General features: G+C 61.4%; 55 protein-coding genes, 1 tRNA gene, 2 pseudogenes and 3 riboswitches (2 of these 61 running past the window's edge). Of the genes and pseudogenes, 30 read left to right on the top strand and 28 right to left on the bottom strand.

From position 1 onward, the window contains the following. Window positions 1-512 carry the 5' portion of a LysR family transcriptional regulator gene (locus tag ACSQ20_RS00470; RefSeq protein WP_436016435.1) on the bottom strand. 409 nt of this gene lie to the left of the window's left edge, so only the first 512 of its 921 coding nucleotides appear in the window; it begins with the start codon at window positions 510-512; its stop codon lies beyond the left edge, outside the window. A gap of 101 nt (window positions 513-613) precedes the next feature. On the opposite strand from ACSQ20_RS00470, the gene ACSQ20_RS00465 reads away from it, so the two are divergent. From ACSQ20_RS00465 to ACSQ20_RS00440, 6 genes are all read left to right on the top strand, one after another. After that, window positions 614-1228 carry a nitroreductase family protein gene (locus tag ACSQ20_RS00465; protein ID WP_436016433.1) on the top strand — a complete coding sequence of 205 codons (615 nt, stop codon included), beginning with the start codon at window positions 614-616 and terminating at the stop codon, window positions 1226-1228. Continuing rightward, the gene (locus ACSQ20_RS00460) at window positions 1225-2073 is read left to right on the top strand and encodes an EamA family transporter (protein ID WP_436022802.1); all 849 of its coding nucleotides are present in this window, start codon (window positions 1225-1227) and stop codon (window positions 2071-2073) included. The genes ACSQ20_RS00465 and ACSQ20_RS00460 overlap by 4 nt, the downstream gene beginning before the upstream one ends. Window positions 2074-2173: 100 nt before the next feature. Beyond that, window positions 2174-2902, top strand: coding sequence for a dienelactone hydrolase family protein (locus tag ACSQ20_RS00455; protein WP_436016431.1), 729 nt, complete (start codon window positions 2174-2176; stop codon window positions 2900-2902). 95 nt (window positions 2903-2997) lie between these two features. After that, window positions 2998-3228, top strand: a complete 231-nt coding sequence (gene vapB / locus ACSQ20_RS00450; protein WP_436016429.1) for a type II toxin-antitoxin system VapB family antitoxin — start codon at window positions 2998-3000, stop codon at window positions 3226-3228. After that, entirely contained in the window at window positions 3228-3638 is a 411-nt protein-coding gene (vapC, locus tag ACSQ20_RS00445) for a type II toxin-antitoxin system tRNA(fMet)-specific endonuclease VapC (RefSeq protein ID WP_436016427.1), read from the top strand. Before vapB ends, vapC begins: the two co-directional genes overlap by 1 nt. Window positions 3639-3664: 26 nt before the next feature. Beyond that, complete coding sequence (locus tag ACSQ20_RS00440) at window positions 3665-4330, top strand: hypothetical protein (RefSeq protein WP_436016425.1); 666 nt, start codon at window positions 3665-3667, stop codon at window positions 4328-4330. Window positions 4331-4338: 8 nt separating this feature from the next. Here ACSQ20_RS00440 and ACSQ20_RS00435 read toward each other — a convergent pair whose 3' ends face one another. Together ACSQ20_RS00435 and ACSQ20_RS00430 are read right to left on the bottom strand one after the other, a co-directional pair. After that, complete coding sequence (locus tag ACSQ20_RS00435) at window positions 4339-4689, bottom strand: DoxX family protein (RefSeq protein ID WP_436016423.1); 351 nt, start codon at window positions 4687-4689, stop codon at window positions 4339-4341. After that, complete coding sequence (locus ACSQ20_RS00430) at window positions 4686-5609, bottom strand: NAD-dependent epimerase/dehydratase family protein (RefSeq protein ID WP_436016421.1); 924 nt, start codon at window positions 5607-5609, stop codon at window positions 4686-4688. Before ACSQ20_RS00430 ends, ACSQ20_RS00435 begins: the two co-directional genes overlap by 4 nt. Before the next feature lie 59 nt (window positions 5610-5668). Between ACSQ20_RS00430 and ACSQ20_RS00425 the strand changes: the two genes are divergently transcribed. Both ACSQ20_RS00425 and katG read left to right on the top strand, forming a co-directional pair. Continuing rightward, complete coding sequence (locus ACSQ20_RS00425) at window positions 5669-6310, top strand: TetR/AcrR family transcriptional regulator (protein ID WP_436016419.1); 642 nt, start codon at window positions 5669-5671, stop codon at window positions 6308-6310. A gap of 393 nt (window positions 6311-6703) precedes the next feature. Beyond that, entirely contained in the window at window positions 6704-8884 is a 2181-nt protein-coding gene (katG, locus tag ACSQ20_RS00420; protein WP_436016417.1) for a catalase/peroxidase HPI, read from the top strand. Between the two features lie 197 nt (window positions 8885-9081). On the opposite strand, the gene ACSQ20_RS00415 is transcribed toward katG, so the two are convergent. Further along, on the bottom strand, window positions 9082-10332 hold the full coding sequence (locus ACSQ20_RS00415; protein ID WP_436016415.1) for an IS256 family transposase: 1251 nt from the start codon (window positions 10330-10332) through the stop codon (window positions 9082-9084). A 142-nt stretch (window positions 10333-10474) separates the two neighbouring features. Here ACSQ20_RS00415 and ACSQ20_RS00410 point away from each other — a divergent pair. Then, window positions 10475-10606: pseudogene (locus ACSQ20_RS00410) on the top strand (transcriptional regulator); the annotation flags it as partial. A gap of 281 nt (window positions 10607-10887) precedes the next feature. Here ACSQ20_RS00410 and ACSQ20_RS00405 read toward each other — a convergent pair. Continuing rightward, window positions 10888-11172, bottom strand: a complete 285-nt coding sequence (locus ACSQ20_RS00405) for a helix-turn-helix domain-containing protein (RefSeq protein ID WP_436016413.1) — start codon at window positions 11170-11172, stop codon at window positions 10888-10890. Then, window positions 11165-11479: a transcriptional regulator gene (locus ACSQ20_RS00400; protein ID WP_436016411.1), complete on the bottom strand. Its 315-nt coding sequence runs from the start codon at window positions 11477-11479 to the stop codon at window positions 11165-11167. The genes ACSQ20_RS00405 and ACSQ20_RS00400 overlap by 8 nt, the downstream gene beginning before the upstream one ends. 79 nt (window positions 11480-11558) lie before the next feature. Here ACSQ20_RS00400 and ACSQ20_RS00395 point away from each other — a divergent pair. Beyond that, window positions 11559-12001: pseudogene (locus ACSQ20_RS00395) on the top strand (site-specific integrase); the annotation flags it as partial. A 65-nt stretch (window positions 12002-12066) separates the two neighbouring features. On the opposite strand, the gene ACSQ20_RS00390 reads toward ACSQ20_RS00395, so the two are convergent. Continuing rightward, window positions 12067-12142 (bottom strand) — tRNA-Arg (locus ACSQ20_RS00390). Between the two features lie 303 nt (window positions 12143-12445). On the opposite strand from ACSQ20_RS00390, the gene ACSQ20_RS00385 reads away from it, so the two are divergent. Continuing rightward, entirely contained in the window at window positions 12446-13411 is a 966-nt protein-coding gene (locus ACSQ20_RS00385; RefSeq protein WP_436016409.1) for a c-type cytochrome, read from the top strand. Window positions 13412-13463: 52 nt separating this feature from the next. On the opposite strand, the gene ACSQ20_RS00380 is transcribed toward ACSQ20_RS00385, so the two are convergent. Further along, window positions 13464-15554: a UvrD-helicase domain-containing protein gene (locus ACSQ20_RS00380; RefSeq protein WP_436016407.1), complete on the bottom strand. Its 2091-nt coding sequence runs from the start codon at window positions 15552-15554 to the stop codon at window positions 13464-13466. Window positions 15555-15743: 189 nt separating this feature from the next. On the opposite strand from ACSQ20_RS00380, the gene ACSQ20_RS00375 reads away from it, so the two are divergent. The 4 genes from ACSQ20_RS00375 to ACSQ20_RS00360 all read left to right on the top strand — a co-directional run bounded on the left by ACSQ20_RS00375 (window position 15744) and on the right by ACSQ20_RS00360 (window position 18622). Then, window positions 15744-16823 carry an oxidoreductase gene (locus ACSQ20_RS00375; RefSeq protein ID WP_436016405.1) on the top strand — a complete coding sequence of 360 codons (1080 nt, stop codon included), beginning with the start codon at window positions 15744-15746 and terminating at the stop codon, window positions 16821-16823. A gap of 117 nt (window positions 16824-16940) precedes the next feature. Beyond that, complete coding sequence (locus tag ACSQ20_RS00370) at window positions 16941-17282, top strand: hypothetical protein (protein WP_436016403.1); 342 nt, start codon at window positions 16941-16943, stop codon at window positions 17280-17282. A gap of 64 nt (window positions 17283-17346) precedes the next feature. Further along, on the top strand, window positions 17347-17742 hold the full coding sequence (locus ACSQ20_RS00365; RefSeq protein ID WP_436016401.1) for a nuclear transport factor 2 family protein: 396 nt from the start codon (window positions 17347-17349) through the stop codon (window positions 17740-17742). A 154-nt stretch (window positions 17743-17896) separates the two neighbouring features. Continuing rightward, on the top strand, window positions 17897-18622 hold the full coding sequence (locus ACSQ20_RS00360) for a DUF899 family protein (protein WP_436016399.1): 726 nt from the start codon (window positions 17897-17899) through the stop codon (window positions 18620-18622). A 3-nt stretch (window positions 18623-18625) separates the two neighbouring features. On the opposite strand, the gene ACSQ20_RS00355 is transcribed toward ACSQ20_RS00360, so the two are convergent. Continuing rightward, window positions 18626-20083: an FAD-binding oxidoreductase gene (locus ACSQ20_RS00355; RefSeq protein ID WP_436016397.1), complete on the bottom strand. Its 1458-nt coding sequence runs from the start codon at window positions 20081-20083 to the stop codon at window positions 18626-18628. A 210-nt stretch (window positions 20084-20293) separates the two neighbouring features. Between ACSQ20_RS00355 and ACSQ20_RS00350 the strand changes: the two genes are divergently transcribed. The 3 genes from ACSQ20_RS00350 (at window position 20294) to ACSQ20_RS00340 (ending at window position 24064) form a co-directional block, all read left to right on the top strand. After that, complete coding sequence (locus tag ACSQ20_RS00350; protein ID WP_436016395.1) at window positions 20294-21493, top strand: cytochrome P450; 1200 nt, start codon at window positions 20294-20296, stop codon at window positions 21491-21493. A gap of 233 nt (window positions 21494-21726) precedes the next feature. Continuing rightward, a complete protein-coding gene (locus tag ACSQ20_RS00345) occupies window positions 21727-22716 on the top strand; it encodes a terpene synthase family protein (RefSeq protein WP_436016393.1) in 990 nt (329 codons plus the stop codon). A gap of 10 nt (window positions 22717-22726) precedes the next feature. After that, window positions 22727-24064 carry a protoporphyrinogen/coproporphyrinogen oxidase gene (locus tag ACSQ20_RS00340; RefSeq protein ID WP_436016391.1) on the top strand — a complete coding sequence of 446 codons (1338 nt, stop codon included), beginning with the start codon at window positions 22727-22729 and terminating at the stop codon, window positions 24062-24064. A gap of 55 nt (window positions 24065-24119) precedes the next feature. On the opposite strand, the gene ACSQ20_RS00335 is transcribed toward ACSQ20_RS00340, so the two are convergent. The 4 genes from ACSQ20_RS00335 to ACSQ20_RS00320 form a co-directional block, all read right to left on the bottom strand. Then, window positions 24120-24752 carry a LysE family translocator gene (locus ACSQ20_RS00335; protein WP_436016389.1) on the bottom strand — a complete coding sequence of 211 codons (633 nt, stop codon included), beginning with the start codon at window positions 24750-24752 and terminating at the stop codon, window positions 24120-24122. 20 nt (window positions 24753-24772) lie between these two features. Continuing rightward, window positions 24773-24885, bottom strand: a riboswitch (ZMP/ZTP riboswitch). 3 nt (window positions 24886-24888) lie between these two features. After that, on the bottom strand, window positions 24889-25974 hold the full coding sequence (locus tag ACSQ20_RS00330) for a phytoene/squalene synthase family protein (RefSeq protein ID WP_436016387.1): 1086 nt from the start codon (window positions 25972-25974) through the stop codon (window positions 24889-24891). A gap of 74 nt (window positions 25975-26048) precedes the next feature. Then, a complete protein-coding gene (locus ACSQ20_RS00325) occupies window positions 26049-26978 on the bottom strand; it encodes a DMT family transporter (RefSeq protein WP_436016385.1) in 930 nt (309 codons plus the stop codon). Window positions 26979-27112: 134 nt separating this feature from the next. After that, window positions 27113-27340, bottom strand: a complete 228-nt coding sequence (locus ACSQ20_RS00320) for a hypothetical protein (RefSeq protein ID WP_436016383.1) — start codon at window positions 27338-27340, stop codon at window positions 27113-27115. Between the two features lie 262 nt (window positions 27341-27602). On the opposite strand from ACSQ20_RS00320, the gene iaaH reads away from it, so the two are divergent. The 3 genes from iaaH to ACSQ20_RS00305 all read left to right on the top strand — a co-directional run bounded on the left by iaaH (window position 27603) and on the right by ACSQ20_RS00305 (window position 31049). Further along, window positions 27603-29090: an indoleacetamide hydrolase gene (gene iaaH, locus ACSQ20_RS00315; protein ID WP_436016381.1), complete on the top strand. Its 1488-nt coding sequence runs from the start codon at window positions 27603-27605 to the stop codon at window positions 29088-29090. A gap of 22 nt (window positions 29091-29112) precedes the next feature. Beyond that, window positions 29113-30579, top strand: a complete 1467-nt coding sequence (locus ACSQ20_RS00310) for an MFS transporter (protein ID WP_436016379.1) — start codon at window positions 29113-29115, stop codon at window positions 30577-30579. A gap of 74 nt (window positions 30580-30653) precedes the next feature. After that, window positions 30654-31049, top strand: coding sequence for a DUF2784 family protein (locus ACSQ20_RS00305; RefSeq protein ID WP_436016377.1), 396 nt, complete (start codon window positions 30654-30656; stop codon window positions 31047-31049). 2 nt (window positions 31050-31051) lie between these two features. Here the strand turns inward: ACSQ20_RS00305 and ACSQ20_RS00300 are convergent, their stop codons facing one another. The 5 genes from ACSQ20_RS00300 to ACSQ20_RS00280 all read right to left on the bottom strand — a co-directional run bounded on the left by ACSQ20_RS00300 (window position 31052) and on the right by ACSQ20_RS00280 (window position 34349). Continuing rightward, window positions 31052-31492: a YybH family protein gene (locus ACSQ20_RS00300; RefSeq protein WP_436016375.1), complete on the bottom strand. Its 441-nt coding sequence runs from the start codon at window positions 31490-31492 to the stop codon at window positions 31052-31054. 13 nt (window positions 31493-31505) lie between these two features. Continuing rightward, the gene (locus ACSQ20_RS00295; protein WP_436016373.1) at window positions 31506-32408 is read right to left on the bottom strand and encodes a sigma-70 family RNA polymerase sigma factor; all 903 of its coding nucleotides are present in this window, start codon (window positions 32406-32408) and stop codon (window positions 31506-31508) included. A gap of 21 nt (window positions 32409-32429) precedes the next feature. Then, window positions 32430-32735: a hypothetical protein gene (locus ACSQ20_RS00290; protein ID WP_436016371.1), complete on the bottom strand. Its 306-nt coding sequence runs from the start codon at window positions 32733-32735 to the stop codon at window positions 32430-32432. After that, on the bottom strand, window positions 32732-33379 hold the full coding sequence (locus tag ACSQ20_RS00285) for a glutathione S-transferase family protein (protein ID WP_436016369.1): 648 nt from the start codon (window positions 33377-33379) through the stop codon (window positions 32732-32734). The genes ACSQ20_RS00290 and ACSQ20_RS00285 overlap by 4 nt, the downstream gene beginning before the upstream one ends. Window positions 33380-33470: 91 nt before the next feature. Beyond that, window positions 33471-34349 carry an SDR family oxidoreductase gene (locus ACSQ20_RS00280; RefSeq protein WP_436016367.1) on the bottom strand — a complete coding sequence of 293 codons (879 nt, stop codon included), beginning with the start codon at window positions 34347-34349 and terminating at the stop codon, window positions 33471-33473. 446 nt (window positions 34350-34795) lie between these two features. Here ACSQ20_RS00280 and ACSQ20_RS00275 point away from each other — a divergent pair, with 446 nt between their 5' ends. Next, window positions 34796-36004 (top strand): hypothetical protein, encoded by a 1209-nt coding sequence (locus tag ACSQ20_RS00275; RefSeq protein ID WP_436016365.1) that lies wholly within the window; start codon window positions 34796-34798, stop codon window positions 36002-36004. A gap of 13 nt (window positions 36005-36017) precedes the next feature. Here ACSQ20_RS00275 and ACSQ20_RS00270 read toward each other — a convergent pair whose 3' ends face one another. Beyond that, the gene (locus ACSQ20_RS00270; protein ID WP_436016364.1) at window positions 36018-37721 is read right to left on the bottom strand and encodes a thiamine pyrophosphate-binding protein; all 1704 of its coding nucleotides are present in this window, start codon (window positions 37719-37721) and stop codon (window positions 36018-36020) included. Between the two features lie 166 nt (window positions 37722-37887). On the opposite strand from ACSQ20_RS00270, the gene ACSQ20_RS00265 reads away from it, so the two are divergent. Further along, the gene (locus ACSQ20_RS00265; protein ID WP_436016363.1) at window positions 37888-38466 is read left to right on the top strand and encodes a putative adhesin; all 579 of its coding nucleotides are present in this window, start codon (window positions 37888-37890) and stop codon (window positions 38464-38466) included. A gap of 4 nt (window positions 38467-38470) precedes the next feature. Here the strand turns inward: ACSQ20_RS00265 and ACSQ20_RS00260 are convergent, their stop codons facing one another. From ACSQ20_RS00260 to ACSQ20_RS00225, 8 genes are all read right to left on the bottom strand, one after another. After that, on the bottom strand, window positions 38471-39859 hold the full coding sequence (locus ACSQ20_RS00260) for an L-serine ammonia-lyase (protein WP_436016361.1): 1389 nt from the start codon (window positions 39857-39859) through the stop codon (window positions 38471-38473). 80 nt (window positions 39860-39939) lie between these two features. Next, window positions 39940-40941, bottom strand: coding sequence for an alginate lyase family protein (locus ACSQ20_RS00255; protein WP_436022800.1), 1002 nt, complete (start codon window positions 40939-40941; stop codon window positions 39940-39942). Window positions 40942-41203: 262 nt separating this feature from the next. After that, window positions 41204-44161 carry an aminomethyl-transferring glycine dehydrogenase gene (gcvP, locus tag ACSQ20_RS00250; RefSeq protein WP_436016359.1) on the bottom strand — a complete coding sequence of 986 codons (2958 nt, stop codon included), beginning with the start codon at window positions 44159-44161 and terminating at the stop codon, window positions 41204-41206. Window positions 44162-44178: 17 nt separating this feature from the next. Continuing rightward, entirely contained in the window at window positions 44179-44559 is a 381-nt protein-coding gene (gene gcvH / locus ACSQ20_RS00245) for a glycine cleavage system protein GcvH (protein WP_436016357.1), read from the bottom strand. Between the two features lie 59 nt (window positions 44560-44618). Continuing rightward, window positions 44619-45737: a glycine cleavage system aminomethyltransferase GcvT gene (gcvT, locus tag ACSQ20_RS00240; RefSeq protein WP_436016355.1), complete on the bottom strand. Its 1119-nt coding sequence runs from the start codon at window positions 45735-45737 to the stop codon at window positions 44619-44621. Between the two features lie 98 nt (window positions 45738-45835). Continuing rightward, a riboswitch (glycine riboswitch) is annotated at window positions 45836-46015 on the bottom strand. Between the two features lie 18 nt (window positions 46016-46033). Beyond that, window positions 46034-46153, bottom strand: a riboswitch (glycine riboswitch). 93 nt (window positions 46154-46246) lie between these two features. Continuing rightward, window positions 46247-46885, bottom strand: coding sequence for a hypothetical protein (locus ACSQ20_RS00235; RefSeq protein WP_436016353.1), 639 nt, complete (start codon window positions 46883-46885; stop codon window positions 46247-46249). Window positions 46886-47165: 280 nt separating this feature from the next. Continuing rightward, window positions 47166-47744 (bottom strand): hypothetical protein, encoded by a 579-nt coding sequence (locus tag ACSQ20_RS00230; protein ID WP_436016352.1) that lies wholly within the window; start codon window positions 47742-47744, stop codon window positions 47166-47168. A 100-nt stretch (window positions 47745-47844) separates the two neighbouring features. Continuing rightward, on the bottom strand, window positions 47845-47994 hold the full coding sequence (locus tag ACSQ20_RS00225; RefSeq protein WP_436016350.1) for a hypothetical protein: 150 nt from the start codon (window positions 47992-47994) through the stop codon (window positions 47845-47847). Window positions 47995-48337: 343 nt separating this feature from the next. On the opposite strand from ACSQ20_RS00225, the gene ACSQ20_RS00220 reads away from it, so the two are divergent. Continuing rightward, a complete protein-coding gene (locus ACSQ20_RS00220) occupies window positions 48338-48598 on the top strand; it encodes a hypothetical protein (protein ID WP_436016348.1) in 261 nt (86 codons plus the stop codon). Beyond that, window positions 48589-49074 (top strand): hypothetical protein, encoded by a 486-nt coding sequence (locus ACSQ20_RS00215; RefSeq protein WP_436016346.1) that lies wholly within the window; start codon window positions 48589-48591, stop codon window positions 49072-49074. The genes ACSQ20_RS00220 and ACSQ20_RS00215 overlap by 10 nt, the downstream gene beginning before the upstream one ends. 64 nt (window positions 49075-49138) lie before the next feature. On the opposite strand, the gene ACSQ20_RS00210 is transcribed toward ACSQ20_RS00215, so the two are convergent. Further along, complete coding sequence (locus tag ACSQ20_RS00210) at window positions 49139-49297, bottom strand: hypothetical protein (RefSeq protein ID WP_436016344.1); 159 nt, start codon at window positions 49295-49297, stop codon at window positions 49139-49141. Window positions 49298-50109: 812 nt separating this feature from the next. On the opposite strand from ACSQ20_RS00210, the gene ACSQ20_RS00205 reads away from it, so the two are divergent. From ACSQ20_RS00205 to ACSQ20_RS00185, 5 genes are all read left to right on the top strand, one after another. After that, complete coding sequence (locus ACSQ20_RS00205) at window positions 50110-51819, top strand: trehalase family glycosidase (RefSeq protein WP_436016342.1); 1710 nt, start codon at window positions 50110-50112, stop codon at window positions 51817-51819. A 200-nt stretch (window positions 51820-52019) separates the two neighbouring features. Then, window positions 52020-52778, top strand: coding sequence for a DeoR/GlpR family DNA-binding transcription regulator (locus ACSQ20_RS00200; protein WP_436016340.1), 759 nt, complete (start codon window positions 52020-52022; stop codon window positions 52776-52778). Between the two features lie 346 nt (window positions 52779-53124). After that, a complete protein-coding gene (locus ACSQ20_RS00195) occupies window positions 53125-53715 on the top strand; it encodes a chorismate--pyruvate lyase family protein (RefSeq protein ID WP_436016338.1) in 591 nt (196 codons plus the stop codon). Next, window positions 53708-54907 carry an FAD-dependent monooxygenase gene (locus ACSQ20_RS00190; RefSeq protein ID WP_436016336.1) on the top strand — a complete coding sequence of 400 codons (1200 nt, stop codon included), beginning with the start codon at window positions 53708-53710 and terminating at the stop codon, window positions 54905-54907. Before ACSQ20_RS00195 ends, ACSQ20_RS00190 begins: the two co-directional genes overlap by 8 nt. 123 nt (window positions 54908-55030) lie before the next feature. Beyond that, a protein-coding gene (locus tag ACSQ20_RS00185; RefSeq protein ID WP_436016334.1) for a ShET2/EspL2 family type III secretion system effector toxin crosses the window boundary here: on the top strand, window positions 55031-55287 show its start. The gene runs 2566 nt beyond the window's last position; 257 of the gene's 2823 nt are visible here — the first part of the coding sequence; the start codon lies at window positions 55031-55033; its stop codon lies beyond the right edge, outside the window.

Below are 55287 nucleotides of genomic sequence, written 5' to 3'. Positions count from 1 at the left end.
GACGGCGCCGCGCACAGCACATGTCGCATGACAGCGAGTTTTCTGGCCACGAGGCTCGAATCCTCGAGATTATCGGTGCCGCGAATCGCAAGATCGAACCCGTCTCGTATCAGATCGACGCGCCGGTCATCCAGATGCAAATCGAGCTTTAGATCCGGGTAGCGCGATAGAAATTGGGGAATTGCCGCTGAGAGCTGTGTTAATGCCACGGTCATCGGCGCGGTAACGCGCAGCGTGCCGCGCGCCGCCGCTTTGATCGGGTGCAAGGCCTCGTCCGCTTCCGTCAGCGCATCGAGGCCGCGTGTGACGTGCTCGAGATAAATCCTGCCCTCTTCGGTCAGTGCCATGCGCCGCGTCGTCCGATTGATGAGTCGAGCGCCGACGTACGCCTCCAACTCTGCGATGTTCTTGCTGATGGCCGCCGACGACAACCCTAGCCGTCGCCCGGCCTCGGCAAAGCTGTTCAATTCGGCTACAGAACGAAAAACCTGCAACGCGGTATAGCGATCCATTCGGCATTCACCGTCAGTAAATAATGTTCTTCCAGAACCGACATTATCGTTTTTTAGTGAATTGCGTATTCTGACGGGGAGCATTTTATTTGGATCGAACAATGATTCACCCCACTCTTACGTTGATCGAGCAGCGCATTTCTGCCAATCGTTTTGATGCCTCGCATGCGTTGGCGGATGCGGAAATCGAAGAATTGGTACGCCTCGCCACGCGAGCCCCGAGTGCCTACAACCTTCAAAACTGGCGGTTCATTGCGGTGCGAACATCGGCATCGAAGGCCAGATTGCGCCGCCTCGCTTACGACCAGGCGAAAGTGTCCGACGCTGCTGTCACGTTTATCATTTGCGGCGCGCTGCCCGACGCCGAAACGCTCCCTGAACGGCTGTTGCCGTTCGTCGGGGCCGGCTACATGCCTGCGAAGATGGCTTCGAGCTGGCGCGAAGGCGCGCTCGCGAAATATGCCGATCCGCAAACGGCGCGGGACGAAGCCGTGCGTTCGGCCACGCTCGGCGCTGCAACGCTGATCTATGCGGCGCAAGCCAAGGGCTTGGCCTCCGGGCCGATGATCGGATTCGATGCCGATGGCGTCGCACGCGAGTTCGGGCTCGAGCGCGACGAGGTGCCGGTGATGCTCGTTCCTATTGGCCGCGCCGCGCCTGGCAATTGGCCGCAAAAGCCGCGCCGTCCGCTCTCCGAAGTATTGGAACTTCGATGAAGACCCGCGCTTCCGACCTGCTGCTCACGGCGATCGCGCCAGCCGTCTGGGGCAGTACTTATATCGTCACCACGCAGTTTCTGCCGAATTTCTCGCCGATCACGGTTGCGATGCTTCGCGCCTTGCCCGCCGGATTACTGCTGCTCGCGCTGGTGCGGCGTTTGCCGACGGGCATCTGGTGGTTGCGCGTTTTCGTGTTGGGCTCGCTGAACATCTCGATCTTTTTGAGCATGCTGTTCATCTCGGCCTACCGCCTGCCGGGCGGCGTCGCGGCGACGGTGGCGGCCATCCAGCCGCTGTTTGCAATTTTTCTTGCCGCGATCGTGCTTCGGAGCCCGATCCGCTCGCTGTCGATCTTGGCCGCGCTGGTGGGCATCGGCGGTGTTGCATTGCTGGTGCTGACGCCGCGCGCGGCGCTCGACCCGATCGGCATTACGGCGGGTATTGCCGGCGCGGCCTCCATGGCCGTCGGAAACGTATTGACTCGCAAGTGGCAACCTCCGGTGTCGCTTCTTGCCTTCACGGCATGGCAACTGACGGCCGGCGGCGTGCTGCTGGTTCCGGTCGCGCTCGCGCTCGAACCGGCTATTCCCGTGCCGACGATGACCAACCTGTTCGGACTGGTGTGGCTTGGGCTGATCGGTTCGGCTTTGACTTATGTGCTGTGGTTCCGGGGCCTTGCGAGACTGGAACCCGCGGTGGTGTCGCCGCTGCTTTTCCTGAGCCCGTTGATGGCGGTGCTGCTCGGATGGCAATTTTTGAATCAGACATTGAGTTCGCTTCAGATCGCCGGTGTTGTTTTTGTCATGGGCAGCATTTGGCTAAGTCAACGGCCTGCTCGTTAGTTCAACGTCGATGCGGATAAACGCGGAAATTCTTATGCGGCTCGTGCGCCTCGTTTCTCTGTTGCTTCTCGCTTGCATCGCCTCGGCTGCCGAGGCAAAGATGATTACCAAGCCTGTTGGCTGGATGTTGGACGGCATTACGTTCAAGAGCGTGCTGGTTTTTGACGACGCCACGACGACGAAGCGCCCCGGGCTGGTGATGGTGCCCAATTGGTATGGCGTCAACGACATTGCCATCGCCAAGGCCAAGCGCATCGCCGGTGCGGACTACGTCATCCTGCTGGTCGATATGTACGGCGAAGACACGCGGCCTGCTGGCGAGGCTCAGGCGAAGGCTGCCGTCGCGCCGCTCTATAGCGATCGGCGCCTGATGCGCAGGCGCATCGGCACAGCGTTCGACCAATTGAAGGCGCAAGCCGCCGAAGCGCCGATCGACCTCACGCGTCTTGGCGCCGTCGGCTTTTGTTTCGGCGGCGCCGCCGTGCTCGATCTGGCCCGTAGCGGCTCGGACGTGAAGGCGGTGGTGTCTTTTCACGGCGATCTGGGCACTGATAACTCTGCACTCGCCAACAACATCAAAGCGCGCGTGTTGGCGATAAACGGCGCAGACGATACGAGCACCATGCCGGATGCACCGAAGTTCACGGAGGAAATGCGCCGTAGCCCGGCCGATTGGCAGTTCGTGGAAATCGGCCACGCGGTGCATTGCTTCACGGAGACCGAGGCAACGGGCAAAACCGGTAATTGCCGCTACGACGCGAAGGCAGCAGCGCAGGCGTATGAACTGATGCGGGGTTGGCTTGGTGAGAGTTTTGCGTCGGGGAAATAGCGTCCCGTATCCGGCCTGTATATCCCATTGACATATCCTTCAATCCTCCCTTATGATTGTATGGATATACGACCAACATATCCCAAGGAGTCGACATGGAACAGGGTGCGATCTTCAAAAGCAACCGCAGCCAAGCGGTACGCCTGCCGAAATCCGTGGCCCTCCCTGAAGGCGTGAAAAGGGTCGATGTGGTTGCCATTGGGCGCGTCCGCATACTCACCCCCGCAGGGGAGTCCTGGGATAGCTGGTTTGATGGTGAAGACGTCAGCCCCGACTTCATGTCCACGCGCGATCAGCCCATGGATCAGGTGCGCGAGGGGTTTTGATGCTCAAGTACATGCTTGATACGAACATCTGCATTTTCACAATCAAGAACAAGCCTCATGAGGTGCGCGACGCGTTTAACCGCCATCACGGCCAGCTGTGCATTAGCGCAGTGACGTTGATGGAGTTGATCTATGGCGCAGAAAAGTCCGCATCGTCGGAAAAGAACCTGGCTATCGTCGAAGGTTTCACGGCTCGCCTGGACGTCTTGGTTTACGATCATGCCGCCGCCGCGCATAGCGGCCAGCTGAGGGCTGAATTGGGCAAAAACGGCACGCCAATTGGCCCGTACGACCAAATGATTGCCGGACACGCCCGATCCCAGGGCCTGATCTTGGTAACGAACAATCTTCGCGAGTTCGATCGGGTGCCCGGCTTACGGGTTGAAGACTGGATACAACGGGATAGGTGACCGGGCAGGAGAGCAGGAGCGGGAACATGAACTATATGAATCAGCGCATGAGAACCATGCTAGCGCTGATGTTTGCGTTGCTCGTTCCGATCGGCATCGGTGTTGCTTGGCCTTTCGTCTTTGCCGACGTCTGCCCTGCTTGCTTCGGCTTCACCGCCATCGCACCAGGAGTTTACATTCAACGGAGCGCAACGCGTGATCAGCAGGCGGCGGTGTCGGCAACCATCGCCGAAGCCCGCATGCGCTTGGACCGGTTTTATGGCGAGAGGCGCAGCCGTCCCCGCATCTTCGTCTGCGAGGATCAGGCTTGCTACAGCCGAATCGGCGGCGGCGGATCGCGCGGCATGGCGTTGTTCGACTGGGCCCTGTTTCTCTCGCCGCGCGGAGCTAGCCCGGAGATCGCCACTCATGAAATGTCGCACATCGAGCTGCACACCCGCCTGGGTTTGCTGAAGACTTATCGGCGGGCCGTGCCGCAATGGTTCGGCGAGGGAGTTGCCGTCCTCGTGTCGGATGATCCGCGGTACTTCATTCGACGACGCCTACCGGTCGCCCCGGCCCTGACTTGCGACGGGCGTTATGGGTTTTGGATCGCCCCGGAAGCTGCGCTCAACTTTGGGCTATCTGTCGTCGTCGCCTACGAGGCGAAATCGGCAGCAAAACAACCTACCTGCTTGTCCGAAATTACTTGACCACCACATCAACCGCGGACCGCCACAGTAACCACAATGAGAGCCGAGAAGATCAGCGCCGGGGCGAGATGCCGGAACGGCTCCCGATTTCGTAGCAATGTGAAGAGCGCGCCAATCATGATCGCACCGGCCAGCGTTAGGCCTAAAACTCTGGTTTGTTGTCCAAAAAGAAGTGCTGCACTGAGCAGCTCGAGAGCGCCACAGAGCAACTGAAACCATGCCGGGTAACCCCAGCGTTCGAAGTCGCGCTTCACCGCGCCGCGTCCTGCGAGATTGACTAACCCAGCAACCGCGAACAGAACCGCTAGGATCGTCGCGAGAATCGATTCGAAAAATGCGGTGTTTAACGCCATCGTCATGCTCCGTTGCTTTGCTGAAAGTGCGTCTGTGCAGAGAGGTCCGCAATCAGGTCGGGGCCGTGGGGTTCCCACGCAAGAATTCGCCGGGCATGCTGGCCGCTTACCGTCTGGTCGAGCGCCAGTGCGTCAGCAAATGGCCCAAGCGATTTGCGAGCGTCGTCGAGCGGCCAAAATTCGACGCGGTCGGCACCGACCGAGGCTCGAATCGCTTCGCCCATTTCGGCAACGGCAACGGCATCTTCCGCGACCACGTTGAAGATCTGTCCCGCGACTCGACCGTCCCCACTTGCCGCCCGCTCCATCGCGCTCAGGTAGGCCGTGGCGAGATCATCGACGTGAACGGCAGGCCAGTGGTTGCGACCATCGCCGACGACCCTCACACTGCCGCTCTGACGGACCATGCCGGCAAGCATGCCGAAGATGCCGCCGCCGTAGCCATGCACCATTGCCGGCCTGAGGATCACGGCAGAAATCGAGCGGCGAGCCGCTAGCGCCAGCACCTGTTGCTCCACTGCGGGCCGCCAGGCGATGAGTGGTGTCGGGTTCAGCGCCGATGCTTCAGTCGCGGGCTCCCCCTCCGTATTGCCGTAGACCCAGGTGCCCGACGTATAGACAAACGCCGCGCCCGGATGCAAATGCGAAAGCATCGCTACAGCCGCAGCCTCATCAGCAGCAGCGGCGGAAGCATCGTTGGTCGACGCGGTGTGCACCACGCCATCAGCAGCACCGGCAGTCGCAGCGAAAGACTGTGGCTCGCGCAGGTCGCCGCAATGCAGTGTCACGCCAAGACGTGCCAGCTCGCGGGCGGCCGCCGAACTGTCCTTGCGCACCAGCGCCGTCACCTGATGGCCGAGGCTGATTGCCTTGCGCGCGACCGCTTGCCCGATGAAGCCCGTACCACCTGTAATGAACAGTTTCAAAGCGTTCTCCAATGATTGGCTGCGAAGTTGAATAGCCACACAAACGAGACTGACCAGTCTTGTCAACTACTCGACGATCTGTTATTTATTTTGTGATGAACACGCCCTCTCTCCCCGACCTGAGCCCGCTGCAACGCCGTAAGCGGTCCGCCATCCTCGACGGCGCGAAAACCGTTTTTTTAAGCCAAGGTTTCGGTCTGGCAACGATGGACGATGTTGCCGCGGCCGCTGGCGTCGGCAAACAGACGGTCTACCGCCACTTCAAGTCGAAGGAGGCGCTCTTCGTTGGTCTGGTGAGCTCGATGTGCGCTCAAGTGGGTGGACTTCTTGCCAGCGCTCAGGACGAGCAATCCGATGGATCACCCGAAGCCGAGTTGCGCGAGTTGGGATGGGTGTTGGCACAAATCCTTATCGCGCCGGATAATCTGCGGCTTTACCGGGCCATCGTTGCTGAGGCCGAGCGTCTTCCGGAACTCGGCCAGGTGTTTTACGAAAATGGTGCAAAGGTCGTGCGTGCCTTCGCCGCAAAAATTCTGCGAAAGCGATTTGATGAATCGACTTCCGCATCGCGGGCAGCGACATTCGTTCAGTTGGTGCTAGGCGACGCGTATCTGGAACTGTCAATTGGCTACACGGTGCCCGACGTTGAAGCGCGCTTTGCGCTGCAGATTGACGAGGCGGTGGCGGCTGCACTTCGCTAAGGAGTGCCGCATAAGATGTTGAGCCGCTCCATGGTGAGCGCAGCAGTGTGCAGCGCGGAAAGCAAGACACTGCGATTCCGATTCCGATTCCGATTCCCAACGCATTTGCGCACCGGTTTCCGCACGATCCAGGCGCGTTTCAAAATTTTTGAATGTCGTTTTGCGGCCGAATCCAGCCTGGCATAAAACGGTCGGCATGATCGGCAGTTGATCGGCCGCATCGGGCGAAGTCTTCGGGCGACCGTCGGCTTCGGTGTCAGAGGCTATCGCCGCCATTGCGCATCTCAATAAGCGCCCCATAAGAATAGACTATGCTGTTCTGGCGGGTTGTGCCCGCACGCATGTCGTGGTGCTGGCACGGCCTTTGAACAACCGTGACCTAGTGAGACAACGATGCCATCCGACGCCCAATGCCCGTTCTCGGGCGATGCCTCCATTGCCACACGCGTCGTCGCTGGAACTATGACCAACCAGGATTGGTGGCCCAACCAGCTACGCGTTGACCTTCTGAATCAACATTCTGAGAAATCCGATCCGCTTGGTCGGAAATTCAACTACCGCGAGGAATTCAAGAAACTCGACTATGCGGCCCTCAAAGCCGACCTGCGCAAGCTCATGACCGACTCGCAGGATTGGTGGCCGGCCGACTTCGGTCACTACGGCCCGCAATTCATTCGTATGGCCTGGCATGCCGCGGGTACCTATCGCACGGTCGACGGCCGTGGCGGTGCAGGCCGCGGCCAGCAACGCTTCGCGCCACTGAGCTCGTGGCCAGACAACGTCAACATCGACAAGTCGCGCCGCCTGCTGTGGCCGATCAAGCAGAAGTACGGCCAGAAAATTTCGTGGGCCGACCTGCTGGTTCTGACGGGCAACGTCGCGCTCGAAACGATGGGCTTCCGCACCTTCGGCTTCGGCGCCGGCCGCGAAGATACCTGGGAGCCGGACAACGACGTGTACTGGGGCGCGGAAACGACCTGGCTCGCGCTCAGCAACGATCCGAACAACAAGCGCAGCCGCTACTCGGGCAAGCGCGATCTCGATAATCCGCTCGCCGCGGTACAGATGGGCCTGATCTACGTCAATCCGGAAGGGCCGGACGGCAATGGCGACCCGGTCTCGGCGGCGGTCGACATCCGCGAGACCTTCGCCCGCATGGCAATGAACGACGAAGAGACCGTCGCGCTGATCGCGGGCGGTCACTCTTTCGGCAAGACCCACGGCGCGGGACCGGCGACCCACATTGGCCCCACTCCCGAAGCGGCTCCGGTCGAATTGCAGGGCCTCGGCTGGGCTAGTACCTACAAGTCGGGCACGGGCGGCGACGCGATCGGCAGCGGCATCGAGGTCACGTGGACACAAACGCCCGCGCAATGGAGCAATGCCTTCTTCGAAAACCTCTTCAAGTACGAATGGGAACAGGAAAGGAGCCCGGCGGGCGCGATCCAGTGGGTCGCCAAGAATGCCGAAGCGGTCATCCCTGGCCCGAGGCCCGATTCGCCCAAGCGCAAGCCGACCATGCTCACTACCGACCTGTCGCTGCGCTTCGATCCCGCGTACGAGAAGATCTCGCGTCGCTTCCTCGACGATCCGCAGGCGCTTGCCGAAGCGTTCTCACGCGCCTGGTTCAAGCTGACTCACCGCGACATGGGCCCGAAGGCACGCTACCTCGGCCCGGAAGTGCCGCGCGAAGACTTGATCTGGCAAGACCCGCTGCCAGCGGCGACGCACCATCCGAGCGAGACCGACATCGCCGATCTCAAGGCGAAGATCGCGGCTTCGGGCCTGTCGGCTTCGGAGCTCGTCGCGGTTGCGTGGGCTTCGGCCTCGACCTTCCGTGGCTCGGACAAGCGCGGCGGGGCCAACGGCGCGCGCATCCGACTCGCGCCTCAGAGCGACTGGGCAGTCAACCAGCCCGTCGCCGGCACGCTGGCGAAGCTGGAAGAAATCCAGAAGGCTTCGAGCAAGGCGTCGCTCGCCGACGTGATCGTGCTGGCTGGCAGCGTCGGCATCGAAATGGCTGCGAAGGCAGCGGGTCTCACGCTCACGGTGCCGTTCGCGCCGGGCCGCGTCGATGCCACGGCCGAGCAGACCGATGCAGTCGCGATGGCTGTTCTCGAACCCGTCGCCGATGGCTTCCGCAACTTTGAGAAGACCAGGTCGCCGGTTCCGGCCGATGCATTGCTGATCGACAAGGCCCAGCTGCTGACACTGACGGCTCCGGAGATGACCGCGCTGATCGGTGGCCTGCGCGCCATCGACATCAACGCAAGCGACAGCAAGCACACTGCCCTCACGAAAACACCGGGCGCGCTCACCAACGACTTTTTCGTCAATCTGCTCGACATGGGTACCGAGTGGAAGCAGGCCGGCGATATCTACGAAGGCTATGACCGCAAGACGGGCCAGCTCAAGTGGACGGGCACCCGCGTGGACCTCGTGTTCGGTTCGAACTCGATCCTGCGGGCGCTGGCCGAGGTGTACGGCAGTGCCGATGGCAAGGAGCGTTTCGTCAACGACTTCGTGTCCGCCTGGGTCAAGGTGATGAACCTCGATCGCTTCGACCTATCCTGACGCAAGACTACAGCGGGCGGCTGCCAGACATGAGCCGCGCGAGCGCAGTATGCAAAGCCGGAGGTTTGCGCCTTCGGCTTTTTTCAGGCGCGGTCACGACGAAGTCGTCCGCGTAGCGCACGACGTGTGCCTTAGCTGGCTGTCGCGCAGTCTTGCTGGGGTTGTCAGAATTTCTGTGTTCAAGGCGGGGCTAAGATTCACACGGATGGTCGCACGAATCGGTCGGCGTAAAGGATAGCGAATTGGTTCATGGCCTGCTTCCAATCGTGAGCAGAGCGACTCCAGCCGGCCGTGATGTTGCGCAGTGCAAGCCAGATGAGTTTCGTGGCGGCATCATCGGTGGGGAAGTGGCCTCGCGTTTTGATGATCTTGCGCAGTTGCGCGTTGATGTTCTCAATGGCATTCGTTGTGTAGATCACCTTGCGCACCGCTGGCGGGAACGCAAAGAACGGAATCACGCGATCCCAAGCGTTGCGCCAGGCGGCGCTGACGGTCGGGAACCGTTGCCCCCAAGGCCCTTGGGCGAAGGCATCGAGTTCGGCCTGCGCTGCCTCGACGCTCGGGGCTGTGTAGATCGGTCGAATCGCCGCAGCCAACGCCTTACGGTCCTTCCAGCTCGCGTACTCAAGGCTGTTGCGAATCAGGTGGACGATGCAAGTCTGTAGCGTGGTTGCCGGAAATACGACCGCCAATGCCTCGGGCATGCCCTTCAGGCCGTCGGTCACGGCGATCAAGATGTCGTGGACGCCTCGGGTCTTGAGATCGTTGAACACCTTCATCCAGAACTTGGCACCCTCGGTGTTCTCGATCCACAGGCCCAGAATATCGCGCGTGCCGTCGGGCAGCACGCCAAGTGCAAGGTAGACGGCCTTATTTCGCACGACCGCGTCTTCGCGAATCTTGACCCGCAGCGCATCGAAGAACACCACGGGATACATCGGTTCGAGCGGCCGGGATTGCCATGCGGTGACTTCCGCCATCACCTCGTCGGTCACCGAACTGATGAAATCGGGCGAGACCTCCGTGCCGTACTGCTCCTGCAAAAAGCCCTGAATCTCGCGTACGGTCATGCCGCGGGCGTACATGGCGACGATCTTCTCGTCGAAGCCCGTGAAGCGTCGTCCGTGCTTCGGAATCAGCAGCGGCTCGAAGCTGCCATCGCGATCGCGTGGCACTTCGATGCGCATTGGACCGTCTTCGGTCAGCACCGTCTTGGCGCCAGTGCCGTTGCGCTGGTTCGTCACAGCAGCGGGCTTGGCCGCGCCAGACGGATAGCCGAGATGATGATTCATCTCGCCACCCAGCGCCCGCTCTATCAACGCCTTTTTCAGAGCCATCGTCGCGGCGTTAATCGATTCGGCTGTCATCGGGCCGCTGCCGAATTGCTCAAGCAGCTCGGCGGGGATCGCCGGCAGGTCTGCAGGTAGGGCTTTCAGTTTGCGAGGCATATATTCTCCTGGGGAGCATCATATGCCTTGAACACGAAATTGCTGACAGACCCCAACGGTATGCGTGTCTGTCGGCGGACCGCTTTTCGCAACAGGTAACGCCGCTGACTGTCGTACCCGATGAGCGGAGCGTAGGTGTACTTTAGCTGCACCCGGCAACAATTCGCTAATAGCGAAACCGCTGAAAGCCTTACCAGATTTGGTGCGCCCGGCTGGGATCGAACCAGCAACCCCTGCCTTCGGAGTTTTGCCTACGCCACACAGGCCCTTATAAATCAATGCCTTGCGCAACTCGCAAATTGCAAAAGCAAGGTCAAACAAGCTCAACCCAGAGTGGTCCACCCCGCCTTAGCTGTACTTTAGCTACACCGAACATCCGACCGCGCGGCCGGCAATCGCATCTCGCAACCCGAAAACCTTCCTGCGCCCTGCCTACACTCGAGAACTCGGGCGGGCCGACTGAGCCGAATCGCGAGCCAGCACTCACTACGGCAGGAGCGACGGCGGCCGCTGGACGACAGTTGTTAATCCGATCGCAGCCGGGAGCGCCATCTTTCAGGCTGTTTGCAAATCCCGAAGCGCCTCAGGATGCAGCGTGGCAACGCGCAATAGTGTCTGTGCCGCGCCGGTGGGCTCTCGCCGGCCTTGTTCCCAGTCTTGCAAAGTCCGCACGGAAACACCGAGCAGCGAAGCAAACGCGCTTTGCGACAGCCCGACTTTCGTGCGCGCGAGCGACGCTACCGTCGGTTCGACTTTCGTCACCCGAGCTGCGCGTCCCGCCTTCATATCTTTGACCGATTTCAAAAGATCGGCCTGAAACTGTTCGAGCTCTTTATCCATTTTCGACCTCTTCACGTAGCCGGTTGAGGAAAGTCGCCGGCAGGATGTCAAATTTCGCCTTCGTGTACGCGATCAATAGCCAAATGCAACCGTGGTCGAGTGCGTTGTAGTAGATCACACGAGCACCGCCTCGCTTCCCCATGCCTGCGCGCGACCAACGCACTTTGCGAAGCCCGCCGGTGCCAGGAATCACGTCGCCTGCGAGCGGGTTGTTTGCGAGCCAGACGATGAAAGCCTCGCGCTCGCCCTCTTGCCAGATACTTGCCGCGTATCGCTGAAAAACTTCCGTTTCAATGACTGTGTACATGGCGGCATTATACGGCAATGCCGTATTCAATGGAAGCATAAAAGCGCACCAGGAGACCCGGGCGCCAACAGCGCGCGTTGGGTTGCTGTGGTCGCAAGTCGATCTGACGCGTCGCGTCGCTTGGATTCATCCCGACCAGGCGAAGGCGCGCAAGGCGATCACCGTTTCACTGTCGGATTCGGCGGTCGCAGTGTTGCGTCGGCAGCTTACAAAGAGGCGCAAGCCCGAATACATCGAAAGCGTTTCGTGTACCGTGGCGCGCCCGTCCACCAAACCACGACGGAGGCATGGAAAAAAGCGCTCAAGCGCGCCAGCATCCGCGACTTTCGTTGGCACGATCTGCGGCACACATGGGCGAGCTGGCATGTGCAGCGAGGTACGCCGTTGCAGGTGCTGAAAGAACTCGGGGGATGGGAAACACTGGAAATGGTGCAGCGGTACGCACACCTGTCAGCGGAGCATCTGACGCGCTGGGTGCAGCCGCACACGCAGTCCGTCGAGCAGCAGATCGCCGCCGGCTGACTGTATTTTCACTGTACTGGGGAAAAACGATGACGTAGCGAAACCGCTGCAAGCCTTACCAGACTTGGTGCGCCCGGCTGGGATCGAACCAGCAACCCCTGCCTTCGGAGGGCAGTACTCTATCCATTGAGCTACGGGCGCTTGAACGCGAAGGCGCCGCGACCGGGAGGGCGCAGCGCCGAGCGAGACCGAGAGGATACCCGGTTTCGCGGCAGGCGTCCACCCACGTCCCAGCCACCGCCAACGCAACGCCCATCCGACCCAACCAACCCGCTACGCATACCCTTTATCACGGGTAAACGCCTCCCCCATCCTCGATGCGCGCGGTCTGGTCGCCGCCAAAACCTTCCGTCTATAATCGACCTGTTTGATCGAATGAATTAAGTAGTTGCCGTCCACGCTGTACCGCTCACCAACAAATACCCACCGGGAGACGAGTCAAGCATGAGCGAAGCACCACACGGAGCCCCGATCAAAACCCCCGGACAGTTGATTGCAGCTGTCATTGCCGCGTTTGCCATTCCCATCGTCGTCATCTGGCTCCTGGCGTACAACGTCAACGAAACCGTGCGCACGGGCGCCGGTACCGAGCTTGCCGATGCCAATATCACCAAGCGCATCGAACCGCTCGCCCAAGTCACTGTGCGTGATGCCAACGCGCCGCATGTCTTCAAAACCGGCGAGGAAGTCTTCAAGGCCGTCTGCTCGACTTGCCACGGCACCGGCGTTGCCGGCGCGCCGAAATTCGGCGACAGCAGCGCCTGGGCGCCCCGCATCGCGCAAGGCTTCGAAGGGCTGATGCACTCGGCATTGAACGGCAAAGGTGGCATGCCCGCCCGCGGCGGCACCTCGCCCGACGACTACAGCGACTACGAAATCGCGCGCGCCGTCGTCTATATGGCCAACCACGGCGGCGCCAGCTTCGCCGAGCCGCCGGCCCCCGCCCAAGGGGCAAGCGCAACCGCCGCGGCCAGCGGAGCCGAAGCAGCGCAAGCGGCGTCCGCAACGCCAGCCGTAACGGCCAACGCGGCAGCCGGCGCCAGCGAGCAAGCTGCCGCCACCGCGGCGTCGATGCCAACGGTGCAATCGGGCGCCTTGCCCGCCTCGGCATCAACGGCGGCCACTGCGCCGTCTGCTGCCCCTGCCCCCGCCACAACCAACGCAGACGCGGCACAAGCCGGCAAAGCGCTCTACGAAAAGGTCTGCCAAGCCTGCCACGCAGCGGGCGTGCTCAACGCACCGAAGTTCGGCGATAAAGCAGCGTGGGCACCGCGGCTGAAAGAATCGATGGACGTCGTCTATAACTACGCGTTACACGGCAAAGGCGCGATGCCGCCGAAGGGCGGCTCGAATGCGCCCGATGCCGATGTGAAAGCGGCAGTCGATTACATGGTCAACGCTGCCAAATAGTTGGCAGTCCTAACCAAGTAACCAAGTAATCGCGTAGTCAAAGAATCACGCATCAGCTTTTCTGCAGCAACGCCTTGAGGCTGGCCAGCCGATCTTTCGGTGACATCGGCGCCTCCTCGGGCGTGGGCGGCGGCGCTTCGTCGAGCCCCATCTCGGCAATAAAGCGCGATGCCTCGCATACGACGGTCTCCCTCGCCCGCTTGCGCTTCTTGCACCAGTTCAAATGCAAGCTGCGCTGCGCGCGCGTGATGGCCACATACATCAGCCGACGCTCTTCCTCGATGCGCGCATCGTCGATCGGTTCATCGTCCGCACCGCCGCGATGCGGCATGATCCCCTCTTCGACACCCACGAGAAAAACATGCGGATACTCGAGCCCCTTCGACGCGTGCACGGTCGACAAGCGCACGGCGTCAGGGTCCTCCTCCTTGCCGTCCAACATCGACATCAACGCGACGGTCTGAATCAAACCGAGCAGATTCTTGCCGGTATCCGCGAGGCCGTCAGCATTCTCATAGCCCGACGCTTCGCCATCCTCCGCCTCTTCCGGCTCGGGTTTCGTTCCCTTACGCTTGAGCCACTCGAGAAACTCGAGCACGTTCTGCCATTTCGATTGCGCCTGACGTTCATCGAACGTGTCGTACAAATAAGCCTCGTAATGAATCGCTTCCATCAGGTCGTCGAGAAGCGTGGTCGCGGCGTCCTTCGTCGCGCGCTCGCCGATGCGCTGCATGAAATCGCAGAACACGCGCAGCGGCTCCACTTGCCGCGCCGATAGCCGCGCTTCGATGCCGCCCATATAAACCGCCTCGAACAGCGACACCTTCGCCTGCCCCGCAAACGAACCGAGCGCCTCGAGGGTGGTGTTGCCGATGCCGCGGCGCGGCGTCGTCACGGCGCGAATAAACGCAGGATCGTCATCGGGGTTCGCGATCAGCCGCAAATAAGCGCAGATATCCTTGATTTCCGCCTTGTCAAAAAACGATTGCCCGCCCGACAGCACATAGGGAATGCGCTCGCGCCGCAGTACCTGCTCGAAGATGCGCGCCTGAAAATTGCCGCGATACAAAATGGCGTAGTCGCGAAACTGCGTGCGCCGCTCGAACTTGTGCGCTGATAAACGAAAGACGACCGATTCGGCTTCATGCTCTTCATCGTTGCAACCGGTCACGGTGATGGTGTCGCCCATACCGTGCTCGGACCACAGCTTTTTTTCGAAGAGTTTCGGATTATTCGCAATGACGTTGTTGGCCGCCGTCAGGATCCGCACGGTCGAACGATAGTTCTGCTCGAGCTTGACGACATGCAGCTTCGGAAAATCCTGGCCGAGTTGCGCGAGGTTTTCGAGCGTGGCACCACGCCACCCGTAAATCGCCTGGTCATCATCGCCAACGGCCGTGAATGCCGCGCGCGGCCCTGCCAGCAGTTTGAGCAACGTGTACTGGCATGCGTTGGTGTCCTGATATTCGTCGATCAGCAAATAACGCAGCTTGTTTTGCCACCGGTCGCGCACCGCCTCGTTCTTCTCGAACAGTTCGGCCGGCAAGCGGATCAAGTCGTCGAAATCGACGGCCTGATAAGCATGCAACGTCGCCACGTAATTGCGGTAGACGATTGCGGCCTGATGCTCGTCCTCATTCGAGGCAATCGCCATCGCCTCTTCGGGCATGATGAGGCCGTTCTTCCAAAGCGAAATGATCGATTGCACCTTGCGGATGAAGCCCTTGTCGGTCGTGCCGACCTGTTCCTGGATCATCGCGAGGCAATCGTCCGAATCCATGATCGAGAACTGGGGCTTGAGCCCCAGATGCTCGGCTTCGGCCCGAAGAATCTGCACGCCAAGCGAATGGAACGTGCACACCGTCAGCTGATTGACGGGCACCTTGCGCCCTTCCTTGCCGGGCGTCGTGAGCGTCTTGCCTTCGAGCAACTTGCCAACGCGTTCGCGCATCTCGGCGGCAGCCTTGTTCGTGAACGTGACGGCCGCGATATGACGCGGCTCGAAGCCCTTCGCTTCAATCAGATGCGCAATTTTTTGCGTGATGACGCGCGTCTTGCCGCTGCCTGCCCCGGCAAGCACGAGGCACGGGCCGTCGAGATAGCGCACCGCCTCGTTCTGGGCGGGATTCAAACCTGCGGACATCGTCTGGATGGGTATAACGGGTTGGCGGCTCGCACGAAGGCGCGCATGTGCACGCGTCGCAGCGCGGGAAGCTGTCGAGGGCGAGTGCGCGATGTTAACACGAGCCACGCGACGGCCACGACATGCAATCGAATGAACGCCACGCGCTCGTGCCACAATGCAATTCGCTTTCTCAGTGAGGACAGCCAGATGACAACATCGGTAAAAATTGGCTTGATGGGATATGGTTTTGCCGGCGCGACGTTTCACGCGCCCGTGATCGAGCATTGCGGTGCGCCGCCCGATGCGCCGGCAAACCCGTATGCGCGCCTCGCGGCAATCGCAACGAGCCAGCCCGCGCGGGCACGCACGGACTACCCGAACGCGCATGCGATAGCCGATCTGGACGCACTCATTGCGCTCGACGACATCGAATGCATCGTCATCGCCACGCCGAACGACACACATTTCGAGTTGGCGGCCAAGGCGCTCGCGGCAGGCAAGCATGTCGTGGTCGACAAACCTGTCACGCTGCGCGCGGCCGACGCCGTCACCCTTGCACGGCTTGCGCGCGAACACGACGTACTGTTCGCACCGTTTCACAACCGCCGCTGGGACGGCGACTTCCTGACGCTGCGCGCACTCCTCGCATGCGGTGCGCTCGGCCGCGTCGTGCATTATGAATCGCATTTCGATCGCTTTCGGCCGCAGGTGCGACAGCGCTGGCGCGAGGACGTCTCGCGTGGCGGCGGCCTGCTGTTCGATCTCGGCCCGCACCTGATTGATCAAGCACTCGTGCTCTTTGGCACCCCCGACACGGTCTACGCCGTAGTGAAGACGCATCGCGACCAGGCGTCAGCCCCCGATTACGCGCATCTGCTGCTCGGTTACCGCGATAAGGAGGTCGTGCTGCACGCCACTGCCCTCGCCGCGCTCGAACCACCTCGCTTCGCCGTTCACGGCACGCTGGGCAGCTACGTGAAGCAGGGTCTCGACACGCAGGAGGACCAGTTGAAAGCCGGCCTGCGTCCCGGCGAGGCCGGCTTCGGTGGTGGCAATCCCCATGGCACGCTGCGCGTGCTCGCGGGCGAACGCGAGACCCAACGCGATGTGCCGACCGTCAATGGCGTCTATGCCGAGTTCTATCGCGCGCTCGCAATGAGCATCCGACATGGCGAGCCGTTTCCGGTCTCGCCGCAAGATGCGATCGATGTGATGACGATCATCGAACTCGCCGAGCGCAGCGCGCAAGAGGGGCGGCGCCTGCCGTTCGAGCGTCTCGTTGCCTAAAGCGAAACCAAGACCTGCCGATTCGATGTCAGCGAATTCATTACATCAGACGTTTACGCGTGGCGGACGGCATTCGCCCCGCAGGTCTCGGTCATTACACCAAACAAAAGGATGAGAATGAAAAGCATGATTCGCGTGCTCGCATGCAGCGCATTGGTCGTTTCGCTTGGCGCGTGCGTCGTCGCCACACCGACGGCCCGCCCGAACCCGCGCGAGCTCGCCCTGCAGCGGTACGGCCAGATCGACGAGCGGCTCGATAATCTCGGGCGCCGAATCGATTGGCACGTCAACAATGGTTACTATCCGCCACCGCAAGGCAATGCATTGCATCGCCGGCTCGACGTGCTTCGCAGCGAAGCGCGCGACATGGCGAGCCAGCATGGCGGCGGGTTGTCCGGCGAAGAGCAGCGTGTGCTCAATCACGAACTCGACGGCGCCGCACGCGCGATCGGCGAATAGCGCCCGAGGCCGGCGGCATGCGTGTATTGCGTGCCGCGCGCCTGCTAATCAACAGGACAACACGATGGAACCCGCGACGGCACGCTACACGAGTCAAATTCGTCAATACCTCCAAGCGCTCGAATGCGGCGACGTAGCCGGCATTTGCGCGTTGTTTTCGCGCGATGCCAAGGTGTACTCGCCATTTCTCGGCTGGATGGCTGCCGAACCGTTCTTTGCAAAAGTGGCTGAGGCCTCGGGGCAAAGCACCATTACGCTGATCGACATCTGCGTGAGCGCAACGGGCGAGCCGCGCGCCACCGGCTATTTCGTGTACGACTGGGGCTTGAAAGACGGCTCCTCGGTGCGTTTCGAATGTGTCGACGTATTTGAATTCGGGCCAGCTGATCTCATCGATCGAATGATCATCGTCTATGACACCCATCCGGTACGCAGCATAGTCGGCGATAAATACGCATAAAAATATTGCCGCGTAGGCGGTACCGATGTCGATTTGCCTGGCCTTCGTTCGTCGTAGGAGTGGGAGCGGGGAACCAACGTGGTGCGCCGTGTAGCTCGAGGCGCTGAATTGCAGCCCCGTCCCTCTTTGTTTCGCACTCCTAAGGAGATGTTCCATGAGTCAAGCAGAAGCATCCACGCCCGCGTTGAAACCATCGGCACTCCTTGCTCAATCGAAGTATCGCTTTCCGGGCGAGAGTCCCGAGTATCGCGCTGCACGTAATGCGCTGCTCGAAGCGGAGATCGAGTTGCGGCGCCATATCGAACGCGTGGCGGCGCAACGCCGCGCATTGCCGCTCGGCGGGCCGATTCCGGAAGACTATCGGTTCGAATCGGAGCATGGACCGACCACGCTCTCGCAGATGTTCGGCAAGCACGATACCTTAGTGGTCTACAACTGGATGTTCGGTCCGCAGCGAGCGCGCCCCTGCCCGATGTGCACGTCGCTGCTGAGCGCGTGGGATGGTGAGACGCCCGACATCGAGCAGCGTGTGGCCTTGGCCATCGTCGGCCGCGCGCCGATCGAGCGGCTCGTCGCGTTCAAGCAAGAGCGGGGCTGGCGCCATTTGCGGCTTTATTCGTCCGGCGGCAACCACTTCAATCGCGACTACGCGCACGAAGACCCTGAACAAGGCGACAATCCGGCGCTGAATGTATTCGTGCGGCGCGGCGGCGAAATTCGCCACTTCTGGGCCGGTGAAATGGGACCCGAGACCGCGGATCCGGGCCAGGATCCGCGCGGCGCACCGGACCTGATGCCGCTGTGGACCGTCCTCGATTTCACGCCGGGCGGCCGCGGCACCGACTGGTATCCGAAACTCGAGTATCCGGTGGCGGGGTAGGCATCATGAACCGATCGGCGGCGCTGCCAGGGTGACAAATGCCGCTTGCGCGCGAGCGATGTTCTTGTTGTGGCGCAGCCGGTTGTGCGGATCGAACTCGGCCTTGAGCGCGCAGATACGCTCCCACTTGTTGGCCGAGCCGTACAGGTTACGCAGCCACTTGGCACCACGGTCGGTCGATAGGTTGACGTAGCCATTGCGCAGCGAGTGCGGGTTGAGCGCGTTCATCACACCGTCGACCCAGCTGTCGTACTCAGCGTCCTTCTCGGGAACATCCCATTGGCCGAGTACTTCCCATAGCCAATAGGCCCCTTCGCGTGAGTATGCCGCCGAATCTTCGTCGAAGTCGAAGTTTGCGCCACCCAGACAAGGGAAAGCGACGGCCACACTGGGCCCTGGACCGGTGGGCGCGGGTGCATTCGAAACGCGATCGACGACGATCTGCGCGATCTCCGGCGTGATCGCTGCGAGGTAGCCGCCGCGGCTATGCTGGCGTCGGCCCGGCGGCGCGAGCACATCCAATATCGAGTTGGCTTGAACCCATGACGACGGGTGGACCATATCGGCCAACGGCTGGCCGAGCAGGCGCACGCCCGTCATCGCTTCCTCGTATGCGGACAGTTCGCCGCTATACACGACGATCAGGACGAAGATCGGCACACCAACCATTTGCGGAGGTAACCCGGGAAGCGGCGGTGCAGGCAGCACCACAGGGAAGATGGTCAGCTCCCGCGGAGCGGCGAGCATGATTTTGTCGATCTGGCTCAGCACCGGCACGGCGGACTCGATCGGATAAACGATGAGGCCGCTCATGACCTCGGGCCCGACCCTGTACGCCTGGTAAGTCAGCGACGTGGCAATCGCGAGATTGTGCCCAGCCCCGCGCATGCCCCAAAAGAGTTCGGCGTTCTCGTTCTCCGAGGCGCGCATCTTACGACCATCGACCGTGACCACATCGATCGACAGCAGACTGTCGACCGCCATGCCGAATCGCCGCGTAAGGTAGCCGATGCCGCCGCCCAGTGTCAGACCGACCGCGCCCGTTGTCGAGACCGTTCCGGAGGGCACGACGTATCCATATTTCTGCGTGGCCGCATCCATCTCTGCGAGCAGCACACCTGCACCGATTGTGGTGATGCCCGTTAGCGGATCGACCTCGACTTGCTTCATCAGCGATGTATCGATGACGAACGCGTCGTGCGGCATCGCATGGCCATCTATCGCGTGGCCACCACCGCGAATGGCGATTGCCTCGTCGTGATCAGCGCAGTACTTGACGGCCATTACGATATCGTCAGCGTCTAGGCACCGTGCAATCAGTGCGGGCTGACGCGCCGCGTGGCGCGCGTTGGGAATCTCTCGCGCCTCGGCATAGCCGATGTCACCAGGACGCACCACGACACCCTTAAAACCTGGGGAGGGGAAATCAGGAAACGCCTTCGAAGAACCGGCCTGTGCCATAGACGACCTCAACGATTCAGTAGTGTCGTTCAGCGAGCGCGCCACGACAGAGCGGCCCATCCTAAACGATTATCAAAACACGAGGCATCCGGCTTGACACTAATTTTGCGTTCGGCGCTAATCAGCGCTCATGGAGCCGCTCGCCATCGAACACTGCATGGCCACGGCACACATCACCGCCGCTTTCGAGCGCGTTACAGGAGCCATGCCATGGCGGTTATTTCTCGATCGAACCTCGACGAACGCTTGGCAGCGTTCAGCACCTACGAGACAACGCCCGACGAGGCGTTCGCGCTATTTCGCGAAGCGCGTGAGGCCGGCCGCTCAGTATTCTGGAGCGACACGCTCGGTGGCCACTATGTGTTCCTCGACTACGCCGATGTCAAAGCAGCGCATATCGATTGGGAAACCTACCGCTCCGGCCCGCAGGTGTTGCGCCCGCTTGCCGAGCGGCCGAGATTCCCGCCCATCGAATATGACCCGCCCGAGCACACGTCGTGGCGCAAGCTGTTTGCCGAAGTGCTGAATCCGGACACGCCGAGGCTTCATGAAGCGGCCGTGCGCGAGGACGTGGAACAGTTGCTGGACGAACTCGCGCAGCGCCGGCACTTCGATCTTCAAGCGGACTTTGCCGAGCAAGTTCCGCTACTCGCGCTCTGTCATGTCATCGGCTTTGATAAGACGAAACGAGGCGAAGTCCGTCGCCTGACGGTTGAGTTGCATGCCGCGTCCGGGGATCCTCAAAAAGCAGCGGCAGCATTCCAGGCATTCGCCGAGTTTGGCCTCAAGGAGGTCTACGCCCGGCTCGAGCAGCCACGCGACGACTTTCTGACCAAGCTCGCGCATGCGCAGTTGGACGGTCGGCCGCTGAGCCCGTTGGAGCTGGGGGCGACGATGAACAGTTTGCTCAACGCAGGCCATGGCACCACGGTGAGCGGGTTGACGAGCCTGTTGTGGGAAGTGCTGCGCAGCCCAGCGATTCGGCAGCGGCTGATCGACGACCCTTCGTCGATTCCGGCCGCGGTTGAAGAATCGATGCGGCTGCACACACCGTTCTTTGGAATTTATCGAATGACCTCGAAGGACGTCACGGTCGGCGGCGTCGATATCCCCGAGGGCAGTTCCGTGCTGATGATGTGGGCCGCGGCCAACCGCGATCCGAAGGTCTTTCCGAATCCCGATGCGTTCGACCTCGAGCGCGACCTGAGCGGCAACCGGCTGATGACGTTCGGTTTTGGAATTCACGCCTGCATGGGCCAGCCGATGGCGCGCATGGAAATGAACGTCGCGTTGGCTGCGTTGTTAAGACGGCTGCCGAATATCGAGTTGGTGGAACCCGACGCCATCAAGCACGAGTTCGCTGGCTCGGAGACAGCGCTGATCAAGTCGCTGCCCGCTCGCATCCGTTGATCGATGGCAAGCCTCATACGCTGACAATCGTACTTCTCGCCTTTTTGCAACGAAATCCCTACGAATCTACGTCGCGTCGAACGTCGCCGATACAACATACTCGTCACTAGTCGCTGTGCGTGATCGATGGGCCTGTCGAGGCCGGCAAACTGTAGGGAAAGGTGCAGATGGCGCGCTACGAAATGCAAGCCGCCCAGACTTTGCTTCAAAGGCTGGGTGCCGGCCCATCGCCCTTGAGTGTTTGGACGACGCAAGCCGAGCTTCGGGCTCAGGAGTGGGTCGCCGCGCTTGGATTGGCGCGCTCCATCGAGGCTAAAGTGCGGTTTCGCGAAACGGCCCCTGGCGCGTTATCGGGCCGCGTCTACGCGAGCGCGATCGATCGAGGTCGTCTCGAGGTGGCGACCACATGGATCGGTTGGCTGTTCTTGATCGACGATCAGATGGACGAAGGCGCGACCGGCAAGAACCCTCGGCTCTTTAGAGAGCGGTTGCAGCCCTTCTTCGACATGGCAGCCGAAATGGCCGAGACCGCTTCGGTGGCAACGGCTTGGCAACCCGCTATGCAGCCCGCCGGTCTACCGCTACTCTGCGCGCTCAGGGAAATTTGGTACCGGTTGGCGTCGAGCATGCCGCAGGACTGGTGTGCCGCGTTTGCTCGACATTATTTCGACTACCTGTCCGCGTGCGAGTGGGAAGCGGCAAACCGCGCGAACGGGCGCGTTCCATCAGTTGATGAATATCCCGCGAAACGTCGCGATGCAGGCGCGATCTGGCCGTCGCTCGACCTGCTCGAATATGTAGCCGATGCGCCGCTTGATCCAAGCCTTCGCGATCACGCGCTCCTCATCGACATCCGCACGGCCTGTGCCGACGTCGTCTGTTGGACCGACGATCTGCTCACCGTCGCGAAGGAACGCGCGCATGGCGACGTGCATAACCTGGTGATCGTTCTCGAGCAAGCCACGCGATCCGATGAGCGCAAGGCGTTGGAAAATGTCGCGCGAAAGATCGAATCGCGCATTGCCGACTTCGAAGCATTGCGGAAAAAGATGTTCGCAATGAACCTGAACAGCCACGCGCGTAGCGCGCTTAGCCGTTACGTTGACGGCTTGCATCACTGGATGCGCGGCCATTTGGAATGGGGTTTGCAAACGATCCGTTACGACGCGAATCCCGCCTCGTCCGCGGCCTACCTCGAAGACCTGCTGAGTGCGGGCGAATAGGAATGCGACGATGGCAGGACGCGTCGTAGTCGTTGGCGCCGGCATAGCCGGCCTCACAGCAGCCTATCGGCTCAAGATGGCCGGGCTCGATGTGACGGTGCTCGAGCGAACAGCTCAGGTGGGTGGCCGCATGTCCACACATACGCGCGACGGCTATCGCATCGACGTCGGCGCCAGTCTGCTACCGACGAGCTACAAGCAGATGCTTGCGTTGATCGAGGAGGCGGGTCTCAGCGAAGAGATCATGACGACGTCGAGCCTGTTCGGTCTGCTGCGCGATGGCGAGATCCATCGCTTTCAGGCGGGCAAACTCAGGGACATGCTCGCGATGCCGCTTTCCATGCGCAGCAAATGGGTACTGTCGAAGGCGGTAGTCGACTGCATCCGGCTCGGCGACAAACTCGATTGGTACGACCTTTCCCGGGCGATCGAGGTCGACGACGAAAGCGCGCCCGAATATGCAAAGCGCCGACTCAATCAAGAGATTCTCGATTACCTGGTCGAGCCGACGTGTGCGAGCATGACGCTCAATACCGTCGAAGAAAATTCAGCCGCCAGCTTTCTTTTTTTCATCCGCCGTGTGTTGGCGACAAGGGGGCTGTTCAATTCGCCATCGGGGGTGGGTTTTCTCGCGCGAGGATTGGCGCGCCATATCGGCGATGTCAGGCTGCAGGCGTGCGCGCTCGCCGTTGAAAAAAGCAGAGGCGGCGTCGTGGTGACTTGGCAGCAAGCGGACGGGCCGGCGCAAACCATGGAAGCTGCCGCATGTGTAATCGCACTACCCGCGCGGCAAGCAGCGCTGCTTTGGCCGCACTGGACGCCCGACCAGCGCGAATTCCTCGATAGCGTCCGTTACGGCAAGTGCATCAACGTATCGTTTGCGCTATCGCGCCCGCCCGCCGAAGCGGCGTGCTTTGTGCTGATCCCGCGTGTGGAGCAAAGCGAGCTGGGAGCAATCGTGCTCGAACATAACAAGGCGCCCGGTCGAGCACCCGCCGGCCGCGGCCTGATCACCACCTACTGGCGACAAACATGGAGCGAGCCTCGTGCGGGTCTGGATGACGCGACGATCAGCAACCAGGCACTCGACACATTGCGCCATGCGCTGCCGCATCTGGTGACAGAGGTGAAGTGGGCGCATGTTCAGCGGTGGAATCCGTCCATCGCGGTGAACTTTCCGGGGCACTTGGCGGCCCTGCGGCGTTTCGTGCATTCAATCGATCCGCACTCGCCGGTGCAGCTTGCCGGCGATTATTTTTCAGGAACGACGACAAATTCGAGCCTGTGTTCGGGCGAAAGCGCGGCGGCGCGAGTCTTGGCCAGCGGACGGCTGGCAACATGCTCGTAGCGAACCCCAGCCAAGCCGCACGGTCACCGCGTTTTTGATTGCACCGCCGTATATCTCAACGCCGCGCTTCGGTCGCCATCCTTAGCGCGAGTCCGGCGAGCACCGTCCCCATCAACCAGCGCTGCACCACGAGCCAGCTGGGCCGGCCTGCGAGAAACGATGCAATCGCCCCGGCCATCATCGCGACGATCGAATTGACGGTGAGGCTCGCCAACAGTTGCATACTGCCGAGCGTGAGCGATTGCGCGAGTACGCTGCCGCGATGCGGATCGATGAACTGCGGCAACAGCGACAAATAAAGTACGGCGATCTTCGGGTTGAGCATGTTGGTGACGAATCCCATCGCAAAGAGCTTGCGCGGGCTGTCGGCCGGCAAGGCGCGCACCTGGAACGGTGATCGGCCACCCGGCTTCAGTGCCTGCCAGGCGAGATAGACGAGATAAAGCGCGCCGCCAAAACGCAGCGCGTCATAGGCGAACGGCACCGCCATCAGCAACGCCGTGATGCCGCATGCGGTGGCAACCATGTAAAACAGAAACCCGAGCGCCACGCCGCCGAGCGAAATCATTCCGGCCGCCCGCCCCTGGCAGATCGAACGCGAGACGAGGTAGATCATGTTCGGCCCAGGCGTCAGCGCCATGCCGAGCGCAACGAGGCCAAAAGCGAGCAACGAATTGAAGGTGGGCATGCGTGACTCCTCGAGTGGAAGAACGATGCCCAGGCGCGCGGCAGCTTGCATCGAAGCGGGAACGCATGGATATCGATGCAGTCCGCGTTTCCCGATGGTGATCCATCTCGAGGCGCCAGTCGCGCGGACGGGCCAATTATTTCACGATTGCGCGCGCCGCGCTCGCAGGTGCGCCTGGCAGCCGCGCTTCGATTGTGTCGATGAGCCGCTCGGCCCACGCACGCAGTGCACCCGTCGATGCCACGCAAATCGTCGAACGCGCGATGATCGCATAGACGCGCGAGCGGGTGACCTTCGATACCCGGTGCGGATCGAGCCATGCCTCGTTGTCGACGAGCAAAACGAGCGTCTCGAGCCCGATGAAAATCGGCAACAGGCAAGCGAGGCGCAGGCGGATCGACCACGCGGGAATCGCAAACGTGTATTCGAGCGCATCGCGATAAAGCAGCAGCGTCTTGCCGACAAGCTCGTGCAAAAGCGGCTGCGCGCGCGCCGACGCGTCGGGCGATAGCAGCGCCGGCGGCGTCAGCCCAACACGGCTCAACATCTCGAGCGGAAAATAGCAGCGGCCGATCCGCAAGTCTTTGGCGCAATCGCGCAGCACGTTCGTCATTTGCAGCGCCTTGCCGAAGCGCACGCCGCGCTCGATCGTGACAGCCGGATCGTCCGTCAGCGTCCCGGGCAAGTGAGCATAGGTCATCTTGGTCCAGAATTCGCCGACGCAGCCTGCAACCAGATACGTGTAACGATCGAGCTCGTCGAATGTGTCAAGCGCGGCGATCTGCCCCGAACGCTCATCGGGAAACGTGCGCAGGTCGAACTCCATTCCGGTAGTGAGCATCGTCACGATCTCGCGCACCGCGCGCCGATCGTGCTCGCTGAATTCGCTCAGTACATCGAGCGCCGCGCCAAGCGATTCGAGCAGCACTTTTTCGTCTGATTGCATCTGCTGCGCCGCTACTTCGACCGCAAGTCGGCGCGCGAGCGCACCGCCATCGGCGCCGCCGTTGACCTGCTCGCGCAGCGCGAGCAGCAAGTCTAGCCGCTGTGCGGGCGCGATCAGCGTCGTATCGGCGATCGTGTCGGCGGCGCGAGCGAGCAGATAGGCAAGCGCGACCGGGTCACGCATGCCCGCGGGCAACACGCGCAGCGTCAGGTAAAACGAGCGCGACACGCCCTTGAGTAACGGGCCAAGCAAAATGGTCCGGGCGGAATTGGACATGGATGGAATCGGGTTGTATCGAATAACGCTGCGGCATTGTATCCGGCAACCCGGTCCGGCTCGCGCCAAGCCCGTTATCGACGCCGCACGTTCGCAAAAGCCGGCCCGTGATCGGCATCGGTTCGCGCTCGCGCGCTCAACGCAAGAGCGAGCCCCAGCAAGATCGCACCCATCCCGAGCAGGTCCAACGCGTGTAATGCATTGCCGAGAAAGACGTAGTCCATCAGCGCTGTTACGACGGGCACGAGATAAAAGAGACTCGTCACATTGACGAGGTTGCCGCGGCTCACAAGCCGATAAAAAAGCAGCTGCGCGCATACCGAGATCACAATGGCAAGCCATGACACCGATATCAGCAGCGGCGCATCGATTCGGACTACAAACGGTTGGAACGGCGCAATCACTGCGCACATCAAGAGCCCAACCAGGTTTTGCAGCGGCAACACATCGGCCCCCGCGGCCCGGTTCCGTTTTTGTAAAACGGAACCCACGGTGATGCAGCCCAACGCGGCAATCGCGAACGCTATTCCTTGCGTTGTGCTTGCCTTTGTTGTTGTGATCGTCGACGTGAGCGCGTGCGCATTGCGAAAGACAATCGACGCCAAGCCGATGAGGGCGAGAGCGAGCCCGGCAACGCGCCGCATCGAATGGCGCCGCTCTGTGGCAATCAGCGTGAGGATCGGCTGCACACCGAGGATCGTGGCGAGCAACCCCGGCGTCAGCCCGGTTTGAAGCGAAAGAAAGTAGCAAATCGAATAGCCGCCCACCAGCAGCGCGCCGCTTGCAATCGCCTGCGCTCGCGCGCCGCGCGCGGGGAGCCAGCGCCCCCGCCATGCCCCGACGAGCGCGAGCACCGCCGACGCCAACCCAAAGCGCAGCAACAGGAACGCGAATGCGGACGCGTGCTTGACGCCGATCTCCGCAAAAATCGCGCCACTGCTCCACAACAGAACGAAGAGCGCAGTGGTGCCGTATGCCGCAAATGCAGCCTTGAAAAAAGCCATGAGTTCACCTGCATGTCGAAATTCGTTGGTCTTGCAGACGCGAACTCGACGCACACGCGTAGCGCTACGTAAGCGCGACATCGCATGTGCGGTGCGAGAAAGACGGTCTGCCGGGAGAAACGAAGCGTCGGTATTCAGCCGAGCGCGACCGCACTTGGCGGTGCGAGGACGGCTACCGTCGCGTGCCTCGGCGAAGGAGGCGACAAGACAGCAGGAGGCGGGAACGAAGCGATCAGGCCGCACACGCGGCCGCCAGCATCGACAAGTTCGTCGATGCGGCTAGCGGCAATACGCGCGAACGCTGCGTTCGTCATGGCGATGAAAAGAAAATGGAAAAGTCGCAGCCAGCGTACCGGGAACATCGCACCGACGCAATCGATTCGTTCGCCGGATGCTCAGCACTACGAAACATTGCGGTTGCAATATTGAACGATCAGTCATAATCTAAAGATCAACAAAGGCAGCAGTTTCGTTGGCGATCTTTCGATCGTTGCTGTGATTCCCGCGGTGTGCCCGGAGTTCCGCAGGAAGACCGGACGATCGCCATTGCTCTTTCGACTCTATTTATTGACTATACAGTCAATAATATTACTAAGCAGTCCTCACCATTTGGAGACACCATCCATGACACTCTCGCCCGCAGATCAACTCGCGCTTACCGCGCACGAAGCGGTCGACGCCGTGCACGCTGGCCGCTTGAAAGCGCTCGATTACATGACGACGCTGCTCGCGCGTGCCGAAGCATGTGCGGCACTGAATGCATTCACGACACTCGAAGCCGACTACGCGCTCGCCGCCGCTGCCCGTATCGATGCAATGCCGTCGCACGACAAAGCGGCGCTGCCACTGGCGGGCTTACCCATCGCTGTGAAAGCGAACATCAACGTCGAGCGCATGCAGACCTGTGCCGGCACACCCGCGCTCGCGAGGCACATCGCCCGAACGACCGCGCCCTCGGTGGCGAAACTAATGGCCGCAGGCGCGATCGTACTCGGCAAAACAAACATGCACGAGCTGGCGGTGGGCATTACGAGCACGAACCTGAGCCCTCATGCGCAACCGGTTAGGAATCCTTACGATCTCACCAAAATTCCTGGCGGCTCTTCCGGCGGCACGGCTGCGGCCATCGCTGCACGCATCGTGCCGGCCGGCCTCGGCACCGATACGGGGGGCTCCACACGCATTCCGGCTGCGCTGACCGGCATCGTCGGTTTGCGCCCTTCGGTGGGAAACGGCGGCGCCGAACGACGCTATCACGACGCCCACGCCGTCGTGCCGATCAGCCACACGCGCGACACTGTCGGGCCGATGGGTCGCACGGTCGCCGATGTGGCGTTGCTCGACCGCGTGATCACCGGTGCCGCGGCATTGCAACAGGTGCCACTGCATACTTTGCGGATCGGCTTACCACGGCCATGCTGGCAAGCGCTTGACAGCACACTCGAGGCGGTAGCCCACGCAGCGCTCGACCGGCTGGCGGCTGCCGGTGTCACGTTTGTCGAACTCGAAATGAGCGACTTGTTGCCGCTTTCGGAGCGCATCAGCTTGGCCGTGGCGTTTCACGAGACACATGAAGATATTCCGGCGTGGCTTGTCGCAAACGATGCACCCGTGCGCACGTTGGAAGCGCTCGCTGCGCAAATCGCGAGCCCCGACGTGCGCCGCATCTACGAGGGCGTGCTCGTCGATGCATTTGGCGCCGATTACCACGATGCAATGCGGATCGGGCGCCCGGCGCTGCAACAGCTCTACGGGTCCACCTTCGAAGCGCAGCGGCTAGACGCGCTCCTCTTTCCGACGACACCGCTGCCGGCCGTGACTATCGACGAAATCGAGGGCTCCTCGATGGTCGCCATCGGGGGGCGCGAACCCATCGACGAGATGGCCGCGTATTTGCGCCATACCGACCCGGCGAGCGTTGCCGGCCTGCCCGGTTTGTCAGTAGCCGCTGGCTTGACGTCCGCTGGGCTGCCCGTAGGCCTGGAGCTCGATGGGCCGCTCGGCAGCGACCGGCGTCTACTTGCAATCGGCATCGCATTTGAGGCCGTGCTCGGTCACCCTGCCGCACCGATGCAAGCGTCTTCAAGTCCGGCGACACAGGCAACTGCTTAGTACTGCGAATCAATTGCCCATCATGAAATCCGATCCCTCACAGGCGATGCATACCGACCTGGGTGCCGCGACGCCGCTCGCCGCCCCGCAAATGCGCACCACGCGCGCTAACCGGCTCGCGCTGGCTGCACTGTTGACCGGCGCATTCCTTTCGCCGCTCGACTACTTCATCGTCAACCTTGCGCTGCCCACCATTCGCGATGCACTCGGCGCCAGCGCCGCCGAATTGCAATTGATCGTGTCCGTCTATACATCAGCGTTCGCCGTATTGCTCGTCACGGGTGGCCGCCTGGGCGACCGCTTCGGCCGCAAGCGGGTGTTCATGGCGGGCATGGCAGGCTTCGTCGCAGCATCGATACTGTGCGCAGCCGCGCCAAGCGGTGCGCTGCTGATTGGCGCCCGGCTGTTGCAAGGAAGTTCGGCCGCGATACTCGTCCCTCAGATTCTGGCCACGATACGCAGCACGTTTCCTAAAGCGCAGCAAACGAAGGTCATGAGTCTTTACGGCTTCGTCTACGGTTTTGCATCGGTTGCCGGACAACTCGGCGGCGGCCTGCTCATCGCACTGCGCCCGTTCGGACTCGCCTGGCAGTCCATCTTTCTGATCAATGTGCCCGTGGGCGCGCTTGCACTCCTCGGCGCTTGGCGCTTCGTACCGGAAAGCCGGAGCGCCGATCGCGCGCGCATCGACGTGACGGGTCTTGTGCTCTTGTCGCTTTTCTTCGCACTGGTCATCTATCCGCTCACGCAAGGGCGCGAGGCCGGCTGGCCGCCATCGACGTTCATTGCGCTGGCCGCGAGCGTGCCCGCGCTCGGCGCCTTCGTTGCAGTTCAACATCGCAAGAAGCGCGCGGGCGGCGATCCGCTCGTGGACCTCGCATTGTTTAGGAATCCTGTGTTTTCGGCAGGGCTTGCGCTCGCATTTTGTTTCTATTGCGATAGCGTGTTCTTTTTGACCTACGGCATCTATCTGCAATCGGGCCTGCGCTGGTCGGCGTTGGCCGCAGGCGTCGCGATCTTTCCGTTTGGTGTCGGGTCGATTCTTGGCCCGCTGCTTTCGCCGGCACTCGTACGCCGCACCGGCAACCATGTGCTGAGCGCAGGCTTCGCCGCGCTTGCAGCGGGCTTTGCGGTCACGGCCGCTGCCGCTGAGCGCGTCGTGCCGGGCGGCGCATTCTATGCGGGACTGCTTCTGGCCGGTGTCGGACACGGCCTCGTGCTGCCGAACGTCGTGCGCATCGTCATCGGCGAAATAGACCCGGGGCGGGCTGGGCTTGCCGCGAGCATCGTCACGTCGATGTTGCAGATCGGCTCCGCATTCGGCGCCACAGCCATCGGCGGTCTTTTCTTCACGCTTATCGCGCACGAGGCAACACCAGTCGCTTATGCCCACGCTTATCGCGTCAGCATTGGCGTCGTTGCGGGACTTTTTGCAGCCTGCGTCGTCGTGGCAGGCATACTCTCGGCGCGGGCACACCGGCGGGTTTAATGTAATGCGATGCAATGCGCGACGAGGATGCCTATACTCCCGATCGTGCTAAGCCGCTGCGCCCGGGAAATGCGATGACTATTGCGTTGGCTGACGTCGTGCTATTCATTCATGCGCTCGTCGTGCTGTTTATCGTCGGCGGCTTCGCGGCCATTTTGATTGGCGCATCGCTCGGTTGGCGCTGGATACGCGAGCCGCGTTTTCGGCTCGCCCATCTATGCGCGATTGCCGTGGTTGCGGCGCTTGCGCTTCTCGGCGTTCCTTGTCCGCTGACGACGCTCGAAGCGCGCTTGCGCAACGACACGAGCAGCGCACAAGGCTGCATCGCTTATTGGGTTGGCCGCATGCTTTATTACGATTTACCGAATTGGGTATTCACCGCGGCTTACGCGGCATTTGCAATTGCGGTTCTGCTCACATGGCGTTTCATTGCGCCGCGCAAGTTGCGTTGGTCCCACCGAAGCGAATGACGTCAGCTTGCAATGGGCCGATGCATGATCGCCTTCAGGTCATCGAAGCCGATCGGGGTCGACGTATGCTCGTGCACGATCTTCCAGTTTCCTTCGCGCCGCGCGAGTGCCCACGTCAGCCGGTTCTGCATCGATCGCAGCACCTGCCCGCTTTCCGATATCGCCGCGTATTGCACGACCGCACTGACAAAGGCGAAATCCTGCGTCCCATCGATGCGGACATCCTCCGCGCTGACTTGCACCGTTTCGTTGCGCAACGACCCGAACCATTGCGCGACCGTCACGCGTCGCGCCGCGGCACCGTCGTACTCCCACACCCCCCAAGTATCGAAAACGCGCACATCATCGGCATACAACGCCATCATGCCCTCTACGTCTTTGCGTAGAACGGCACGCCGGTATCGCTCGAGAACCGTCACGACATCATTTGCCATCTCGCTCATGCGCGCATACCTTTCAACGGTGTTCGAGAACAATCATTTCGGCTGATTCGGCGACATAGCGCGCGTACCTGAAATCTCTGATCCGGGCGAGGTCGTCGTGCGCCCATTCGAGCAGAACGAAATAGGAAGGCGGCGCTGCCGGATCGTTAGGATTGCGAACTAACAGCGCGGGCTGCCGATCGACCAGCCCGAGCACGAATCGCCAGTCGTTCACGCTGGCATAGTTGCCGAAGTACTTCGACACTTCTTGACGCCCTTCCAGGCGCGCGCGCGCAACGAGTTCGAGCCTCACGTCATCTGCCAGCAGCTTGCGTATTGCGTCGAAGTCGCGCGCGTTGAATCGATCGACGTAGTTCGCCAGCCGCACAAGGTCTTCCTGGCTCAACGTCGGCAGCACTCGGTCAGTAGGCTCATCAGCCAATTCCCGTATGCGGGTTCGCCCCCGATGCAATGCGGCTTTGATTGCCGGAACGGTCATCCCGGTTATCAGCGCCACTTCCTGCAACGAGTAGCCGAGTACATCCATCAAAATCGTGCAGCCTCGCTGTGCCACCGGCAAATACATAAACGTCCGCAGGCTCGACGATACGACGTACCGGCCGGTTGCGGATGCGGCGTTGTCAACGATCATATCGATGTCTTCCTGCGTACCGGCAGGCTCCGTTCGCTTGCGGCGGCGAATAAAGTCCACCGCCGCGTTATGCGCAACGCGGAAAAGCCAGCGCTCGAGGCTCTCGATCTGCGTCTCGGCAAACACCTCGATAGCCTTGATCAGCACGTCCTGAACGATGTCTTCGCCATCAACGGCGGAGCCCGCCATCCGTGCGCAATATCGATGAAGTTTTGGGCGCAATTCCGTCAGGCTGGCCTCGAAGGCAGCCCGCGCCGCGGATGCATTTGGAACCGATTGAGTCATGCCGGGTGCATCGCGCCTCGTTCAGGTTGAGTCTCGAAGCATGCCGTACGAGCCCACGACGGTCGCTTCGTTCACTTCGGGTCGTGTCAGCCATCGCTGACTGGCATTTTCCTGAAACGCCCTGAACGCATCGAGATCCGATAACGACGGCGCCCCGGCGTCTTGCTCGACCACATGCACAAAGCGACCCTCCCCATAGCGCAGGACCATGTAACGCAGGCCCTCGGGGACACGAGCATGCAATTGATCGAAGACGCCCGCGATCAAGCGGACATTCTCATCGATATGCTCCGCCTTGGTTGTGTAAGTGACGATGGTTCGTTTCATTTGTCGCCCCCGATCCAAGGGTCGGTTTTGATCAGACTCGGGCGAGCGCAATGGCGGGCCACATACGATGAGAGGTTCGGTGCCGCCTCGATGGCAGCGCCGCCTTCCGATAACCGCCGAACCGCATCGAGCGTGGCCAGCAACAGCGCATCGGCAAATGTGAACTTTCCAGCCGCAAGAAACCCGGTGGGCGCGACGCGCGCGTCGAGCGTCGTGATCAACGCTTCCATCTTGGGCAAAACCTCGTCGACGGCAGCGCGATTGACGGCTCCGTCGGGCGTACCGGGAAAGAGATAGGCAAACGCATACTTCCTCACCAGGATCTGATCAACAGCGGTTACCAGGATCGACACCCATTGTTCGATCTCAGCGGTCAATTCCGTCGTATCGGCGTGCATCATCGGTGTTCCCGGAAAAATGCGGTCCAGATACGCAACGATCGGCCAGGATTCCGCGAGCGTGAACTCGCCATGACGCATGACCGGCACCTTGCCCAAAGGATGAATCGCAGCAACGGAAGCTGAGTGGGGCCGGTCCGGATAGTGATCGTACTCGATCGATTTCTCTTCGCAGGCGATTCTGACTGCACGCACGAAGTTGCTTTGTTGGATACCGATTATCTCGATCCTGCTGTGTTGGTCCATTTTTCGCAATGCTCCTGTTGGTCGTAATCGATGCCCTTCGCTTGACTAGACGTTCGGCAAGTATCAAAGGATGCGCGCAAGAACACGCATATTATTTCCCTCGAAAAACATCAGCGTGGCTTTCGGCGAATTGTGCGAACGTGGTCGGCCTGACGTCAAACGCCTCGTGCGTGCCGAGGTACACCCGCGCCTGCGGCCGCCTCAGGCGTTCGGCCGCAAGCTCGTCGAGTGCATCGGCGAATGCGGCGGGCACGCCACTTGCGAGCACCGCCTGACGCCGCGCCTCCAGACTGACAGGCACGTAGCGAATGTTGCGGCCCGTCGCAGTAGAGAGGCGGGCCGCCACGTCATTCATCGTCAGCGCTTCGGGCCCGGTCATATCGAGGCGTTCGCCTTCGTACCCGCCATCGCGCAGCAACCGATGCGCAACTCTCGCGATATCGCCGACATGCACCGGTGACAGGCGGATGTCGGCAAACGGTAAGCGCAACTCGCCCTTGCTCACGATATCCGGCACCTCGCGCAGGTAGACCTGCATGAACTGCGATGGGCGCAGGTGCGTCCATGCCAGCCCGGATGCTTCGAGATAATCCTCGATCTGCTCGTGCATGCGCGTGAACCGAAACTGCGAAGGGTCGAATCCAATGCCCGACTCCGCACCCGAGAATTTGACGACATGCCCGACGCCGGCCTGCTTGCAGGCGTCGATGAAGCGGCACTGCGTCTCGACCATATCGGGCGCGGAGGACGAGATCATCAGCACGCGCGTGACCCCGTCGAGCGCGGCGCCAAGCGTCTCGGCGCGGGTCATGTCGGCCTCAACGAGTTCGATGCCGGCAATATGATCAAGCCCTGCTTCGGACGCCTTCGCGAGGCGCCTGACCAACACCCTGACCGGATGCCCGGCGCGCACGAACTCGTCGACTACCGCTCGTCCGTTCAGTCCCGTCCCGCCCGTCACCAAAATCATCCCTCTCCTTTTGCTGCTTCGTAAGTTGAGCATTGCGCGGCCCTTGCCGCTCTTGCCTTCCATGCATAAGACGATCGGCAGTGCCAAAAGGATTCGGTTATCAAACGCAGTCCAATCTCCACGCGAATGTTAGGCAGCCCACACGCACCGCTGCTAGCCGGGTTGATCTTTCGAGCAACGCGACACATAGTCGGGCAAAGGGTGCGTTCATCCGTGCGCTCGCTCGTTTTTCGTTCGGCATGAGCGAGCGGGGAGTGTCCGGCATGTATCGCCCGCGAGAGCCTATGCAGACGGAAGCGACCTCGAAGCCGGCTTCGCCGCTGCCCTGCCGCCGTTGCGGCCTGAGCTTGCCGGCGGATTCCTCGCGCTGTCCGCGATGCGGACGGCCGGTCTTGCTATATGAACGCCGCCGCGCCGCATCGGCTGTGCAACCCCGCACTCAAGGCATGCCCACCAGCGCAGCGCCGCTACGCAGCCGGATTCTTGCGGCACTGCCACATCGATTGAAGGGTAACGATACGAACGGTGCGCGACGGTGGGGCGTATCGACAAGCGTCGCCGTCATCCTGTTCGGATTCGCGGCAACGTTCGGCGCAATCGTCGCAATCGACGAACGTGAAAGCGCGCAACAGGACTGGCAGCCCACGACTCCACGCGACGAACCCGTTCATACGAGCACGGAGCCCGTTCATCCGTCATCGGCAACGACGGCGACGACGCTTCAAACGATGTCGTCCTCAGCGCTCGTCGCGTTGCTGCAGCGCCAAATCGAAGGGCTGCGCGACGAGAACAACGCCGATGCCCAGCACCTGAATCAGGTCATGCACAACGGCCGCCGTTCCGTGCGCGCTCCAACTCCACCCGTAGCGGCTGCCAGCATAGCCGCCACTACGCCAGTGATGCCGCGCCGGCCGCCGCGCCCACTGTCTCTGCCGCCAGCAATTGATAAGCAGTCCGAAGAAAAATACGTGAAGAGCGAGCCACCCGCGCACCACCGCGTATCCGAGTCCGCAACACCGCCGGCAGCCCCATCGGCAAAGCCGGTCGCCGCGCCCAAGCCAGCGCCCAAGCAAGTGTCCAAGCAAGCGCCGAAGCAAGCGCCGATAGTGGCGCCGCTCGCCGACGCCGTTGCTCCGCCGGCCGCTGTCCAACAGACGCATTCATCGACGACATCGGCCACTTCGCCTGCTTCGACGGCACCATCCGCATCTGCTTCGGACTCCGAAGCATTGACCCGCGCTGCCACGGCGACACCGCCGGATGTCTCGCCGTCAGACGACGCACCCGCTGCAGCGGCCAGCCCGGTCTATCACTTCGAGCAACCCGGCTGCGATGCCGCAGGATGTCGCGAGCCCGCGCCGGCCTCGGGCCCGAGCGGCGCCGGCGCCGGCGTTCCGGTGGCAACGAATCGGGTATGGGCTGGCCCAGTGACAAGCGCGAGCAACGCGGCGGAGCAACCGCGGGCCAAGCAAACAGCGAAGACTCGCTCGATCCGGCGGCATGCCGTTACCGCAACGGGCGCTGCGAAGCATCCGCCACAACGTGTCGTCAGGCGCTCGCCGATTTGGCCATTCGAGCTTCCGAAGCTTGCGAGGCGTGCGCCTGTTACACAGGCCCAGGCGCAAACGCACGGCGAGCTCTATCGCGGACATTAACTAGCGCGGCGGCTCAACCACCCTTGCCTGCCGTGCGGGCCTGCTCCCGAATTTGCGCGAGCGTGGCGTTCGGCGTGCTGACTTCCTGCGGAACGCGAATTTCGATCAGCGCAGGCAGCGCGCTTTCGATCGATCGTTCGAGCGCCGGCAAAAATTCAGCAGTCCTAACTACCGTTTCACCGTGAGCGCCGAACGAACGTGCAAACGCGGCGAAATCGGGATTGGTCAACCCGGTGCCGTGCGCGCGCCCAGGGTAATGCCGCTCCTGATGCATGCGGATCGTCCCGTAGTGGCCATTATTGACGACGATGAAAATCGCATTGAGCCGATATTGCATGGCCGTTGCGAGCTCATGGCCGGCCATCATGAAGCAGCCATCCCCGGCGAGCGCAACTGCAATGCGCTCCGGGTAAAGCGCCTTCGCCGCGAGCGCGGCCGGCACGCCGTAACCCATCGCGCCGCTCGTCGGCGCAAGCTGCGTCTTGAAGCCCCGATACGAGAAATGCCGGTGCAGCCAGATCGCGTAATTGCCTGCACCGTTCGTCACGATCGCATCGGCCGGCAGCCGCTCGCGTAGCTGCGTCATGATGTCGCCAAGCTGTACGTCGCCTTCCATCGGACGCGGCCGGCGCCATTCAAGATAAGCACGGTGCGCCTCATGTGCACTGTCGGACCAAGCCGGCGCAGCATGCGGCTCGAGTGCTGCGAGCGCGGCGGCGATCTCCGGCATGCCCGAAACGATCGGCAAGTCCGGTGCATAGACTCGGCCCAACTCTTCCGCGCCCTGATGAACATGAACGAGTGTCTGTTTCGTTTTCGGAATGTCGAGCAACGTATAGCCACCCGTTGTTGCTTCGCCTAGACGCGGACCAATGACCAGCAAAAGATCGGCATCGCGAATGCGTTGCCCAAGCGCGGGATTGATGCCAAGCCCCACATCGCCCGCATAGTTCGGATGCTCGTTGTCGAGCGTGTCCTGATAGCGGAACGCGCAGCCTACCGGCAACTGCCAGTTTTGCGCGAAGCGGCGTAAATCGTCGCAGGCGGACGGAGTCCAGCCGCTGCCGCCGGCGATCAGCACAGGTTGGCGCGCACGCTCGAGTAGCTCGCGCAAGCGTGCGATCTGCGAGGGGGCCGGTGCCGCAGCCACGCGCTGAAACGCCGGTGCGCCAGGCACGGCGGGGCACGAATCGGATAGCAGGTCTTCCGGCAATGCGAGTACGACAGGGCCCGGCCGCCCCGAGCAAGCCGTATAAAATGCGTGGCTCAGATATTCGGGAATACGGCGCGCATCGTCGATTTGCGCGACCCATTTGGCCATCTGACCAAACATGCGCCGATAGTCGATCTCTTGAAACGCTTCGCGATCGAGATGCTCGCGCGCGCATTGCCCGATGAACAGAATCATCGGTGTGGAATCTTGGAACGCGGTATGCACGCCAATGGAGGCATGCGTCGCACCTGGCCCACGCGTCACGAACGCAACGCCCGGGCGGCCTGTCAATTTGCCCGTTGCCTCAGCCATGTTCGCCGCCGCCGCTTCGTGCCGGCAGACGAACGTGCGAATCCGCTCGCTCTCGTCGTAAAGCGTGTCGAGCACGGCAAGAAAGCTCTCGCCCGGCACGCAAAAGACACGATCGACACCCTGCACGAGCAAGGCATCGACGATAAGACGCGCGCCGGTCGTAGCGGCAGCGTCGGCGGGGTTGAACGTCATGCGGTGACCTCCTCGAACGGACAATCCGAAATCGGCGGAAAACGAGGCCACAGCTTACGCCCGCTCGGCACCGCTGTCATCGGCGATACAAGGATCAGAAAGTTCACCATTCGCGAATTCGGCTATCGCTATTTAATAGGGCTTCCATCAACGCACGCATTACCCGATGCCCAAACAAATTGCCATTGGAAACCGCTTGTACGTGTTCACCTCCAAATACGGACACGCGAACGATCTGCTGATCACCGCGCACGGCACCTACGTGCCGCGGCCCGAATTCGGACGACAACGGGGCGCGGCGCGCAACGTTCCCGGCCTTGGCGGATGGATTGCGGTGCCGAACGGCACAACGCTGCATTTTTATAGTCCACACAAAACCTCGCTGCTCGATCCCGGTATCTGGTCGATCGTCACGCATGCGGTGGTTCCAGTCGAATCGGTCGATCAAGGTGGCGTGGTCCGCAACTATCGGCTGCGCAAATTCGAGGGCGACACTTACGCGGGCATTCACAAAGGTCTGGCTTACGAGGAGCGTGTTTACGGAGGGCACGCGATGGACATTCTGACGATCCGGGGCAAGCTGACGAACATCGCCGGCGTGACGCTCAGCGATGTGCTGTCCGATCTGCGCGAGCATGGTTTGCAGTATCGGAACATTCACTGCAGTTTTTGCCGCGCCCGGACTATCGGCCCGAGCGCAGTCGTGGAAGCAACCAAAGCGACGAAGGTGAGCTCGGTGATCTAAGCCTTCAACATTCGACGATATTGACGGCCAAGCCGCCGCGCGATGTCTCCTTGTACTTCGTCTTCATATCGGCACCGGTCTCGCGCATTGTCTTGATGACGGAATCGAGCGAAACGTAATGGCTGCCATCCCCACGCAGCGCCATGCGTGCCGCATTGACCGCCTTGACGGAGGCCATCGCGTTGCGCTCGATACAGGGAATCTGCACCATCCCGCCGACGGGATCGCAGGTCAGCCCGAGGTTATGCTCCATGCCGATTTCGGCGGCGTTCTCGACTTGCTTCGGGTCGCCCCCCATCACCGCGGCGAGCGCGCCCGCCGCCATCGAGCACGCTACGCCCACCTCGCCCTGGCACCCAACCTCGGCGCCCGATATCGATGCGTTGAGTTTATACAAGATGCCGATGGCCGCCGCGGTCATCAGAAAGTCGATCACGCCCTGCTCGTTCGCACCAGGCACAAAACGCGTGTAGTAATGGAGCACCGCGGGAATGATGCCCGCGGCGCCGTTCGTCGGCGCCGTGACTACACGTGCACCCGCCGCGTTCTCCTCGTTGACGGCGATCGCATAGAGGTTGATCCAATCGACCATCGAAAGCGGATCGCGCAGCCCCTGCTCGGGGCTACCCGAGAGCGTACGATAAAGTTGCGGCGCGCGGCGCTTGACGTTGAACGGGCCCGGCAGCGTACCGTCAGCAGCGGGATTGCCGATGCCGCAGCCGCGCGCCACGCAGGACTGCATCACGTCCCAGATTTTGAGCAAGCCCGCACGCGTCTCGTCGTCGGTGTGCCAGGTGCGCTCGTTTTCCCACATTAGTTGCGCAATGCTCTTGCCTGTTGCGGCGCACAGCGCCAGCATTTCGTTAGCAGTCCTAAACGGATGCGCGAGTTGATCGACTGCGGCAAGCACTTTCGTATTGGCCGCGCCCGCCGTCACGACGAAGCCGCCGCCCACCGACAGGTAGGTCGATTCGCGCAGCGTGGCCCCGGCCGCGTCGAGCGCGCGCAATTTGAGCCCATTCGGGTGCTCGGGCAAGGCTTGGCGATAAAACGCGATTTGGTCCTTCGGTGTGAACTCAATCTCGTGCCGGCCGAGCAAGGCAAGCCGGCGCGAGCTGCGCACTGCGTCGAGCCGCGCGACGATCGTGTCCGGGTCGATCGTATCGGGCGCCTCGCCCATCAAACCGAGCATCACGCCGCGGTCGGTGCCGTGCCCCTTGCCCGTTGCGCCGAGTGAGCCGTAAAGCTCGACCTTCACCGAAGCACTCGAAGCAAGCAAACCATCGTGTTCGAGCCCCTGCGCAAACAGCAACGCCGCGCGCATCGGCCCAACGGTGTGCGAGCTCGACGGCCCGATGCCGATCTTGAAGAGGTCGAAAACGCTGACTGCCATTACTGCTCCAAAAAAATAAATCCTCGATTCGAGGGTTCGCTAATGTTCGTTGACGTTCGTTGACATTCGCTAAACTTCGCTCAACGCGCCTCAACCGGCAAACACACGGCAAGCCATGCGGGCGGCGTCGGCGATAAGTGCAGTGCGATCGGTGCATAGCGCCCCGAGAGCCGCGCCGCCAAATGAAAAAGTTGCGAGGCGCGCTTCGGTTCCCACTGCCCCGCATAACCAGCGACACCGGCCTCGCGCCGTTTCGCGTCGAACGCTACACTCGAATGCACGAACTCGTCGTGCGTCTTTTGTCCGAGCGCGTAAGGCGCGAGCCAATCGAGCGCGAGTGCCAGCGTGGCGCCGTTGTCGGCACGCGCCGTCAGCCAATTGCGGTTATGCCGGCGGGCGGCCAGCGCGGCCGCCACCAGCGGCTCGAGATCGTAGGTCACGTAGTGCAACGCATCGCGTTCGGTGAAATCGACCGTGGCGCCATCGGGCCCGATGTTGTTGCCGATCTGTTCGACGAACAGCCGCTGCGCCGCATCGATCAGCTTACGGTCGTCGAGCGTGAATGCCGCCATCGCTATCAGCTTCACGCGATGGCTTTGCCAATTGTTGCGATAGGTGCCCTTGAGGGGACGCGGCTCGTTGTCGATGCGAGCGACGTAGCCGTTGCCGAGCTTCGCAATGAACGCCGCCGCCACGTTGCGCGTCTTGACGGGCAACGCCGACGCTGTCAGATCGTAGGCGAGGATCATCGCATCGAAATGCGTTTCGTCGATCGGGTCGAAGCTAGGCTGATAGGTCGTACTCCATGCCAGCAGAAAGCGATCGACGAGTTTCAGATAGCGGTCGTCGCCCGTAGCTCGCCAGGCAAGCGCGGCATCGCGCATCAGGCCGAGGTCCTGCTCCGCTTCGACACTGGCGTCGTAAATGCCTTCATGGGCCAGCGTGCCCTCTGTATGCAAGCGCGCGAGCGGCTTAGGCTGCGCCGCGAGCTGCCCGCCGACACTCTTGATCAACACTTGCACGCCCGACGCGGCGTTCGTGCGCTCGCTCGTCTGCAGCGCGGGCGCAGCACAAAAATTCATAGCGGCGTGCGCGACGGCGACGGGCAACACGCAGGCCAGCGCGCCAGCAAAAAGCCGCGACCACTGCCATGCGCCGCCCCCACGTTCGCACCGCGGCCTCGTGCTCGCGGTGCATGTCGTGCGCACTGTCGTCGTCGGCCTCACTCGCACCATGCGTCGCTCCTTGATTAGCTTGATCGCGGTGTCAGATGTTAGCCGGTATTCGTATCGAGCGACGCGCGAGCCGCCAAGCATCAGCGGCTTTTCTCGCTCAAAAAGCCTGTTATTCGTATTCAGCGACCGGCATGCACGAGCAAAAGAGGTTGCGGTCGCCATAGACGTTGTCCGCGCGGCCAACCGGCGGCCAATATTTTCTGGCGACGAGCGACGGCAGCGGATAAGCCGCGCTCTGGCGCGAGTAAGCATGCGTCCATTCGTCGGCCGTTACCGCCGCCGCCGTATGCGGTGCGTGCTTGAGCGGGTTGTCCTCGCGGTCGGCCCGGCCCTCCTCGACCGCGCGAATTTCCTCGCGGATCGCAATCATCGCTTCGATGAATCGGTCGAGTTCCTCCTTCGATTCCGACTCGGTCGGCTCGACCATCAGCGTGCCGGGCACCGGAAAGCTCATCGTCGGCGCATGGAAACCGTAGTCCGCCAAGCGCTTGGCGACGTCGTCCACCGTGATGCCGCTCGCCTCCTTGATCGGACGCAAATCGAGAATGCACTCGTGCGCCACCAATCCACCCGGGCCCGCGTAAAGCACCGGATAGTGCGCGGCAAGCCGCTTTGCCACGTAGTTCGCGTTCAGAATCGCCACCTCGGTCGCAGCGGTCAAATTTTTCGCGCCCATCATCGCGATGTACATCCACGAAATCGGCAGAATCGACGCCGATCCATAGGGGGCGGCAGCGACCGCACCGATCCCGCTTTCCGCGCGGCGGTAACCCGACGACGTCTGGTTCGGCAAGAACGGCGCAAGATGCGGACCCACGGCGACCGGCCCGACGCCCGGGCCGCCTCCGCCATGCGGAATGCAAAATGTCTTGTGCAAATTGAGGTGCGAGACGTCGCCGCCGAATTGCCCCGGCGCAGTGAGGCCAACCATCGCGTTCATGTTCGCGCCATCGACATAGACTTGTCCGCCGCAGGCATGCACGATTTCACAAATCTCGCGCACGTTGCCTTCGAACACGCCATGCGTCGACGGGTAAGTGATCATGATCGCCGCAAGCTTGTCCGCATGCTGCGAAGCCTTGGCCCGCAGATCGTCGATATCGACGTTGCCTTGCGCGTCGCACCCCACCACCACGACTTTCATGCCGGCCATATGCGCCGACGCCGGGTTCGTGCCATGCGCCGAAGCCGGAATCAGACAGATGTCGCGATGCCCCTGCCCGCGCGATTCGTGATAAGCGCGAATGATTAGTAGTCCTGCATATTCGCCTTGCGAGCCCGCGTTCGGCTGCAGCGACACCGCCGCATAGCCCGTGGCCGCGACAAGCATCTGTTCGAGCTGATCGATCATCTCGCGATAGCCGACCGTTTGCTCGGCCGGCGCAAACGGATGGATCGCACCGAATTCGGGCCACGTGACCGGCAGCATTTCCGAGGTCGCGTTCAGCTTCATCGTGCACGAGCCGAGCGGAATCATCGAACGGTCCAGCGCGAGATCCTTGTCCGCGAGGCTGCGCAAATAGCGCAGCATTTCGGTCTCCGAATGATGGCGATTGAAAACGTGATGGGTCAGATACGCACTGGTGCGTAATAACGCGGCCGGCAGCGGCGCGAGTTCGCCCTCGGCGGAGCTCGACGCTGCGCGCAGCGTTGCGGTATCGAGCGTGTCGACATGCGGCACGTCGATCGCACCTGCGGCATGCGTGAAGACCGCGAGCAAATCGGCGAGATCGGCGCGCGTCGTCGTTTCGTCTACCGAGATACCGACGCTCGTATCGCTTACGCGGCGCAAGTTGATGCGCTGCTGCTTCGCTGCGTCGTGCACGGCTGCGGTGCGCGTACCGGTATCGATCGTCAGCGTATCGAAGAACGTTGCGTTGACAACCGTATAGCCGAGCTGCCGTACACCTGCGGCAAGCAGTGCAGTAATGCGATGCACGCGCAACGCGATGCCCTTCAAGCCATGCGGCCCGTGATAAACGGCATACATGCTCGCCATGATGGCGAGCAATGCCTGCGCCGTGCAGACGTTGGAGGTCGCTTTCTCGCGACGAATATGCTGCTCGCGCGTTTGCAACGCAAGGCGCAATGCGGCATTGCCCTGTGCATCGACCGTCACACCAACGAGCCGCCCAGGCATTTGCCGCTTGAATTCATCGCGTACCGCAAGATAGGCCGCATGCGGGCCGCCGAAGCCTACCGGTACACCGAAGCGCTGCGAGTTGCCCACCGCCACATCGGCACCCCATTCGCCGGGCGGCGTCAGCAGCGTGAGCGCAAGCAAGTCGGCCGCGACGACGACGTGAGAGCCCGCCGCATGCACGGCCTCGGTCAACGCACGGTAATCGCGCACGTCGCCACCGACGCCCGGGTATTGCAGCAACACGCCGAACGCATTCGCGTCGCGCGCTGCCTGCGCTGGCCCGACTTGCACCTCGATGCCGATGGGCCGAGCGCGTGTGCGCACGACTTCGATCGTTTGCGGCAGCACATCGTCGGCCACATAAAAGACGTTCGACTTCGGCTTGCCGACGCGCTGCAACAGCGTCATCGCTTCAGCCGCGGCGCTGGCCTCGTCGAGCAGCGATGCATTGGCGATCGCCAAGCCCGTGAGGTCGGTGATCATCTGCTGAAAGTTGAGCAGCGCCTCCAGGCGGCCCTGCGAGATTTCCGGCTGATACGGCGTATAGGCCGTGTACCAGGCCGGATTCTCGAGCACATTGCGCAGAATGACGGCCGGCGTGTGCGTGTTGTAATAGCCCTGCCCGATATAGGAGCGGAACACCTGATTTTTATTGGCCAGCTCGCGCAGGTAAGCGAGTGCTTCGGCCTCGCTCTTCGGTTGCGCGAATGGTCCGAGCGGCAACGGCTCGGTGCGGCGGATCGCCGGCGGAATGACCGCATCGATAAACGCCGCACGCGACGCAAAACCGATTGCATCGAGCATCTTTTGCTGATCGGCGGCATCCGGGCCGATGTGCCGCTCGGCGAAGGCATCGTGCACTTCGAGCGCGGCGAGCGAGGAAGGGGTGCGGTTCATCAGGCGATCCGGGTGTTCGAGCTTCATGATGGGCGGGCAAAAATTCAGTCGACGAGTTTCGTATAGGCGGCGGCGTCGAGCAGCTTATCGATCGAGGCGGCATCGGCGGGCTTGATCTTGAAGAGCCAACTCTCGTAAGCGTCGCTGTTCACGGCATCGGGTGTATCGACGACCGACTGATTCACGTCGACGATTTCACCCGAAACCGGCGCGTAAATATCCGATGCGGCCTTCACCGATTCGACCACACCGACGGCGTCGCCTGCCGTGATTTGCTTGCCGGGTTCGGGCAACTCCAGAAAGACGATATCGCCGAGCGTGCTTTGTGCGTGATCGGTGATACCGACCGTCAGCGTGCCATCCGCTTCGACGCGCAGCCACTCGTGTTCGTCGGTGTACTTGAGATCGGCCGGGACGTTGCTCATCGAATACTCCTGATAGATAGAATTCTAAAAACGCGGGATACGTACGCTAAGCGGCAGGCTCAGGACACCAGTGCCTTGCCGTGGCGCACGAATGGCAGTTTTACCACGGTTGCGTCGAGCGCTTTGTCGCGAATCACCACTTGCACCGTGGCCCCCGGCTCGACACCCTTCGGCACACGCGCGAAAGCGATCGATTCTTGCAACGTCGGTGAAAACGTCCCGCTCGTGATTTCGCCTTCGCCAAATGCGGTTCGCACCTTCTGGTGAGCACGCAGTACGCCTGCCGCCTTGCCGTTTTCCTTGCGCAAGATCAATCCGACAAACGCGTGCGTGATGCCGTTCGTTTCGAGCGCAGCGCGCCCGACAAACGCGCGCGGCGTAGCGAGATCGACGGTCCAGGCAAGACCCGCATCGAGCGGCGACACCGTCTCGTCCATATCCTGGCCATACAAATTCATGCCTGCTTCGAGGCGCAGCGTATCGCGTGCGCCGAGACCGCACGGCCGCACGCCCTGCTGCTGCAGCGCTTGCCAGAGCGCTTGAACGTTGATGGCGGGCACGATGATCTCGAAGCCGTCCTCACCAGTGTAACCCGTGCGTGCAACGGTCAGATCGCCGAACGGTGTCGCATCCACGCGCGCTGCGTTGAACGGCTTGAGCGCCTCGCTCGCCGTGCGCACGGCCGGCACCGCCTGCCAGACCTTGGCGCGGGCGTTCGGCCCCTGCACGGCGACGATGGCAAAATCGCGCCGCGGCGTGATGACGATACCGAACTCGCGCTCGACGTTCAGGCGCGTGAACCATGCGATGTCTTTTTCCGCCGTGCCCGCATTGACGACAACGCGAAAGAAATCGTCAGAGAAGTAATAGACAATGAGGTCGTCGATCACGCCGCCGCTTTCATTGAGCAAACACGAATAGAGCGCACGTCCCGACGTTTGCAGCTTGCCGACGTTATTCGCGAGCGCGAATTCGAAAAAGGCGCGTGCGCGCGGACCCGTGAAATCGACGACGCACATGTGGGAGACGTCGAACATGCCCGCGTCGCCGCGCACGGCATGATGTTCGTCGATTTGCGAGCCGTAGTTGACGGGCATATCCCAGCCGCCGAAATCGACCATGCGCGCATTGAGGGTGCGATGAGCCGCGTTCAGCGGAGTGCGTTTCAGTTCGGTCATGGGGTGGAGCCTCGGCGCGCTAAAAGGTTTCGCGAAAACAAAAAAAGGGCCATGCCGATCGCCTCGCGCCCCGGCCGTTGCCGATGGCGAATGCGATGCATGACCCCTCTGTCCTCGGTACCTGAGAGATTGCGCTGCGGGGACGGCCGGTGTGTTCCGGTTTTGTTTTCCGTTTCCCGATCGAACGCGCGCCCCTTCGGTGGGCAGCTTGCTCGGCGTTCGTCGCGTGTTGGCACGCATTTGCCGTCGAGCTACTGCCGCTCTCCAGAGTGCGAAAAGCCGCTTTTCGCGAGCTTCCCGACGCGGCCGGTCCTTTTGCCTGAGAGTTTGTGGGTGTGCCCCTTCGGCGGCGTCGACGGCATGCTTGCGAAAACAACGCAAAAACATGCTGCAACACGCTCTCCCGACGCGTGCGCGAAATTTACGCGACCGTAAGGGGGTTGTCAAATCGGCGGCGTCGAAATGGCGGGTTCGGAATGCTCAGTAGTCCGAACGATAACCGCGAGCGCTTACAAGCTGCATGCGATGGTGCCGTCGGGGCGCGATTTGCAGGTCCAATCCCACGCGCGCAGTTTTTTCACAATGGCGGCGAGTGCGTCGTGCCGTGCTCGTGTGCGCGCGTCCGATTCACCGGTGGGATGCAGCCTCAGGTAATTGATTTGCGCAACGCACCGGTGCGAGCGTGCGGACTTCGCCGACAACGCATGGATCGACTGAGCAAGCGGGGACTGCCAATAGCGATCGAGCGCTTCGATCAACGCCCAGCCGCCTTTCGATTTGGCTGCTTTAATCGCATCCTTCGCGCGTTCAACGGCACTGGCATCGCGCTGCCCCCACGACGCAGCGCGCTTGAGGCTCTCGATCAATTCGTCCGCTTCGTGACGGGCCGCCTGCATAAGCTGCATACGCGAGGATTGCAGTGCTCGCGAAGAGGCAGGCACGTCGCGCGGCACCTGGAGCGGCGGCGGCCTGAGCCACTGTGCGACCTCGTGAATGACATAGGCGCCCGCCAACACACCCGCGCCGGTCAATACCGTGCGACGGTCGACGCTGCCCGTATCGCCACGCCCCGCTGTGACGGCCGAAAAACGCGCCGACAGCCGCTGGCCCGCGCCGATAGACGACACACCGGCGAGTGCGTTTTGCATTGATGCTTGCGTGACGGCGGCGGATGCGGGCAGTCGCTTCCGGGCGCCGGCACACGTCGCATCATCAACGGGTCGCTCATTGCTGGCGGCCGCGAAGCGCGAACTATCGAGAGAAAAATGGGAGCCTGTTGTAGAGCCGAGCATGCCTGCCAATCGTCAGTCGTCCTTCGTCGGAGCAACTATCGCAGACACCGCGTGCCCAAAACCGTCACAGTGCGAAGCGCGGTGGAGCACCGCGAAAGTCCGCTGTACGCGCTCGCACGCCGGCGACGCTTCGCTTTCAGGCTGGATGGTGCGTGTGCGGCAATGCGCCGTCTTCACTGCCCGGGCGCGCACGCATGGCTGCCGCGTTGAGTTCGCTTGCGCGCGCGAGCTCATCGAGCACACGCACAAACCATTTGAGCGAAGCCAGATGGTCGTGACAACGATCACGCAGGGTGGTCGACTTCGCCGGCATCAGCAACCGCCAGCGCGACATCATGCGCGGGCCGCTTTGCGGCACCATGTGCGCGAGCGCTGGACGAAGCGTGGCGTAGCGGGCGTTTGCGGTTCCGATGGCGACGAAGAGCACCATCGCAACGAGCCGATAGTTGACCGTTAGGACGCCTGTCTTTTTGTCGATCACTGCCACGCGCAGCCCTATCCGGGCCAGCGGCTTCGAAAGGACGTCACGCACGTTTTGCGCATCGAGCCCATAGACCCACGCGCCGGGCTCGTATCCGTCGAGTTGCGGGCTGTTGGCATGCTCGCGCAGCATCTTGTCGGTCCAGACCCAGCGGATCGGTCGCAACTGCATCGCAAGGTCGAGCATTCTTGCTGCGGACGTACGCCAAAACGAAAACATCGTCAGTGTGTTCATGAGTGCGCCCTTCGATTGCCTGGAGCTGGAGCCTGCGAGCATGTGCCGCGATTCGGCACTGATGCTCGCAAGGAACTTGCATAGCCGAAGCCGAATACGATTACACGGCGGTCTCGGCGATATCGGTTTTGACGCCGGACGGTTGCGATGTATCGCTGACCACAGAGGCATGTGCCGATGCCGCCCACATTGTCGCGGCAAATGCGCCGAGTATGCCGAGCCAACTCGTTGCTTTCATCAGTAGCTTCATGACGACACCTTGAGGGGGAAGAAATGGAAGAACCTGTTGGCCGCAGACGATGGATAAAAAGGCCATACGCTCATGCAGCTAATCGATAGGCTAGGCATTGCGGCAACACTGCGCGGCATAACGTTTCTGAGTGAGCAAACCAGAAAGCGCACGATCCTACGGTCTCGCGTGCGAGCGCACTGCGCTTGGGCACCAGCGCACCTGCGCGTACTCGACAAAACCGTCATGGTGCATCGCGCATCGACGTGCGGCTTTCTGCGAACCGTGCAAAGGCGGGCTTCGCGCGGCCCTCTACGATTAGGCTGAAAATCGCCGCGCGCGGAATATGCTGTGGAGGAGCTAGATGGATTGCAATGCCGAGACAGCTTCATTCGATGACGATAAGCGCGCCCCCAAGCCTGTGAAATCGGCGCTTTACCTATCGGGGGATATCGACCCCGTGCAATACAACGCGGCGGTTGATAACGAAGGTCCGTTCCTGATGGCCGACGATCCGCGCTTGACGCCAATGCCAGCCGCACCCACGTTATTCGATTTCTTTCGCTGCCGCTTCTCCGGCATTTCGCCACACATTTATTGCAAAGCGCACGCGGTGTGCGCCTAGCCGGCCATGACGACAAGATCGTATTGGCTTGTCTGCTCCACGACATCAGCGTAATCGGATTCATTTGCGCCGATCATGGCTATTGGGCCGCTCAGCTCGTCGCGCCCTATGTCGATGAAGAGGTTCGCTGGGCCATCGAAAAACATCAAGTATTGCGGTTTTTCCCCGACGAATCGGTGGGCTATCGTTATCCGCCAGAGTATCTGAGTTATTTCGGACCGAACTTTGCGCCATCAGCTTTCGTTCGCGACGAATACGAACGTGCGCCGCAGCATCGACATTACATGTCGGCGCGACTGGTCACGCTTCATGATGTTTATACGTTTGATCAGGCGCCGCCGGCCGACCTCGGATTGGATGAATTCGAAGACATCGTCGGGCGCCACTTTCGGCAACCGAAGGAGGGCCTTGGGTTCGACGGCAGTGCTTCGGCTCATATGTGGCGGACGATCATGCAGCCGACGCGGTTTCTTTGACGTGCTGTCCCGCCTCGCGTTTCGCGAGGCGCCACTTAGTGGATAAGCTTGCCGGTTACGCCACTCAGACCAGCGTTTCCCCGACTCCATTTTTGATACCCGCTTGTGCCGACGTATCGCTTTCGATCGTCGCGTGCGCGGCGCTCGCCCATAGCGCGGCGAACGCCGCGGCGAACGCTGTCATGACATTGATCCAGCTCATTGCTTTGCCGAGCAGCTTCATAGTGACTATCTCCTTTGCTTGGGTCCTTCGGAATAGACGCGGCTGACTACGCACCCATGCGATGTTTCAACGCGGCGGGCATTTACAGAGTAGGTGAATTGTTCGCTGGCCTCGGTTAACCGATTTCACAGGCTTCGCGCTGCGTTAGTTAGTAGTCCTACGGAGTGAAAGCTGATATGGGTCTGCGAGCAGGGAAATCTTTCCGGCCAGCCGTCACGTATCAGTAGAAACGGGCGGGCGGCGATTAGCATCTCGATGTCCCGGCAAGCCCGATACCGACGGGACTCAGACTTCGATCTGAAATCGTTTGTGCTCGAGAATTGCCATCTCGAGCACAAAGAGCCGTGCGGATTCTCGCCGCCATCGGCCTTCGCCAATTCGCACCTGTCTTCGCGAGCGTCGGCAATCCCGCAATGCACCATTCTGTAGCATGCGGACAATAAATTAACGCTTTCACAAATTCATCATGCATTTCTGATCATCAAATTCCCGCAAGACCGATATGCATTGGATAAGCATCGTTAATGCTAAACCAAGTCGACTTTACGTCTTGCGATTTACCCAACCTTGAACGAAAGGGCACCAAAGTGAATATCCGCCTACCTCTATCTCGGACAGCTAATGCTGGAGAGAACGGAGAGTCTCATAGCCACAGAACCGCACAAGCCGGTGCGAAGCAATCGTCTCGCCCGATACTCCCAGGAAAATTGACGACGCTGGTTGACTCGTTGACCGGACGATCCGCTCGTCGGGAATTCAGCCCGCCGGTGACGAAGGCCCGCACGCCTCATGAGGCGGCGAGACGGACACCGATGGCACTGTACGGCAGTCATTTCTTCGAAGCCGTGCAAACATCAGGATTTTTCCCTGACGGAAAGTTTTTCGTCGACGGCGTTCCAAAAAATGGATTGACGCCTGCAGACATCAAAGCGAAATTCAACGCAACCCGACGGGACCCAAACTTCGATCTGAAATCGTTTGTTCTCGATAATTTCAATTTCGAGCAAAAGGAATTCACTTATCTACCAGATCCGAACATTCCCATCGCAGAGCACATCACGCGAATGTGGGACCACCTGACGCTCGCGCCTGTACAACCTACCGCGCATTCGTCGCTGCTGCCGCTCCAGCACGCTCACGTCGTACCGAGCCCACGATTTTCCGAGCCGTACTACTGGGACAGCTATTTCACGTTGCGCGGCCTGATAGCCGATTCACAACGGCTCATCCGGGAAGGAAGGATTCCCGAGGCGTTCAAGCTCAGGCAGCTCGCCGCTGGCATGGTGCAGAATTTTGCGGACATGATCGATGAATACGGTTTCATTCCCAACGGGGCTCGCACGTATTACCTCGACCGGTCGCAACCGCCAGTCTTTGCGTTGATGGTCCGTGAGCTGGGCAAGCTCGCGCCGTCCGCCATGACCACCTATCTGCCGCAGATGATGGCGGAACACTCGTTTTGGCGAGACGGTGCGGATCAGCTGCAGCCCGGGCAAGCACACAGGCGCGCGGTCATGCTCGAGGATGGAAGCGTTCTCGCTCGTCACTGGAGCGACATCGACCTGATCATCGGCAACGAAGGCGACGACGCCGGCGAAGAAAAAGAGTGGGATGCGGATCGTCACGAGCCCAGCCGACTGCGTGAAGAAGCATTCCATGTAGATGAAAAGACGGCAGCGAACAGCGACACCGACGCGGCGTTGGCACTTCGGGCGGCCGCCGAATCGGGACACGATTTCAGCACGCAACGATGGTCCGAAGACGGCATGACCCTGGAGACGATGCGCACGCCCGATATCCTGCCCGTCGGCTTGAACGCATTGCTCTACATGAATGAGCGAATCATTGCGCAGGCGGCGGGGCAAGCGGGCGAGCGCGGCGCCGCCGGCTATTATCGGCAACTCGCTCGCGATCGCAAAACGGCGATGCGCAAGCATATGTGGGACCCAGAGGCGAAGCACTTTGCAGACTACCTCTGGCGCGAACGCAGAAAGAGTCCGGTGCGCTCGTCCGATACCGCATTTCCGCTGTTTGCACGGATGGCATCCGGCAAGCAAGCCAGACGCGTGGAACAAGCCGTCAGGGAAGATCTGCTCGTGCCTGGTGGAATCCGGACAACGGCCACGGAAACGGGCCAGCAATGGGACAACCACATCTGGGCACCTGTCGCGATGGTCGCGGTCGAGGGACTGGACAACTATCGAAGTCCGCTCGGACGGCTGGCTTCGGCCGATTCGCCGCTCGCCGTTCCATTGAAGCCGATCGCCGCCTGCTTGCGCAACGGCCGCGGAAGACTGGCCGATATCATCGCGAATCGCTTCATGCGCACGGTCCAGAACAACTATCAGATGGACGGAGAGATCTGGGAAAAGTACCGCTCCAACGGTCAACGCGGCGGTGGCGGCGAATACAAGGTTCAGCGCGGCTTCGGCTGGACGAATAGCGCATGGGCCGTTTTTGCCGAGCGGCGGCGTGAGCAGCAGCTGCGGATCCCGAGGCCGTTCCGGCTGCCCGGCCACTGAAGGGCGCTGTCACGTTGGCTGGGTGATCGCAGCCATCGCCGACAGCGTCGTGGCATCGAATGACCCGAATGAGCCGGATACGCCGTAATCACGAGCCCCGCGCCGGCTTCGATTCATTCGAACCTGCGACATTGTCATTCGAATGTCACACCCCCTCGCTACCGTGACGGCCAATTCATTCGAACATTTGCGCCGTTACCATGTCTCTCTCGCCACGCCAGGAGCAGATCGTCACGCTGTTTCGTCAGCATGGCGCCATGAGCGTCGACGACCTCGCGGGACGCTTCGAGGTCGCACCGCAAACCATCCGTCGCGATATTAATTCGTTGTGCGAAGCAAATGTTCTGCGCCGCACGTACGGTGGCGCCAAGCTGCTCACGCCAGGTGTGAACCAACCCTATGCGGTGCGCCGCGTGCGCAACCTCGAAGGCAAAACACGCATCGGCGCCGCCGCGGCAGCATTGGTTCCCGACGGCAGCACCGTCCTGATCGGCATCGGCACGACACCGGAGCAGGTCGCGCTTGCTCTCGCGTTTCGCGAACGGCTCACCATCGTCACCAACAATTTGCGCGCGGCGCTCGCGCTCGCCACACGGTCGACTCATCGCATTGTCATGCCCGGCGGCCAATTGCGTGAACAAAATCCAGACATCCTCGGTCCCGAGGCCGATCGGCTCTTTCGCGAGTATCGCGCCGATTTCGGCATCTACGGTGTCGGCGGCATCGACGACGACGGCGCGCTGCTGGACTACGACCGACACGAAACCGCCTCCCGTGAAGCACTCAGCAGCAGTTGCCGTCAACGCATCCTCGTCGCGGACAACTGGAAATTTAATCGTCGCCCGCCCGTACGCCGAGGCCGCCTCACCGACCAGCACATGCTCGTCACCGACGCCCAGCCGCCCGAGACGATCGTTCAGATGATCCGCGATCAAGTGAAACTCATCGTCGCCGCATAAAAACATACACGTACGATGTGCGCGAAATGACGATGCGTCGCGTTATGCGCATTGGTCTTGCTGCCCGTTTTCATGCCAATCGCATAACGCATTGAACCCAATGCTCATCCGCCGTAGCGAAAGTCCGCTCACTTTTCCCCGACTACGCGTTTCGTTCACCCGGAAGGCATCGCATTGCCCTGACAATTGACGCAAGTCACCAAGACGCCGTCTCGACAGTCTCGCTTTGTCGACATCGGCGCATCTCACTTGCGTAGAGCGTTGCCCTACGCAGCCTCGGTTCAACGATGAGGCAGCCATATCAGGAGACATCATTCCAGCGCCGCTTTATCGCAAGGATTCGCCAATGTCCACGCCTATCGAGCAAGCCAGGTTCTTTTCCCTTCCGGCCGCAATCACCGCGGAAGATCGCGTCAAGCATCAAGTGTGGAACGCGCTACATTCGCCCGCACGCGCACTCTTGTGTACCGACGGTACGTTGACATTGCTCCTGAGCGCGTTTGCCGACGAAAACATTGAAACCGTTCTGCTCTCGCAAGAAACCGGCATCATCGAACCCGCGTCGGAAACGATGGGCCTCGATACGGACGAAGCCGCGATTCGGCGCGAGGTTTTAATTAGGACTACTGAATTCAAGCGCAATCTCGTGTATGCCGAATCGCTCATTGCACATCAACGCTTGTCGGCAGATCTGCGCAGTGAGTTGATCGAAGGCACTCGTCCGATCGGCTTGCTGCTGCGTTCCGCGCGCATCGAGTCGTTTCGCGAGTTGGTCGATTGGGGAATTTATCCGTTACGTCACGCCCCCCGGCTGCAAGCCTATTTCGATGTCAGCGAGTTGCTTTATCGCACTTACCATATCGTCGTCGGCCAGCGGCCTCTGATGCGCATTACCGAATACTTTCCGCGCAGCCTCTTCGAGGACCGACATGCCTAGGTCGACCACACCGGTTCTTATTGTCGGCGCTGGCCCGGTTGGCCTCACTACGGCGTTGCTGCTCGCGAAGCAAGGCATTCCTTCCACGATCTTGCAACGCGGCGCCGACATCATGCGCACAGGCTCCCGTGCGATTGTGCTGCTGCGCGAAACGCTTGAAACGTTCGACGACGCGGCGCCCGGCACCGGAGACAAACTGGCGGCGCGCGGCATTACCTGGCGCATCAAACGAACCTATTACAAAGATCGGTTGTTGTTCAGCGAGACCTATCCTGCGGCCACCCACAGTCGATACCCGCTGTTCGTCAATGTGTCGCAACTGGAAACGGACTGCGCGCTGTTGCACGCGGCACAGCAGCACTACCCGTCGCTCATTTCGATTTGCTTCGATCAAACGGTCAGCGGGCTTGAGCAAACGCCGCAAAACGTGATTGTCACGACGCGCGAGGGCGGCGAATTCGTCGCGGACTTCGTCGTCGGCGCCGACGGCGCGCATTCGAGTGTGCGCAACCTGCTCGGCGTCGCGCTAGTCGGCCGCCGCTCCGAAAACCGGTTTCTGATAGCCGATGTGCGCGCCAAGCTCGACATCGACTACGAGCGCCGGTTTTATTACAGTCCGCCCGGAAACAAGGGCTATCAGGCGTTCATGCTGCCGCAGCCCGATAACGTCTGGCGACTCGATTGGCAAGTCGCGGCCGATACGAACCTTGCCATCGAAGCCAATCCCGAGCGCCTCGATACGAGAGTCCGGGCGTTGATTGGCCCGCACGTGCCGTATGAAGTGCTATGGACGAGCCTCTATCAGTTCAACAACATGCGCGCGGAGCATTTCACTGTCGGGCGCGTTTTGCTCGCGGGCGACGCCGCGCATCAGTTCAGTCCGTTCGGCGGGCGCGGGCTCAACTCGGGAATCGGCGACGCACGTGCGTTGGCCCGCCGCCTCGCAGAGGTCATCAAAGACGGATCGCCTGTGCATAGCCTCGCGTCGTATCACGAGGAACGACAGGCCGCAGCCGTTGCGAACCTGCGGGCGACAGGACGCGTGCTGCGCGTGCTCGTCCCTGCGACGCCGTTACATCGCGCGGTACGCCATCTTGCGTTGCAGGGCGCACCGCACTTTGCGTTCTGCCGACGCTACGTCGACTCCGGCCCGTACGCGGTGACGCAAAAGGCCATTGCCGCCTCGGCTTGATTCGGCGCGACGAAACAAACGCTCGCTTCGTTTTTTAGGTCATGTATTCGTGCGCCGCGAGACGAGCGAGCAGGGTCTGGCATAAAGCTCTTCGCCTGCAATTCATGTGCCTAACAAGAAGCTATGTCGACCACTCCGATCCGCGGCCCGGCATCCGCGGATGCACAGCCAGCCGGTTCTTCCGATATGCCCGCGCCGCCGGCGGCGCAAAGCCCGTCGGGTGCCGCGGCCGAACGCTTGGCAGTACCGGAGCGGCTTAAAGGGCTCCCCACTCGGCGCAGCTCAGCCGACCCGGTTCGTCGCGAAGCTGCCTTTGGGCTGTCCTCGCTCCAACGATCGTTGCCGCCGCCCGAGCCGCCCGCGACACCTCCCGAGGGGTA

This window comes from Trinickia sp. LjRoot230 (assembly GCF_964253315.1).
Lineage (GTDB): Bacteria > Pseudomonadota > Gammaproteobacteria > Burkholderiales > Burkholderiaceae > Trinickia.
The sequence above is the reverse complement of the archived record's forward strand: the minus strand, read 5'-3'. Positions and strand labels throughout refer to the sequence as shown.

What these genes read in the sequence shown, in the direction of transcription:
- ACSQ20_RS00280 (WP_436016367.1), bottom strand. Translation starts at nt 34,349, where the DNA reads ATGATTTTGGTGACGGGCGGGACGGGACTGAACGGACGAGCGGTAGTC.
- gcvT (WP_436016355.1), bottom strand. Translation starts at nt 45,737, where the DNA reads ATGACCGAACTGAAACGCACTCCGCTGAACGCGGCTCATCGCACCCTC.
- ACSQ20_RS00365 (WP_436016401.1), top strand. Translation starts at nt 17,347, where the DNA reads ATGGAACCCGCGACGGCACGCTACACGAGTCAAATTCGTCAATACCTC.
- ACSQ20_RS00190 (WP_436016336.1), top strand. Translation starts at nt 53,708, where the DNA reads ATGCCTAGGTCGACCACACCGGTTCTTATTGTCGGCGCTGGCCCGGTT.
- ACSQ20_RS00400 (WP_436016411.1), bottom strand. Translation starts at nt 11,479, where the DNA reads ATGTACACAGTCATTGAAACGGAAGTTTTTCAGCGATACGCGGCAAGT.
- ACSQ20_RS00255 (WP_436022800.1), bottom strand. Translation starts at nt 40,941, where the DNA reads ATGAATTTTTGTGCTGCGCCCGCGCTGCAGACGAGCGAGCGCACGAAC.
- ACSQ20_RS00370 (WP_436016403.1), top strand. Translation starts at nt 16,941, where the DNA reads ATGAAAAGCATGATTCGCGTGCTCGCATGCAGCGCATTGGTCGTTTCG.
- ACSQ20_RS00295 (WP_436016373.1), bottom strand. Translation starts at nt 32,408, where the DNA reads ATGACTCAATCGGTTCCAAATGCATCCGCGGCGCGGGCTGCCTTCGAG.
- ACSQ20_RS00335 (WP_436016389.1), bottom strand. Translation starts at nt 24,752, where the DNA reads ATGCCCACCTTCAATTCGTTGCTCGCTTTTGGCCTCGTTGCGCTCGGC.
- ACSQ20_RS00360 (WP_436016399.1), top strand. Translation starts at nt 17,897, where the DNA reads ATGAGTCAAGCAGAAGCATCCACGCCCGCGTTGAAACCATCGGCACTC.
- ACSQ20_RS00270 (WP_436016364.1), bottom strand. Translation starts at nt 37,721, where the DNA reads ATGACGTTCAACCCCGCCGACGCTGCCGCTACGACCGGCGCGCGTCTT.
- ACSQ20_RS00300 (WP_436016375.1), bottom strand. Translation starts at nt 31,492, where the DNA reads ATGAGCGAGATGGCAAATGATGTCGTGACGGTTCTCGAGCGATACCGG.
- ACSQ20_RS00435 (WP_436016423.1), bottom strand. Translation starts at nt 4,689, where the DNA reads ATGACGATGGCGTTAAACACCGCATTTTTCGAATCGATTCTCGCGACG.
- ACSQ20_RS00350 (WP_436016395.1), top strand. Translation starts at nt 20,294, where the DNA reads ATGGCGGTTATTTCTCGATCGAACCTCGACGAACGCTTGGCAGCGTTC.
- ACSQ20_RS00260 (WP_436016361.1), bottom strand. Translation starts at nt 39,859, where the DNA reads ATGGCAGTCAGCGTTTTCGACCTCTTCAAGATCGGCATCGGGCCGTCG.
- gcvH (WP_436016357.1), bottom strand. Translation starts at nt 44,559, where the DNA reads ATGAGCAACGTCCCGGCCGATCTCAAGTACACCGACGAACACGAGTGG.
- ACSQ20_RS00225 (WP_436016350.1), bottom strand. Translation starts at nt 47,994, where the DNA reads ATGAAGCTACTGATGAAAGCAACGAGTTGGCTCGGCATACTCGGCGCA.
- iaaH (WP_436016381.1), top strand. Translation starts at nt 27,603, where the DNA reads ATGACACTCTCGCCCGCAGATCAACTCGCGCTTACCGCGCACGAAGCG.
- ACSQ20_RS00405 (WP_436016413.1), bottom strand. Translation starts at nt 11,172, where the DNA reads ATGGATAAAGAGCTCGAACAGTTTCAGGCCGATCTTTTGAAATCGGTC.
- ACSQ20_RS00195 (WP_436016338.1), top strand. Translation starts at nt 53,125, where the DNA reads ATGTCCACGCCTATCGAGCAAGCCAGGTTCTTTTCCCTTCCGGCCGCA.
- ACSQ20_RS00440 (WP_436016425.1), top strand. Translation starts at nt 3,665, where the DNA reads ATGAACTATATGAATCAGCGCATGAGAACCATGCTAGCGCTGATGTTT.
- ACSQ20_RS00375 (WP_436016405.1), top strand. Translation starts at nt 15,744, where the DNA reads ATGACAACATCGGTAAAAATTGGCTTGATGGGATATGGTTTTGCCGGC.
- ACSQ20_RS00380 (WP_436016407.1), bottom strand. Translation starts at nt 15,554, where the DNA reads ATGTCCGCAGGTTTGAATCCCGCCCAGAACGAGGCGGTGCGCTATCTC.
- ACSQ20_RS00355 (WP_436016397.1), bottom strand. Translation starts at nt 20,083, where the DNA reads ATGGCACAGGCCGGTTCTTCGAAGGCGTTTCCTGATTTCCCCTCCCCA.
- ACSQ20_RS00325 (WP_436016385.1), bottom strand. Translation starts at nt 26,978, where the DNA reads ATGGCTTTTTTCAAGGCTGCATTTGCGGCATACGGCACCACTGCGCTC.
- gcvP (WP_436016359.1), bottom strand. Translation starts at nt 44,161, where the DNA reads ATGAAGCTCGAACACCCGGATCGCCTGATGAACCGCACCCCTTCCTCG.
- ACSQ20_RS00210 (WP_436016344.1), bottom strand. Translation starts at nt 49,297, where the DNA reads ATGAAGCTGCTCGGCAAAGCAATGAGCTGGATCAATGTCATGACAGCG.
- ACSQ20_RS00230 (WP_436016352.1), bottom strand. Translation starts at nt 47,744, where the DNA reads ATGAACACACTGACGATGTTTTCGTTTTGGCGTACGTCCGCAGCAAGA.
- ACSQ20_RS00305 (WP_436016377.1), top strand. Translation starts at nt 30,654, where the DNA reads ATGACTATTGCGTTGGCTGACGTCGTGCTATTCATTCATGCGCTCGTC.
- ACSQ20_RS00275 (WP_436016365.1), top strand. Translation starts at nt 34,796, where the DNA reads ATGCCCACCAGCGCAGCGCCGCTACGCAGCCGGATTCTTGCGGCACTG.
- vapC (WP_436016427.1), top strand. Translation starts at nt 3,228, where the DNA reads ATGCTCAAGTACATGCTTGATACGAACATCTGCATTTTCACAATCAAG.
- ACSQ20_RS00340 (WP_436016391.1), top strand. Translation starts at nt 22,727, where the DNA reads ATGGCAGGACGCGTCGTAGTCGTTGGCGCCGGCATAGCCGGCCTCACA.
- katG (WP_436016417.1), top strand. Translation starts at nt 6,704, where the DNA reads ATGCCATCCGACGCCCAATGCCCGTTCTCGGGCGATGCCTCCATTGCC.
- ACSQ20_RS00465 (WP_436016433.1), top strand. Translation starts at nt 614, where the DNA reads ATGATTCACCCCACTCTTACGTTGATCGAGCAGCGCATTTCTGCCAAT.
- ACSQ20_RS00460 (WP_436022802.1), top strand. Translation starts at nt 1,225, where the DNA reads ATGAAGACCCGCGCTTCCGACCTGCTGCTCACGGCGATCGCGCCAGCC.
- ACSQ20_RS00235 (WP_436016353.1), bottom strand. Translation starts at nt 46,885, where the DNA reads ATGCAAAACGCACTCGCCGGTGTGTCGTCTATCGGCGCGGGCCAGCGG.
- ACSQ20_RS00310 (WP_436016379.1), top strand. Translation starts at nt 29,113, where the DNA reads ATGAAATCCGATCCCTCACAGGCGATGCATACCGACCTGGGTGCCGCG.
- ACSQ20_RS00330 (WP_436016387.1), bottom strand. Translation starts at nt 25,974, where the DNA reads ATGTCCAATTCCGCCCGGACCATTTTGCTTGGCCCGTTACTCAAGGGC.
- ACSQ20_RS00220 (WP_436016348.1), top strand. Translation starts at nt 48,338, where the DNA reads ATGGATTGCAATGCCGAGACAGCTTCATTCGATGACGATAAGCGCGCC.
- ACSQ20_RS00455 (WP_436016431.1), top strand. Translation starts at nt 2,174, where the DNA reads ATGATTACCAAGCCTGTTGGCTGGATGTTGGACGGCATTACGTTCAAG.
- ACSQ20_RS00320 (WP_436016383.1), bottom strand. Translation starts at nt 27,340, where the DNA reads ATGTTCCCGGTACGCTGGCTGCGACTTTTCCATTTTCTTTTCATCGCC.
- ACSQ20_RS00205 (WP_436016342.1), top strand. Translation starts at nt 50,110, where the DNA reads ATGGCACTGTACGGCAGTCATTTCTTCGAAGCCGTGCAAACATCAGGA.
- ACSQ20_RS00385 (WP_436016409.1), top strand. Translation starts at nt 12,446, where the DNA reads ATGAGCGAAGCACCACACGGAGCCCCGATCAAAACCCCCGGACAGTTG.
- ACSQ20_RS00285 (WP_436016369.1), bottom strand. Translation starts at nt 33,379, where the DNA reads ATGGACCAACACAGCAGGATCGAGATAATCGGTATCCAACAAAGCAAC.
- ACSQ20_RS00265 (WP_436016363.1), top strand. Translation starts at nt 37,888, where the DNA reads ATGCCCAAACAAATTGCCATTGGAAACCGCTTGTACGTGTTCACCTCC.
- ACSQ20_RS00290 (WP_436016371.1), bottom strand. Translation starts at nt 32,735, where the DNA reads ATGAAACGAACCATCGTCACTTACACAACCAAGGCGGAGCATATCGAT.
- ACSQ20_RS00200 (WP_436016340.1), top strand. Translation starts at nt 52,020, where the DNA reads ATGTCTCTCTCGCCACGCCAGGAGCAGATCGTCACGCTGTTTCGTCAG.
- ACSQ20_RS00415 (WP_436016415.1), bottom strand. Translation starts at nt 10,332, where the DNA reads ATGCCTCGCAAACTGAAAGCCCTACCTGCAGACCTGCCGGCGATCCCC.
- vapB (WP_436016429.1), top strand. Translation starts at nt 2,998, where the DNA reads ATGGAACAGGGTGCGATCTTCAAAAGCAACCGCAGCCAAGCGGTACGC.